General features: G+C 62.0%; 50 protein-coding genes (1 of these 50 running past the window's edge). 26 read left to right on the top strand and 24 right to left on the bottom strand.

Going from position 1 to position 57,671, the window contains the following annotated elements; genetic code table 11:
- Positions 1-832 carry the 3' portion of a tetratricopeptide repeat protein gene (locus tag PQR53_RS05140; RefSeq protein WP_408451497.1) on the top strand. Its footprint begins 743 nt before the window's first position, so 832 of the gene's 1,575 nt are visible here — the last part of the coding sequence; its start codon lies off the left edge, out of view; it ends in the stop codon at positions 830-832.
- A gap of 135 nt (positions 833-967) precedes the next feature.
- On the opposite strand, the gene phnE is transcribed toward PQR53_RS05140, so the two are convergent.
- The 6 genes from phnE to PQR53_RS05170 all read right to left on the bottom strand — a co-directional run bounded on the left by phnE (position 968) and on the right by PQR53_RS05170 (position 8,490).
- Entirely contained in the window at positions 968-1,768 is an 801-nt protein-coding gene (phnE, locus tag PQR53_RS05145; protein ID WP_408451498.1) for a phosphonate ABC transporter, permease protein PhnE, read from the bottom strand.
- Complete coding sequence (phnC, locus tag PQR53_RS05150) at positions 1,765-2,637, bottom strand: phosphonate ABC transporter ATP-binding protein (protein ID WP_408451499.1); 873 nt, start codon at positions 2,635-2,637, stop codon at positions 1,765-1,767. Before phnC ends, phnE begins: the two co-directional genes overlap by 4 nt.
- Positions 2,634-3,545 carry a phosphate/phosphite/phosphonate ABC transporter substrate-binding protein gene (locus PQR53_RS05155; RefSeq protein ID WP_408451500.1) on the bottom strand — a complete coding sequence of 304 codons (912 nt, stop codon included), beginning with the start codon at positions 3,543-3,545 and terminating at the stop codon, positions 2,634-2,636. The genes phnC and PQR53_RS05155 overlap by 4 nt, the downstream gene beginning before the upstream one ends.
- A gap of 35 nt (positions 3,546-3,580) precedes the next feature.
- Positions 3,581-5,875: a YadA family autotransporter adhesin gene (locus tag PQR53_RS05160; protein ID WP_408451501.1), complete on the bottom strand. Its 2,295-nt coding sequence runs from the start codon at positions 5,873-5,875 to the stop codon at positions 3,581-3,583.
- A gap of 34 nt (positions 5,876-5,909) precedes the next feature.
- Complete coding sequence (locus PQR53_RS05165) at positions 5,910-8,126, bottom strand: phosphocholine-specific phospholipase C (RefSeq protein ID WP_408451502.1); 2,217 nt, start codon at positions 8,124-8,126, stop codon at positions 5,910-5,912.
- Positions 8,127-8,193: 67 nt separating this feature from the next.
- The gene (locus PQR53_RS05170) at positions 8,194-8,490 is read right to left on the bottom strand and encodes a hypothetical protein (protein WP_408451503.1); all 297 of its coding nucleotides are present in this window, start codon (positions 8,488-8,490) and stop codon (positions 8,194-8,196) included.
- A 264-nt stretch (positions 8,491-8,754) separates the two neighbouring features.
- On the opposite strand from PQR53_RS05170, the gene PQR53_RS05175 reads away from it, so the two are divergent.
- Positions 8,755-9,669: an HAD-IIA family hydrolase gene (locus PQR53_RS05175; protein ID WP_408451504.1), complete on the top strand. Its 915-nt coding sequence runs from the start codon at positions 8,755-8,757 to the stop codon at positions 9,667-9,669.
- Positions 9,670-9,681: 12 nt separating this feature from the next.
- Here the strand turns inward: PQR53_RS05175 and PQR53_RS05180 are convergent, their stop codons facing one another.
- A complete protein-coding gene (locus PQR53_RS05180) occupies positions 9,682-10,593 on the bottom strand; it encodes a MurR/RpiR family transcriptional regulator (RefSeq protein ID WP_408451505.1) in 912 nt (303 codons plus the stop codon).
- Positions 10,594-11,354: 761 nt separating this feature from the next.
- Here PQR53_RS05180 and PQR53_RS05185 point away from each other — a divergent pair.
- The 3 genes from PQR53_RS05185 to PQR53_RS05195 are packed head-to-tail and all read left to right on the top strand — an operon-like array spanning position 11,355 to position 17,194.
- Complete coding sequence (locus PQR53_RS05185) at positions 11,355-14,546, top strand: efflux RND transporter permease subunit (RefSeq protein WP_408451506.1); 3,192 nt, start codon at positions 11,355-11,357, stop codon at positions 14,544-14,546.
- On the top strand, positions 14,536-15,729 hold the full coding sequence (locus tag PQR53_RS05190) for an efflux RND transporter periplasmic adaptor subunit (RefSeq protein WP_408451507.1): 1,194 nt from the start codon (positions 14,536-14,538) through the stop codon (positions 15,727-15,729). Before PQR53_RS05185 ends, PQR53_RS05190 begins: the two co-directional genes overlap by 11 nt.
- 1 nt (position 15,730) lies before the next feature.
- Entirely contained in the window at positions 15,731-17,194 is a 1,464-nt protein-coding gene (locus PQR53_RS05195) for an efflux transporter outer membrane subunit (RefSeq protein WP_408451693.1), read from the top strand.
- Between the two features lie 28 nt (positions 17,195-17,222).
- On the opposite strand, the gene PQR53_RS05200 is transcribed toward PQR53_RS05195, so the two are convergent.
- On the bottom strand, positions 17,223-18,350 hold the full coding sequence (locus tag PQR53_RS05200) for a porin (protein WP_408451508.1): 1,128 nt from the start codon (positions 18,348-18,350) through the stop codon (positions 17,223-17,225).
- 530 nt (positions 18,351-18,880) lie between these two features.
- Here PQR53_RS05200 and PQR53_RS05205 point away from each other — a divergent pair.
- The 8 genes from PQR53_RS05205 to PQR53_RS05240 all read left to right on the top strand — a co-directional run bounded on the left by PQR53_RS05205 (position 18,881) and on the right by PQR53_RS05240 (position 26,290).
- A complete protein-coding gene (locus PQR53_RS05205; RefSeq protein ID WP_408451509.1) occupies positions 18,881-19,912 on the top strand; it encodes an ABC transporter substrate-binding protein in 1,032 nt (343 codons plus the stop codon).
- A gap of 3 nt (positions 19,913-19,915) precedes the next feature.
- Positions 19,916-20,749 (top strand): ABC transporter ATP-binding protein, encoded by an 834-nt coding sequence (locus tag PQR53_RS05210; protein ID WP_408451510.1) that lies wholly within the window; start codon positions 19,916-19,918, stop codon positions 20,747-20,749.
- Positions 20,749-21,588 (top strand): ABC transporter permease, encoded by an 840-nt coding sequence (locus PQR53_RS05215; RefSeq protein ID WP_408451511.1) that lies wholly within the window; start codon positions 20,749-20,751, stop codon positions 21,586-21,588. The genes PQR53_RS05210 and PQR53_RS05215 overlap by 1 nt, the downstream gene beginning before the upstream one ends.
- A gap of 95 nt (positions 21,589-21,683) precedes the next feature.
- Positions 21,684-23,069: an FAD-dependent oxidoreductase gene (locus PQR53_RS05220; protein ID WP_408451512.1), complete on the top strand. Its 1,386-nt coding sequence runs from the start codon at positions 21,684-21,686 to the stop codon at positions 23,067-23,069.
- A complete protein-coding gene (locus PQR53_RS05225) occupies positions 23,066-24,247 on the top strand; it encodes a CaiB/BaiF CoA transferase family protein (RefSeq protein WP_408451513.1) in 1,182 nt (393 codons plus the stop codon). The genes PQR53_RS05220 and PQR53_RS05225 overlap by 4 nt, the downstream gene beginning before the upstream one ends.
- Entirely contained in the window at positions 24,244-25,017 is a 774-nt protein-coding gene (locus tag PQR53_RS05230) for an enoyl-CoA hydratase-related protein (RefSeq protein ID WP_408451514.1), read from the top strand. Before PQR53_RS05225 ends, PQR53_RS05230 begins: the two co-directional genes overlap by 4 nt.
- Complete coding sequence (gene fdxA, locus PQR53_RS05235; RefSeq protein WP_408451515.1) at positions 25,017-25,352, top strand: ferredoxin; 336 nt, start codon at positions 25,017-25,019, stop codon at positions 25,350-25,352. The genes PQR53_RS05230 and fdxA overlap by 1 nt, the downstream gene beginning before the upstream one ends.
- A gap of 20 nt (positions 25,353-25,372) precedes the next feature.
- Entirely contained in the window at positions 25,373-26,290 is a 918-nt protein-coding gene (locus tag PQR53_RS05240; RefSeq protein WP_408451516.1) for a LysR family transcriptional regulator, read from the top strand.
- A gap of 52 nt (positions 26,291-26,342) precedes the next feature.
- Here PQR53_RS05240 and PQR53_RS05245 read toward each other — a convergent pair whose 3' ends face one another.
- The 3 genes from PQR53_RS05245 to PQR53_RS05255 form a co-directional block, all read right to left on the bottom strand.
- Positions 26,343-27,845: an MFS transporter gene (locus PQR53_RS05245; RefSeq protein WP_408451517.1), complete on the bottom strand. Its 1,503-nt coding sequence runs from the start codon at positions 27,843-27,845 to the stop codon at positions 26,343-26,345.
- A 133-nt stretch (positions 27,846-27,978) separates the two neighbouring features.
- Positions 27,979-28,584, bottom strand: coding sequence for an FMN-dependent NADH-azoreductase (locus PQR53_RS05250; protein ID WP_408451518.1), 606 nt, complete (start codon positions 28,582-28,584; stop codon positions 27,979-27,981).
- 152 nt (positions 28,585-28,736) lie between these two features.
- A complete protein-coding gene (locus tag PQR53_RS05255) occupies positions 28,737-29,495 on the bottom strand; it encodes a TetR/AcrR family transcriptional regulator (protein ID WP_408451519.1) in 759 nt (252 codons plus the stop codon).
- 678 nt (positions 29,496-30,173) lie between these two features.
- Between PQR53_RS05255 and PQR53_RS05260 the strand changes: the two genes are divergently transcribed.
- The 7 genes from PQR53_RS05260 (at position 30,174) to PQR53_RS05290 (ending at position 40,283) form a co-directional block, all read left to right on the top strand.
- Positions 30,174-31,274, top strand: a complete 1,101-nt coding sequence (locus tag PQR53_RS05260; protein WP_408451520.1) for a porin — start codon at positions 30,174-30,176, stop codon at positions 31,272-31,274.
- Positions 31,275-31,350: 76 nt separating this feature from the next.
- Complete coding sequence (locus PQR53_RS05265; protein WP_408451521.1) at positions 31,351-32,715, top strand: MFS transporter; 1,365 nt, start codon at positions 31,351-31,353, stop codon at positions 32,713-32,715.
- 223 nt (positions 32,716-32,938) lie between these two features.
- Entirely contained in the window at positions 32,939-34,678 is a 1,740-nt protein-coding gene (locus tag PQR53_RS05270) for a CocE/NonD family hydrolase (protein WP_408451522.1), read from the top strand.
- Between the two features lie 64 nt (positions 34,679-34,742).
- Positions 34,743-35,531 carry an enoyl-CoA hydratase/isomerase family protein gene (locus PQR53_RS05275; protein WP_408451523.1) on the top strand — a complete coding sequence of 263 codons (789 nt, stop codon included), beginning with the start codon at positions 34,743-34,745 and terminating at the stop codon, positions 35,529-35,531.
- Positions 35,532-35,649: 118 nt separating this feature from the next.
- Positions 35,650-37,386, top strand: a complete 1,737-nt coding sequence (locus PQR53_RS05280) for an AMP-binding protein (protein ID WP_408451524.1) — start codon at positions 35,650-35,652, stop codon at positions 37,384-37,386.
- A gap of 117 nt (positions 37,387-37,503) precedes the next feature.
- Positions 37,504-39,258, top strand: a complete 1,755-nt coding sequence (locus PQR53_RS05285) for an FAD-dependent oxidoreductase (protein ID WP_408451525.1) — start codon at positions 37,504-37,506, stop codon at positions 39,256-39,258.
- A gap of 77 nt (positions 39,259-39,335) precedes the next feature.
- Complete coding sequence (locus PQR53_RS05290; RefSeq protein WP_408451526.1) at positions 39,336-40,283, top strand: hydroxymethylglutaryl-CoA lyase; 948 nt, start codon at positions 39,336-39,338, stop codon at positions 40,281-40,283.
- A gap of 13 nt (positions 40,284-40,296) precedes the next feature.
- Here PQR53_RS05290 and PQR53_RS05295 read toward each other — a convergent pair whose 3' ends face one another.
- The 3 genes from PQR53_RS05295 to PQR53_RS05305 all read right to left on the bottom strand — a co-directional run bounded on the left by PQR53_RS05295 (position 40,297) and on the right by PQR53_RS05305 (position 43,060).
- Complete coding sequence (locus PQR53_RS05295; protein ID WP_408451527.1) at positions 40,297-41,001, bottom strand: TetR/AcrR family transcriptional regulator; 705 nt, start codon at positions 40,999-41,001, stop codon at positions 40,297-40,299.
- A 93-nt stretch (positions 41,002-41,094) separates the two neighbouring features.
- The gene (locus tag PQR53_RS05300; RefSeq protein WP_408451528.1) at positions 41,095-42,045 is read right to left on the bottom strand and encodes an amidohydrolase family protein; all 951 of its coding nucleotides are present in this window, start codon (positions 42,043-42,045) and stop codon (positions 41,095-41,097) included.
- A gap of 118 nt (positions 42,046-42,163) precedes the next feature.
- The gene (locus tag PQR53_RS05305; RefSeq protein ID WP_408451529.1) at positions 42,164-43,060 is read right to left on the bottom strand and encodes an aldo/keto reductase; all 897 of its coding nucleotides are present in this window, start codon (positions 43,058-43,060) and stop codon (positions 42,164-42,166) included.
- A gap of 512 nt (positions 43,061-43,572) precedes the next feature.
- Here PQR53_RS05305 and PQR53_RS05310 point away from each other — a divergent pair.
- Entirely contained in the window at positions 43,573-44,580 is a 1,008-nt protein-coding gene (locus tag PQR53_RS05310; RefSeq protein WP_408451530.1) for a zinc-binding alcohol dehydrogenase family protein, read from the top strand.
- Between the two features lie 119 nt (positions 44,581-44,699).
- The gene (locus PQR53_RS05315; RefSeq protein ID WP_408451531.1) at positions 44,700-45,374 is read left to right on the top strand and encodes a TetR/AcrR family transcriptional regulator; all 675 of its coding nucleotides are present in this window, start codon (positions 44,700-44,702) and stop codon (positions 45,372-45,374) included.
- Between the two features lie 138 nt (positions 45,375-45,512).
- On the opposite strand, the gene PQR53_RS05320 is transcribed toward PQR53_RS05315, so the two are convergent.
- Positions 45,513-46,430 carry a LysR substrate-binding domain-containing protein gene (locus PQR53_RS05320; protein WP_408451532.1) on the bottom strand — a complete coding sequence of 306 codons (918 nt, stop codon included), beginning with the start codon at positions 46,428-46,430 and terminating at the stop codon, positions 45,513-45,515.
- A gap of 180 nt (positions 46,431-46,610) precedes the next feature.
- Here PQR53_RS05320 and PQR53_RS05325 point away from each other — a divergent pair, with 180 nt between their 5' ends.
- The gene (locus PQR53_RS05325) at positions 46,611-47,309 is read left to right on the top strand and encodes a pirin family protein (protein ID WP_408451533.1); all 699 of its coding nucleotides are present in this window, start codon (positions 46,611-46,613) and stop codon (positions 47,307-47,309) included.
- 48 nt (positions 47,310-47,357) lie between these two features.
- Positions 47,358-47,780, top strand: coding sequence for a DoxX family protein (locus tag PQR53_RS05330; RefSeq protein ID WP_408451534.1), 423 nt, complete (start codon positions 47,358-47,360; stop codon positions 47,778-47,780).
- A gap of 99 nt (positions 47,781-47,879) precedes the next feature.
- Here PQR53_RS05330 and PQR53_RS05335 read toward each other — a convergent pair whose 3' ends face one another.
- The gene (locus tag PQR53_RS05335; protein ID WP_408451535.1) at positions 47,880-48,764 is read right to left on the bottom strand and encodes a LysR family transcriptional regulator; all 885 of its coding nucleotides are present in this window, start codon (positions 48,762-48,764) and stop codon (positions 47,880-47,882) included.
- Positions 48,765-48,866: 102 nt separating this feature from the next.
- Between PQR53_RS05335 and PQR53_RS05340 the strand changes: the two genes are divergently transcribed.
- Positions 48,867-49,739 carry a pirin family protein gene (locus PQR53_RS05340; protein WP_408451536.1) on the top strand — a complete coding sequence of 291 codons (873 nt, stop codon included), beginning with the start codon at positions 48,867-48,869 and terminating at the stop codon, positions 49,737-49,739.
- A 66-nt stretch (positions 49,740-49,805) separates the two neighbouring features.
- Here PQR53_RS05340 and PQR53_RS05345 read toward each other — a convergent pair whose 3' ends face one another.
- The 6 genes from PQR53_RS05345 to PQR53_RS05370 form a co-directional block, all read right to left on the bottom strand.
- Entirely contained in the window at positions 49,806-50,810 is a 1,005-nt protein-coding gene (locus PQR53_RS05345; RefSeq protein WP_408451537.1) for a fatty acid desaturase, read from the bottom strand.
- 115 nt (positions 50,811-50,925) lie between these two features.
- Positions 50,926-51,702, bottom strand: a complete 777-nt coding sequence (locus tag PQR53_RS05350) for a CDP-diacylglycerol diphosphatase (protein WP_408451538.1) — start codon at positions 51,700-51,702, stop codon at positions 50,926-50,928.
- 115 nt (positions 51,703-51,817) lie between these two features.
- Entirely contained in the window at positions 51,818-53,272 is a 1,455-nt protein-coding gene (gene iaaH / locus PQR53_RS05355; RefSeq protein ID WP_408451539.1) for an indoleacetamide hydrolase, read from the bottom strand.
- A 211-nt stretch (positions 53,273-53,483) separates the two neighbouring features.
- On the bottom strand, positions 53,484-53,699 hold the full coding sequence (locus tag PQR53_RS05360; RefSeq protein WP_408451540.1) for a DUF6566 family protein: 216 nt from the start codon (positions 53,697-53,699) through the stop codon (positions 53,484-53,486).
- A 362-nt stretch (positions 53,700-54,061) separates the two neighbouring features.
- A complete protein-coding gene (locus tag PQR53_RS05365) occupies positions 54,062-54,721 on the bottom strand; it encodes an NADPH-dependent FMN reductase (RefSeq protein ID WP_408451541.1) in 660 nt (219 codons plus the stop codon).
- A 388-nt stretch (positions 54,722-55,109) separates the two neighbouring features.
- On the bottom strand, positions 55,110-55,337 hold the full coding sequence (locus PQR53_RS05370; RefSeq protein WP_408451542.1) for a hypothetical protein: 228 nt from the start codon (positions 55,335-55,337) through the stop codon (positions 55,110-55,112).
- Between the two features lie 355 nt (positions 55,338-55,692).
- On the opposite strand from PQR53_RS05370, the gene PQR53_RS05375 reads away from it, so the two are divergent.
- A complete protein-coding gene (locus PQR53_RS05375; protein ID WP_408451543.1) occupies positions 55,693-55,875 on the top strand; it encodes a hypothetical protein in 183 nt (60 codons plus the stop codon).
- On the opposite strand, the gene PQR53_RS05380 is transcribed toward PQR53_RS05375, so the two are convergent.
- Together PQR53_RS05380 and PQR53_RS05385 are read right to left on the bottom strand one after the other, a co-directional pair.
- Positions 55,872-56,159, bottom strand: a complete 288-nt coding sequence (locus PQR53_RS05380) for a hypothetical protein (protein ID WP_408451544.1) — start codon at positions 56,157-56,159, stop codon at positions 55,872-55,874. The two genes, PQR53_RS05375 and PQR53_RS05380, sit on opposite strands and share 4 nt — an antisense overlap.
- A gap of 356 nt (positions 56,160-56,515) precedes the next feature.
- Complete coding sequence (locus PQR53_RS05385) at positions 56,516-57,289, bottom strand: AraC family transcriptional regulator (protein WP_408451545.1); 774 nt, start codon at positions 57,287-57,289, stop codon at positions 56,516-56,518.
- Positions 57,290-57,671: the final 382 nt, after the last annotated feature.

The following is a 57,671-nucleotide window of genomic DNA, read 5'->3' on the forward strand; positions in this document are numbered from 1 at the left end:
GCAGGGCGCCGGTGACGAAATCCTGTTCGCCGCGTTCCTGCCCGGGTTGCTGCGGCGCGCGCATGGCGCGGGCATGCGTGTCGTGATCGTTTGCCGGCCGGAACTGGTCCGGCTGTTTCGCGCGAGCTTTCCGGGCGTACAGGTGGAGTCGGCCGCGCTGCTCGACGACACGGCGGAGCGCACGTCGTTAGACGCACTTGCAAGCCATGAAACGGCAAATGCCTGGCATGTCTATCTAGGCGATCTACCTCGATGGATCGAGAAACCGCCGCCGGCGTGTTATCTGCAACCGGACCCGGCCGATCTCGCCGCCGCGCGCGCACTGATCGGCAACGCCGATGAATCGGCCGACCGCCGCGGCGGCGCGCGCCCGCGTCGCGTCGGGCTCGTCTGGTCCGCCAATCCGGCGGTCCCACAGGCGAACCGCACCGCCCGCAACGTGCCTTCCGCGCTCATCAACGGATGGCTCGGCGGTCTCGACAACGTGCAGTTCTATTCATTGATGCCCCGGCCGCACATCGAGCGGGTCGGCGAAGTCGCCGACCTGCCGCTGATCGACCTGTCGGCATTCGTTACGGACTTCAGCCGCACCGCCGCGGCGATTTGCTGTCTGGACCGCGTGATCTCGGTGTGCACGTCGACCGCCAATCTGGCCGGCGCACTCGGCGCCGATCTTCATGTGCTGCTGCAGCGGCACGCCGACTGGCGATGGGTGCGAGGCGGGTGCGCGTGGTACCCGAACGTCACGCCTTATCGGCAGGCGCTGCGTGGTGACTGGAGCCCGTGTCTCGCCGCACTCGTTCGCGATCTCGCGCAGACGCCGGGCAAGTAGCGCGGCGAAAAAAGCGCGGCGAAGAGCGCAGGAAGCAGTGCAGGGAAAAGCGCCACGGTAGGACAGCGAAAAGCGCGACGAAAAGCGCGACGAAAAACGCCGCAACCTCGAATCAATCGCGCCGGACGCCCAGCTTCACTGCACCCGGCTGCGCAGAAAAGCGGAGCCGCGTTCCGCTGCGATGACCAGCACGAACGTGACGATCAGCAGGAACGATACGGTCTGATACTGGAACAGGTTCATCGCGGTCAGCAACTCAAAGCCGATGCCGCCCGCGCCGACAAAGCCAAGCACCAGCGACGAGCGCAGGTTCTCGTCGAAGCGGAACAGGCTGATGCCGAGCAGCGTCGGCAGCACCCCGGGCACCACCGCATGGGTGAACACCTGCAGGCGGCTCGCGCCAGTCAGCGTCAGCGCTTCGACGGGGCCCATTTCCATGTCCTCGATCACCTCGGCGAACAGGCGGCCGAGCATGCCGATCGAATGCACGCCGAGCGCGAGCGCGCCCGGAAACGGTCCCAGTCCGACGGCGGTCACGAACAGCAGCGCCCACACGAGGTCCGGCACGGCGCGCGTAATGCCGATGATGGCGCGCGCCACGTAATACAGCGGCCGTGCGGGTGTCACATTGGCCGCGGCCAGCAGCGCGAGCGGGAAGGCGAACAGGACCGCGAACACGGTGCCGAACACCGCCAGGTCGATCGTCTCGAGGATCGGCTTGAGGCTCGGCACGAACTGGCTGAAGTCGGGCGGCATGGCGCGCGCCATGATGTCGGCCATGCCGTGCACGCCGCTGATCAGGTCCTGCGGACGGGCATGCACGCCCACGTATGCCTGCGCGAACAGTACGACGAACGCGGCCAGCGCGGCGATCCGGGATAGCGGATTGCCGCGCGTGGCCTGGGTGGACGCCACTAGTGAAGAAGCGCGATTCATGAGGTCTCGCCCGAGTACAGGTTGGAAATCTGCTGCGTGCCGACCGACGCTGCGCGTTCGTCGAACTCGATCCGGCCGGCGCGCATGCCGATCAGGCGATCGGCATAGCGCGTCGCCAGTTCCGGCTGGTGCAAGACACAGACGACGGCGAGCCCGTCGGTTGTCGCGAGGCGGCGCAACAGACGCATCACTTCGTCGGCGGCTTCGGGATCGAGACTCGCCACCGGCTCGTCGGCGAGCACCACCTGGGGCCGCTGCGCGAGCGCGCGCGCCACCGCGACGCGCTGCGCCTGGCCGCCCGACAGCGTGCCCGCACGCTGAGCAGCCAGATGCAGCAGGCCGACTTCGTCGAGAAAGCCGCGCGCCGGCTCGATCTCGGACGTCGGCACACAGCCGAACGTCGTCGCCAGCGTGCGATGCCGGCCGAGTGCGCCCGTGCAGACGTTCGCCAGCACGCTGCGCCGCTTCACGAGATTCGCGTGCTGCGAGATCAGCGCGACCGACATGCGCGCAGCCCGCAACTGCTGGCCCGTGAGCGCGGCCAGATCGCGGCCGCCGGCTTCGACCGAACCGCCGCTCGGCCGGTTCAGCCCGACCACGCACTTCATCAGCGTGGACTTGCCGCAGCCGTTGCTGCCGAGAATCACGACCATCTCGCCCGCATCAACCGACAGGCTCACGTCGTGAAGCGCGGTGTGCCCGTTCGGATAGCGCATCGTCAGATGGCGCACGGCCAGCCGCACGCCGGCGCCGGCCACGCGCCGCTCCGCCCGATCCACGCCCGCGAATGCCGGGCCCGCCGGGCCCGCCGGGCCCGCCGCGCCGCCGGGCGCGCCACTGATCGCCGTCGCCGCGTGCGGCACGCTCACAGTTTGCTCAGATCGATATGGAGCGTCGAGACCAGATCGCGGATCTGATCGTAGGCGCTGTCCGTCTGCGGTACCGTCTTCAGCGCCTTGCCTTCATTGGCCGCGAGAAACTTCTGATCGGCCTCCGGCAGTTCGTGGAAGTCGAGCGTTTGCAGCACACCGGCAAGACGCGTCTTGAATTCGGCCGGCAGGTCGCCGCGAATGGCGAACGGATCCTGCGGAATCGGTTCGGACTTCCACAGCGTGACGTACGCTGCCGGATCGTATTCGTCATGCAGCTTCGCGCTGGCGATTTCCTCGCTGTTCAGCTCGCCCGCTTCCACCTTGTGATTGCGCAGCGCCTCGAACGAGGCCGTGTGGCTGCCCGCGTAGATTCCCTTGACGTCGTGATCCGGATCGATGCCGTTCTTGCGCAGTCCGTACGCCGGGAACAGATGCCCTGAGGCCGAAGCCGGGTCCGAGTAGGCGAACGAGCGGCTCTTCGCGTCGGCGAGCGTTTTGATGCCGCTGTTCGGCCACGTGACGATCGAGGCGTAGTAGTTGGCCGGCTTGCCGTCCTCTCCGGCGAACCCGGCGACTGCCTGGGCATGCGCGACCTGATGCGCGAGCACGTAACCGAGCGGGCCGAACTGACCGAACTCGAGCTTGTTATTGCGCATCGCCTCGATCTCGGCGTTGTAGCTGGTCGCCACGTACAGTTCGACCTTGCAGCCGATCTTCTTGCCGATCAGGTCGGCGAGATCCGTATAGACCGGCAGCAGCCGCGCGGTCGACTCATACGGCTCCACGCCGAAGCGCACCGTGCCGTCGTTCGGACAACTGCCGGCCGCGTGCGCCGCGGAGGCCATGACCGTGCAACAGGCCGAAAAGATCAACGATGCGAGCAGACGAAAACGTTCGATTTTCATGTCGGATTGCTCCGGATAATTGACGTGTTGAGGGGCTACCACTGATAGGACATGCCGGCGCCGTAAGCCGCGCCAGCCGGCCCGACGCTGACGCCGAGCTTCATCTTGATGCTGTTCGTCAGGCGCGCGCTCGCACCGATCGCCGTCGCAGCGTAGCCCTGATAATCAGCCGTGCCGACGCCGATCGCGAAGTTCTTGCCGGCGTCGACTTCGGGGATCATCGTGAGGGCCGTGGCTGCCGCCACACCGCCGTACGCCTTGCGGGCCACGCTGTTGATGCCGGACTGAACCGAAGACAACTGGTTCATGTTGACCGCGTCGGTGCCGTTCACACCGGGCGCCACGTTGGTGATCCGCCGCTCGCTGCCTGGCGCGCCGACCGATACGGTGTTCGGATCGTCGGCAACGGAACCCGCACCGAGCGCGACCGAGTTGGCCGCGGCGGCGTTCGAGTTCGCGCCGAGCGCGGTGGCGTTGTTGCCGCCGGCATTCGCATTGTTGCCCTGCGCGGTGGAACTGACGCCGGAAGCCGCGGCATTCGTGCCGATCGCCACGCTGCCTTGGGCCGAGGCCACAGCGCCGGCGCCGTTCGCGGTGCTGCTTGCCGCCGCCGCAACCGCATTCGCGCCCATCGCCGTACTGTTCTCGCCCGCTGCGTTCGCCGAATAGCCCATCGCGGTGGCGCCCGCCGCCGACGCAACCGCCGGCACGGACGAGCCGCTGTCCGGCGTCGCGCTCTTGTCGGTTGCCGCCTGCGACGTGCCGGTGCCGGCCGCTGTCTGTGCCGCTGTCTGTGCCGATGTTTGTGCGGGTGTCTGTGCCGGCGGCGTAGCGGCCGATTGCTGGCCGATCGAACTCATCTGGCCACTGAGTTCGTTTTCGACCGCTTGCAGCTGCGCCACGTTGACCGCGTCGTTGGCCTGGCTGCCCGCCGCTACGCCGGTGATCTGCCGGTTGCCGACGTTGACTTCACCCGCCGACGACTGCGGTGCGCTCAGACCAAATGCCTGGTAGGCCGCCACCGCGCCGCGCATGGCATCGGAACCGGCGCCGAGCGCCACGCTGTTGGTCACCGCCTGGCTGCGCGCGCCGATCGCCACCGAATCGTCGGCCGTGATCGAATTGCCGGCCAGCGAGCCGATCGCGACGTTATCGCTGCCCGTCACGAAGAAGCCCGCGCCATAACCCTGCGCGACGTTGTTGCTGCCCATCACGTCGTGGCCGGCGCCGTAACCGAGCGCGAGGTTGGTCTGGCCGGTCACGTTGCCGCCGGCGTAGGGGCCGAACGCCGCGTTGTTGTCGCCCACCACGGAGCTGCCCGCATTGGACCCTTCGACGAGATTGCCACTGCCGACCACATTCGAACCGGCGCTCATGCCGCTCGCCGAGTTGTAGCTGCCGGTCACATTCGAACCCGCGCTCTGGCCGTTCGCGAGGTTGTTGCTGCCGGTGACGTACTCGCCGGCGTTCGAGCCGAACGCCGTGTTCTGGTCGCCGGAAACATAGCTGCCTGCCCAGAAGCCAAACGCGTTGTTGTAGCTGCCCGTCACATCGGTTTGCGCGCTGCGGCCGAACGCCTGGTCCCAGCCACCGACCAGGTTGATGCCCGCGAAATAACCGATTGCCTGGTTCGCGTTGTGACCCGAGACATTGGTGCCCGCGCCCTGGCCGATCGCCAGATTCCAGTTCGTGCTCACGGTGTTGCCCGCGCCCTCGCCGATCGCGATGTTGTTGCTGGCCGTGACGTGCTGACCGGCGCCGTCGCCGAAAGACTGGTTGTAGCTGCCGGTCACATACTCGCCGGCGCTGGTGCCGAACGCGTCGTTGGTGCTGCCGGTGGTGTAGCTGCCCGCCCAGAAGCCGTACGCGTTGTTGTAGTTGCCCGTCACGTTGGTCTGCGCGCTGCGGCCGAACGCCTGGTTCCAGCCGCCGCTCACGTTGATGCCCGCGAAGAAGCCGATCGCCTGATTGGCATTGCCGCCCGACACGTTGGTGCCCGCACCGTCGCCGAGCGCGAGGTTGTAGTTCGTGCTCACGGTGTTGCCGGCGCCCTGGCCGATCGCGGTGTTGTCGCTACCGGTGACCGACTGGCCGGCGCTTTGGCCGATTGCCGTGTTGTCGCTGCCCTTGACGTTATTGCCGGCCGATTCCCCAATGGCCTGGTTGTAGTTGCCGCTTACGCTGGTGGTCCCGGCGCTGGCGCCGATGCCTTCGTTATGCGTCGTGCTGTTGTACGTCGTCGGCACCTGCGCCTCGACGCGCACGCCGTGGGCGGCGAGCAGCACGCCCATCAGCATGCTGAGTCGCGCGACCTGCTGTCTATTCGTCATGTAGTGGTCTCCTGATCGGTTTGCATTCGCGCGTTCAGCTCGTGATTCCGCTTGCCATAGCCGGATCGCTGATGCCCGGCGCACCCGTCTCGACCCGCCCCGCGAAGCGGCGCACGAGATTCGGCGCAGTCAGGGTGAAGTCGTACCAGTTGCCGCTGTTGGCGAGCGGCCAGTGCTGCTCGGCGGAGTGACCCGCGGGCACGTTCAGCGTCCATGGACCGCCGGTGTAGACGCTCGCGTAAGCACTGGCGCTCAGCGTGACCTGCACGTCCTGGGTGCCGCTGTTATTGACGGTGGCGTACACGGCGCCGTTCGCCACGTCGTAGCAGGCCTGCAGTTCCACCGGCGCGCCGCTGCCGACGTTGCCGCTGAACTGGCGCACGAAGCCATTCGGTCCGTACACCGACAGGTTGTAGTTGCCGTTGGCGTCCGCGCTCCACGCCGTGTCGTTCAACTGCTTGCCCGCTTCGACGGTGTAGCGGCGCGGAATCTTGCCGAGATTGTTCTGGTCGTACACATGGAACACCGCGCCTTGCGTGCCGGTGTTGCTGAACATCAACTCGAGCGCGCCGCTCGTGGACACCCGCGCGCTGGTGTGCAGTTCGTAGGGCAACGCACGGGACGGCCGGTAGCCGGCCTCCTGGAACAGCGGTTCCGGCTGGCCCGGCGCGCGGGCCGCCGGCAGCGCCCGCTGCGCGGCGTCGAAGGTGGCGGTGTTGGCGGTGCTCGGCAGAGCCGCATACGTGGTGTTGCTCGCGTTCGGGCTGGTGAAGTCGAAGCAGCTCGTCAGATCGCCGGCCACCGCGCGATGCCACGGACTCACGCTCGACACCGTGATGCCGAAGCGCTGTTCGAGGAACAACGCCATCGAGGTATGCGTGAACACTTCGGAGTTGACCCAGCCGCCCGCGCTCCACGGCGAGATCACGAACATCGGCACCCGTCCGCCGAGTCCCCAGGGACGCAGCGTGCCGCTGACCGTGTCGGCGGCTTCGAGATACGTGCGCGACGGATCGGAGAAATACTCGCCGGCGAGCGGCAGCGTCGAGCCGCCCATCAGGTTGCCGCTCGCGTCGTACGACGGCACCGCCGGGCGCAGCCCGTGATCAAAGATGCCGTCTTCTTCGTCGTAGGTGACGAAGAACGCGGTCTGGCTCCAGACGGCCGGATTGGCCGTCAGCGCGTCCAGCACCTGGGAGATGAAATTCGCGCCGTCGCTCGGGAAGTAGCTGGGGTGTTCTGAGTTGTTCGGTGTCGGCAGGATCCACGACACCTGCGGCAGCGTGCCGTTCTGCACGTCGTTCGCGAAGGTCGTCAGGAAGTCGGGGCCGCCCGTCATGCCGTTGTCGTAGATCGCCGAGCCCGGCGCCGAGGTGCGGAAGCTCTGGAACGCGAGGCAGCCGTGCAGCAGGCCGCTCCAGTTGTTGTTCGGGTCCTGATAAATTTTCCAGCTGACGTTGGCGCCCTGCAGCAGATCGGGCAGCGTCGGCCAGTTGAAGGTCGAACCGCCGTAGGTGTACTGGTTCGGCGCCGTGGTCGCGGAGATCGTGCCCGACACCGAGCAACGCACATTCGATACTTCGGCATCCGCTTCGGTCGGATTGATGCCGACGGCCGCCAGTTGCGGGTTGTAGTTGGAACCCGAGAAGAACACCACGCGGTTCGGGTCGGTGGGACCGGTCAGCGCGCAATGATAGGCATCGCACAGCGTGAACGCTTCAGCGAGCGCGAAGTGGAACGGAATATCGGCGCGCTCGTAATAGCCCATCGAATACTGGGTCTTCCAGTACGGCCAGTTGCCGAACAAGCCCTGGTTCCAGGCGGCCTGGCCGGTGCCGTAATCATGCGGACAGTCGGCCACGCCCATTGCGTTCATCGTTGCCGTATCGAGGTGAAACGGCGGGATGGTGACGGCGGGGGTCGCGCCCGGCGCGCTCGACACCTGCTGCCATACCGATTGCCCGCTCGCCATCGTGATCGGGAAGCGGTCGCCGAAACCGCGCACGCCCTTGAGGGTGCCGAAGTAGTGGTCGAACGAGCGGTTCTCCTGCATGAGGATGACCACATGCTTGATGTCCTGGATCGTGCCGGTCTGGCCGGCAGGCGGAATCGCGAGAGCCCGGCGGATCGAAGGCGGCAGCATGCCTGCGCCTGCCAGAATGCCGGTGGCGCCCGCCGCGCGCAGGAAGTCGCGCCGGCTGATGCCCTTTGGCGCCGCCGCGTCGTTGACGTCGCGTGTTTTGTTAGTCATGGGGAGTGTCTTTACAAGGCTGGAAGAGGGGCGTGCCGCGAAGCCAGGCGGTCACCGCAACGAGAGATCAGGGCGCGCAGTGCAGTACCGGCGCGGTGGCGGGAGGCGTGCCGGACGAGGGGGACGTGCCGGAAGCCGGCGTGGTGCCGCTCGCGCCGGTGGGGGCCGAGGTCCCCGTGCCCGGCCCGCTGCCGGAAGAGCCCGATGACGCGGAAGATTGTCCATTCGAGTTGCTGCCGCCACCGCCACCACAGGCGGCCAGCGCGACTGCGGCGACGAGGAACACGCTGCCGAGCAGCACGCGCCGCCCGTGAGTCCCGCCTGCAACATCCCGATCACGCACTACAGTGCATTCGAAGTTCATGAGTTAGTACGCCATATGAAATGTCGTCGAGGGAGGTCCACACCCCGGCGAACCAATGCGAAATTGGCCAATCCCGAAGCCTTATCGCTGCGCTCCGGAGCAAGTGCGCTGCGCTAAAGGGCGGAGCGAACGATGCGCATGCTAGGCATCGTCTGTGACAGAGAAATGAACAATGCTCATTTCGAGTTGGAGGTTGATATGAGCTAAATTCAGTATTAAGCTTGCGACTGCTTTTTCCAGCTCGATAGGTCAGGAATGTTCTCGATGCGCAATTTCTCCAGTTCTCTTTACGATCCCGCGCGGGGCAGCGAAGACGCGCCGCAGTCGCCGTCGTCCGGGAGGTCAGCGCCGGCCCCGACTCTGGCTGCGACTCCGGTCGCGAGCGCGCCGGAATCCGCGGCCGGGCAGATCCTGGCGGCGCGCCTCCTGCTCGCGGGCGCGAAGGGCTTCGTGGTCGATCTCGACGGCACACTCGTATCCGGCAACCACGTGATAGCGGGCGCAAGAGAGTTGCTCGACCATGCGCGGGAGCGCTATGTGATCGTCTCGAACAACTCGCGCGACACCGAGGCCACGCTCGCGCGCAAGCTGGCTCGGCTGGGTTTGCGGGTCGAGCCCGAACGCATCGTGCTGGCGGGGCAACAGGCGGTGCTGTTGATGCTGGAGCAGTATCCGCAGGCACGCGTGCGGATTGTCGCGAGCCCGGCGCTCACGCACTTCGCGACCTCGCTGGGCGCCAACGTGGTCGAGCACGACCCCGACGTCATCCTGCTGGGACGGGACGTGCATTTCGGCTACATGCGCTTGAAGTCGATCGCGAACCAGCTGCGCCGCGGCGCGAAACTGATGGTCGCGAATCCGGATCTGAACCATCCGGCGGCGGACGGCGGGGTGACGCCCGAGACGGGCAGCTTGATGAACGCGGTGATCGCCTGCGCCGGCATCGAGCCGACCTGCGTGGTCGGCAAACCGGAGCCGCTGCTGTTTCGCGAAGCGCTGCGCCGGCTCGGTACCGACGCGGCTAGCACGCTCGTGATCGGCGACAACCCGCTGACGGATGGTGCCGGCGCGCGGCAGCTGGCAATGCAATGCCTGCTGGTGGGGCGCCATGTGGACGCCCACCTCGAATCGCTGGCGCTGCTATTCAGACAGGACGAGGCGACCCGGCGCTTCGGCTGAGCGCCGGTAGGATCAGTAGCGCTTGAGCGACAGCACGTCGAAGGTCTGACGCAGCACGTCGACAGAGCGTTCGTAGTCGGCGAGGGCGAGACACGCAATCAGCACGTCGACGATGGCGAGCTGCGCGAGACGGCTCGTCATGGCCTCCGTGCGAAAGCGGGTTTCGCGGGCCATCGTGGTGAGCACGATGTCGGCGTAGGCCTGGATCGGCGAGCGGCCGAAGTTGGTGATGCAGATGGTCCGCGCGCCGGCTTCTTTCGCGAGCCGCGTCGCCATGACCGTTTCGTGCGTGCTGCCGGAGTGCGAAATAGTCAGCGTGGCGACGCCCGGGTCGCAGCGCGACGCGCTGATGACCTGAATATGCGGATCGGTGACCGAACGCGCGTCGAGGCCGATCCGCAACATGCGGTAATGCGCGTCGTCGGCAATGGACGCGGCGCTGCCCACGCCGTAAATCTCGACGCGCCGCGCGCCGCGGATCGCGGCGACGGCCTGCTCGAGCGCATGCACGTCGAGCGTTGACTCCGTGTCGCGCAACGTCTGGACATTCGAGCTGAAGATTTTCGCGACCACCGTGGCCGCACTGTCCTCCTGCTGTAGATCTTCATGGATCAACTGGACCGGCTGGACGATTTCCTGCGCCAGCACGATCTTGAGCTGCTGAAAGCCGGTCGCTCCCAGCCCCTTGCAGAAACCGACCACGGTTCCTTCCGCCGCGCCTACCCGGTCGGCCACATCGCTCACCGACATATGCACGACTTCCTGCGGCCGCTCGCGGATGAAATCCGCGATGCGCCGGCTCGCGGCGCCGTAGCTCGGATAGAGCTGTTCGATCCGGGCGAGGATCGCTGAAACGGTGATCTCGCCGGACGGCGACGACGTATCGGTGACCGTTTTTGCCAGGTCTTTATTCGCTGGCTGCATTGAAGCTCCTGTTCACAAATCGTTCATATACCGGCGCGGCCAGGCTGACCGCTGGACGGGGCGCGCAAGGCGCCCCCGCATGCTAACGAATCGCTGACAAGTCGTACAGCGGCGACCCCCTTTCGCAGGAGCCTGGTCGAGCAACCGGGAGTATGCCCGCCAAAGATGAGGCAGCGGACGCCTGAACGCATTACGGAAGCTAACCGGCCCATGAGTTACGACGCGAGTTACGACCCGCGAATGTCCAGCGCACGAAACCCGCGAACAATCGAATTCGCCTGATTATCGTTATGGTTTAAAGAAAACTATTGTGGGAAACACCACGAATGCCATTTTTCGCGCACGAAAACTCGGATCGTAAATATTGGTAATAAAAAAATGAATGCGTTGCCGGATGGTCATCAATCGCGATCCCGGCCGTGCATCCAGCGCGAATGATCGGCTGGAAAACGCTATACGTATAGGGCAAACGCCTGTCGCCCGTTTTCACGCACAGCCGAAAATTGGCGAGGATAGACTCCCGGTGGGTAAGCTAATGCGCATAAAGCGGCTGCAAAATTAATTCCGGTTGTGTACATTCCCGCATTGTCCTGGCGCGGCACCCGCGCGGGCTTCGTGGTGCGTTGTTTTTCAAATCGCTTTTCCTGCAGAAAAATTGAAAGGAACCGGAAAATCGACTCCGGCCGACGCGCTCGCCTGAGTCGTGCTCTCGTCGCTTTTTCGTCATACATGACAGTTCAACCCCAAGTGCTGGAATTCTCATGCTCGCCCTAGTACGCGTCGCGCTCCGGCGGCCCTACACCTTCGTCGTCCTGGCGATCCTGATTCTGATCATCGGACCGCTGTCCGCGCTCAGAACGCCGACCGATATCTTTCCCGACATCCGCATCCCCGTGATCAGCGTCGTTTGGCAATACACGGGTCTGCCGCCGGATCAAATGGTGGGACGGATCACGTCGCCGTTCGAGCGCTCGCTGACCACCACCGTCAACGACATCCAGCACATGGAAGCCGAATCGGTGAACGGCTTCGGGATCATCAAGATCTTCTTTCAGCCGGGCGTGAACATCAGTAACGCCAACGCGCAGGTCACCGCGGTCGCGCAGACGCAGCTGCGTCAATTGCCGCCGGGTACCACGCCGCCGCTGATCCTGAACTACAACGCGTCGACGGTGCCGATCATCCAGCTCGCGTTATCGGGCAAAGGGCTCTCGGAACAGAACCTCGGCGACCTCGGCTTGAACCAGTTGCGCCCGGCGCTCGTCACCGTGGCCGGCGCGTCGATTCCGTATCCGTTCGGCGGCAAGTCGCGCCAGGTGCAGATCGACGTCAACCCGGCCGCCATGCAGGCGCGCGGTCTGTCCGCGCAGGACGTCGCGAACGCGCTCGCGAGTCAGAACCTGTTGACGCCGATCGGTACGGAAAAGATCGGCGATCACGAATACACGCTGCAGCTGAACAACGCACCGTCCGCGCTCAAGGCGCTCGGCGACTTGCCGATCAAGGCCGTCAACGGCACCACCGTGTATATCCACGACGTCGCCAATGTGCGCGACGGCAGTCCGCCGCAAACCAATATCGTGCACGTGGACGGCAAACGTTCGGTGCTGATGTCCGTGTTGAAGAACGGCTCGGTGTCGACGCTGGGCATCATCTCGGGGATCAAGCAGCACGTGCTCGATGCGAAAGCGTCGTTGCCCGACGCGTTGCAGATCGCGCCGATCGGCGACCAGTCGTTGTTCGTGCGGGCGGCGATCAGCGGCGTGGCGCGCGAAGGCGTGATCGCGGCGGCGCTGACCAGCCTGATGATCCTGCTGTTCCTCGGCAGCTGGCGTTCGACGGTGATTATCGCGACCTCGATTCCGCTGGCGATTCTCGGCTCGATCGCGACCTTGTCGGCGCTCGGCGAGACGCTCAACATCATGACGCTCGGCGGCCTCGCGCTCGCGGTGGGGATTCTGGTCGACGATGCGACGGTCACCATCGAGAACATCAACTGGCATCTGGAGCAGGGCAAGCAGGTCGAGGAGGCGATTCTCGACGGCGCCGCGCAGATCGTCACGCCGGCCTTCGTCGCGCTGCTGTGTATCTGTATCGTGTTCGTGCCGATGTTCTTCCTCGACGGCGTGGCGCGCTTCCTGTTCGTGCCGATGGCCGAGGCCGTGATCTTCGCGATGGTCTCTTCGTTCATCCTGTCGCGCACGCTCGTGCCGACCATGGCGAAGTACCTGCTGCATCCGCACAATCTGAATGAAGAGGAGCATGAAAAGAAACGGCCCGGTCCGCTGGGACGGTTCCAGCAGGGCTTCGAGCGGCGCTTCGAAAAAGTCCGTGCCGGCTATCACGGCATTCTCGAACTGGCGCTGAATCATCGTAAGCCGTTCGTGAGCTGCTTCCTCGGTTTCGTGCTGCTGTCGTTCGCGCTGGTGCCTATGCTGGGCCGCAACTTTTTCCCGGCCGTGGATGCCGGTCAGATCCTGCTGCATGTCCGCGCGCCGGTCGGTGTGCGGGTCGAAAAGACCGCCCAGATCTTCGCGGACGTGGAAAGCTCGATTCGCCAGATCATCCCGCCCGCCGAACTCGGCACGATGGTGGACAACATCGGCTTGCCGGTGAGCGGTATCAATCTCGCGTACAACAACACCGGGACGATCGGCTCGCAGGACGGCGACATCCAGATCGCGTTGAACGAAGATCACCGTCCGACCGCCGACTACGTGCGGGAGATGCGCGAGAAGTTGCCGCGCCTCTATCCGGGCGTGACGTTCTCGTTCCCGCCGGCGGACATCATCAGTCAGATTCTGAATTTCGGCTCGCCCGCGCCGGTCGATCTGCAGGTGCGCGGCAACAACCTGCCCGCGAATTTCGCCTATGCGGGCCGCCTGCTGCGCGAGATCCGCCAGATTCCCGGCGTGGTCGACGCGCGCATCCAGCAGGCGCAAAATTCGCCGACCTTCAACGTCGACGTGGATCGCACACGCGCGCAACTGCTCGGCATCAACGAACGCGACGTGACCAACAGCCTGGTGGTGAACCTCGCCGGCTCGAGTCAGGTCGCGCCGACGTTCTGGCTGAACAACGCGAATGGCGTGTCGTATCCGATCGTGATGCAGACGCCGCAATACAACCTCGATTCGCTCGCCGCGCTACAGAATCTGCCCATTACGTCGACCCTGCAGAGCAGCGGACAAATCCTCGGCGGCCTCGCGACCGTCCAGCGCGCGAATACCAACGCGGTTGTCAGCCAGTACAACATCCAGCCGATGGTCGAGATTTTCGCTACCACCCAGGATCGCGATCTCGGTGCGGTCGCGGCCGACATCCAGCGCGTGGTGCAGAACAATGCCGGCACGCTGCCGAAGGGTTCGTCGATCGCGTTGCTCGGCCAGGTGCAGACCATGAACAGCGCGTTCGCCGGCATGCTGTTCGGCCTGCTGGGCGCGGTCGTGCTGATCTATCTGATCGTGGTGGTCAACTTCCAGTCGTGGGCCGATCCGTTCGTGATCGTCATGGCGTTGCCGGCGGCGCTCGCCGGCATCATCTGGATGCTGTTCGCCACCCACACAACGCTATCCGTTCCCGCGCTGACAGGGGCGATCATGTGCATGGGGGTGGCCACCGCCAACTCCATTCTCGTGGTCAGCTTCTGCCGCGAGCGTCTCGCCGAGCACGGCGATCCGTTCAAGGCCGCTCTCGAAGCCGGCTTCACCCGCTTCCGTCCGGTGCTGATGACGGCTCTGTCGATGATCATCGGCATGGCGCCGATGGCACTGGCAATGGGCGAGGGCGGTGAACAGAACGCACCGCTTGGCCGCGCCGTCATCGGCGGCCTGATTTTCGCTACCACCGCGTCACTGCTCCTCGTGCCGGTGATTTTCTGCATCGTTCACTCGCGCCCTGGCCGTGCGATTGCCCCGACACCCGCTACGGGAGGTCCCGCTCATGTCGTCTGAACCTATTGTCACCAACCAGCCGGTGCCGCGCCGCCGCCTCGTCGTCATCGGCGTGACCGCGATTGCCGTCGCTGTCATCGTCGTCGCGGCAGGCGTGACGCTGCGCGCCGTCGACGCCCGTAATCTCAAGTCGTGGACCAATGCGCAGGTCATCCCCACGGTCACCGTGATCACCCCGGTGAGCGCGGCAAACGGACCGACGCTCGATCTGCCTTCGCATCTCGAAGCGTATTCGCGTGCGCCGATCTTCGCGCGCGTGAGCGGGTATCTGAAGTCGTGGAGCGTCGACATCGGCACGCCGGTGAAAGCTGGGCAACTGCTCGCCGTGATCGAGTCGCCCGAACTCGACCAGCAATTGCTGCAGGCGCGCGCTGACCTGACGAGCGCGCAGGCTAACGCGGCGCTGGCCGGGACCACCGCGAAGCGCTGGCAGGCGCTGCTCGGTACCGATTCGGTCGCGCAGCAGGAAGTCGACGAACGCACCGGCGATTACACCGCGAAGAAAGCGGCCGTGGCGGCGGCGCAGGCCAATGTCGACCGCCTGCTCGCCACCAAGGGCTTCGAGCGCATCGTCGCGCCGTTCGACGGTGTGGTGACCGCGCGCGACACGGACGTCGGCGCGTTGATCAATGCCGGCAGTGGCGGCGTCGGCCAGGAGCTGTTCGTGGTCTCCGATGTGAAGCGCCTGCGCGTGTACGTGCAGGTGCCGCAGAGTTACGCGCCCGATGTGCGCAGCGGCACGACCGCGACGCTGAGCGTGCCGGAATACCCGGGTCAGCACTTCACCGCGCGCGTGGTCGCGGCGGCGGATTCGGTCAACGCGGCCTCGGGCACGACGCTGGTTCAGCTATTGGTCGACAACACCGACGGCAAGCTGTTGCCGGGCGGTTTCGCCAGCCTGCAATTCAAGCTGCCGGTCCAGCAGAACGCGGTACGCGTTCCCGCCAGCGCCCTCATCTTCGACGCGCACGGCCTGCGGGTTGCGACGCTCGGGGCGAACGGCCTCGTCGCGTTCAAGACGGTCACGATCAACCGCGATTTCGGCGACTCGGTCGAGATCGGCTCGGGACTCGCCGCGACGGACCGCGTGATCGATACGCCGCCGGACGGTCTGGTCGCCGGCGATCGCGTGCAGGTCGCGAGCGGCGCCAGCGCCGCCGGGAAAGGAGGCGCGAATGGTTAGGATGGCTACGCTGAAGGTTCCGGCGCTGCTGGCCGGCACCTTCGCGCTTGCGGCGTGTTCGCTCGCGCCGGACTACCACGTGCCGCCGACGCCGGTCGCCGCCCAATACCGCACGATCGGCCCCTGGGTCAGCGCGCAGCCCGCGGATCAGCTGAGCCGTACCGACTGGTGGACGATCTATAACGACCCGCAACTCGACGACCTCGAACAGCGCCTGCTGGCGAACAATACCGACCTTGCCGCGGCCTATGCGCACTACCGGCAGGCCAAGGCGTTCGTCGATCAGGTTTCGTCCGGCCTGTATCCGAGGATCAGCGCGAGCGCGGTTCCGCAGCGCGACCGGCAGTCGGATACGCGCCCGTTGCGTGCCGGCGGCCCTGATTATTACAACTCCGCCACCCTCGGCGGCGAGATCGATTACGACCTCGATTTGTGGGGACGCGTGCGCGATTCCGTGGTGGCGGGCAAGGACGAAGCACAGGCCACCAAGGCCGATCTCGCCTCCGTGCAACTGAGCTTGCAGATTCAGCTCGCCGACAGTTTTGTCCGCCTGCGCGGGCTCGACCAGCAGACCAAACTGCTGACCGATACCGTGGCGGCCTACGCGCGCGCCCTGGAGCTTACGCAGACGCTGCATGGCGGGGGGATTGTGTCGGGGCTCGACGTATCGCGGGCGAAAACGCAGTTGGCGTCGGCGAAATCGCAGTTGTCGCAGAACGTTGCCCAGCGCGCGTTGATCGAGCACGCGATCGCCGAGCTGATCGGTGCGTCCGCATCGGAGTTCAGTCTGCCGTCGAACACGGCGTCGATCCCGTTGCCGGTCATTCCAATGGCCCTGCCGTCGACGCTCTTGCAGCGGCGTCCCGACATCGCGGCGGCCGAGCGTCGCGTGGCCGAGGCGAACGCGAAGATCGGCGTGGCGCGCGCCGCGTATTTCCCGTCGATCACGCTCAGCTTGCAGGGCGGCGTGCAGAGTTCCGTCTATGCCGGGCTGGTCAGCGCGCCGAACATTTTCTGGGCAATCGGGCCGCAACTTGCGCAGTATGTTTTCGACGGCGGCTTGCGCCGCGCGCAACTCAATTCCGCGAAAGCGGCGACCGATGAAGCGGGCGCCCGTTATCGCGGCGTCGTGTTGTCGGCGTTCCGGCAGATCGAGGACAATCTTTCGCTGTTGCAGGACCTCGGCACGGCGCTCGGCGAGCAGCGTGAGGCCGACGATGCAGCCCAGCATTCCGTCGATCTGGCATTGAGCCGCTACCGGCAGGGCGCGGTCGGCTATCTCGACGTCGTCCAGGCGCAGACAGCGGCGCTCGATGCACAAAGCGGCGTGCTGGATATCCAGACCCGCTTGCTGAGCGCGAACGTGCAACTGATCAAGGCGCTCGGCGGCGGCTGGTCGAGCGCGGAACTCGCCACCGCCGCGCAAGCGCCGGCGCTGCCCGCCGCCGGCGGTCCCAAGGGCTGATGCCTGACGTTCGAGGCGGGTAAAACGCCTACCACTTATGCCGCATGCCGATCACCGCTGAGACTTGCGACTTGGTGGTGGACGGCGAAAGCGAATAGATCTGCGCGTACTGTGCGTCGCCCGCCGCTCTCTGAAAGATCCCCACGAGGAAGAGATCGGTGTTCTTGCTCAGGAAGTAGTCCGCGCCGGCATTCACCTGATGCCATTTCGGACTGTTGTCTTGCGGATGGTATTGCCCCGTGGTGAAGATATACGCGGCGCCGAGCATGAGTTGCGGCGTCACGTAGTCCGTCAGCGACACCTCCAGATTCTGCAGCGTCAGCCGCGACGTGTCGACATAGTCGAATCGCGCGTTGGTATAAAGCAGCGACACGCTCGCGGTTCCAAGCGCGTAGGCGCCGCCGGCGCCAAACATCCTCTGCTTGCTGACACCCGCGTTGGTCGCCGGATTCGTGACGAACGGCGACGTGAAGCCGTAGTCGTTCACCACCGCGCCGTTTGTATTATTGGCGTCGTTCGGCGTGTTGACCTGAAGGAACGCCAGACCGGCTGTCACCGGCCCGTTGCGATATTGCACGCCGGCGCTATAGGCATTGTTGTCCGAGAAGCCACCCGCCTTGTTCGAAAAACCGTAGAGCCCTTCAAACTGAAGACCTTTGTAGTCGATACTTTTGTACTGGACCGCGTTGTTGATCCGGAACGTGTCGAACACGTTGTCACTGTCGCCAATGTGCGCGGCGTACGCCGCGAACTGACACGCCGACGAGAACACACACAGTGTGACTGCCTCGTCGTATTGACGGCCTAGCGTCACCGTCCCGAGCGTATCCGACGACAAGCCGACAAAGGCCTGCCGGCCGAACTCCCGCCCGCCTTGCGACAACGATCCGGTCGCGAGGCTATAGCCGCTTTCCAGCGTAAATATGGCCTTCACGCCGCCGCCGAGATCCTCTACACCCTTCATCCCCCAACGAGGCGTCTGCATGGGGCCGCTCGCGAATTGCCACGTCGCATGGCCTTGCTTGTCGGCGCCTTTCTGGCTATTCGCATAGACGATCCCCGTAGAGATCAGGCCGTAGAGGGTCACGCTGCTTTGGGCGGATGCGCTCTGGCAGCACAGAGCCATGGCGGCGAGAGCAAAGATGCGTCGATTCATGATTTCCTTTGAAGGCTTGTTTTGGGAAAGTGAAGGCGAATGCCTGAAGCTCGTTTGAGGCCGGGTTGTGATTAGGATGACGAACAAAAGACCTGGCGCGACGAAAGATTGATTCCTCCGATGACGGTCCCGACTTGCCGCGGTTAATGAGCCGCCCAGCACCGTGGTCCCGCAGCGGAATTGCCTTTTATTACATGTGCCTTTCGGTGGTTGCGATGCAGCTGATTGTGAATCTGGTGCGATTGCTGGCGATTCTTGCGGAACAAAATTCGCGATAGCTAGCACTGAATTTAACTACCAGTGATCGAATTTTTAGCGCACCGAGGCCGAACTGGTGCGCGAATCGCGCACGCTTATTGACACTTTCTCAAAAAGCCCGCACCACGTGGGTGCTCTAATTTTGGCATCGCTCATCTTCAAAATTGATGCTTGCGGGGACACTTTTGGCTCTTAATAATCGATTTCACCGGCAGCACTGAGCGTTAGAAGACCGGCCCCCTTGTACCCAGGAAGCACCAACGGAGGAGATGATGTCAGTAATCGAAAATGCCGGACGTCGGCGTTTGCTGCGGATGACACTCGCGGCGGGCGGCATGGCTGCAACGGGCGCACTGCTTTCGGTGCGCGCCTTTGCGGGCGACAGGACAACCGTCAACATGCAACTGGGCTGGATTCCGGGCGGTAACCAGGTCGGCGAGGTGACGGCGAAACGGCTCGGTTATTACGAGCAGGAAGGCATTGATTTCCACATTCAGCCGGGCGGCCCGAACATCGATGGCGTGGCGATTGTGGCCTCGGGCCGATCCGAGGCCGGTGAGATTTCGTCGAGCCCGTCGATCATGCTGGCGGTCTCGGAAGGCTTGCCGATCAAATGTATCGCGGTCGGATTGCAGCAGCATCCTTACAGTTTCTTTTCACTCAAGAAAAATCCGGTGCGTTCGGCGCACGACATGATCGGCAAGCGTATCGGGATCCAGTCGACCGGCATGGTGCTGCTCAAGGCGCTGCTCGCGAAGAACAAGATTCCGGAAAGCCAGGTCAACATCGTGCCGATCGGCGCCGACATGATGCCGCTGATGAGCGGTCAGGTCGACGCGGTGACCGGCTGGCAAACCAACACCACCGCACTCAAGCCGCTCGGGGCGGAGCGCGTCGACCTGCGTCTGTGGGACACCGGCGTGCGCCTCTACGCGCTGCCGTACTACGCGAACACCGCGACGCTCAAGGACCATCCCGACACCGTTGCGCGTTTCCTGCGCGCCACTGCGCGTGGCTGGGTCTATGCGAATGCGCATCGCGACCAGGCGGTCGATCTGCTGATCAAGGAATATCCGAATCTGAATCGTGCCGATGAGCGTGTGGCGATCGATTCGCTGATGAGCTACGCGTTCGATCAGGCCACGCAGGCCCAAGGCTGGGGCACGATGGATGCGAAGGTCTGGGAAGAGCAGCTCTCGATGTACGGTCAACTGGGCCAGTTCCGCGGAGCTCAGCCCAAAGTCGACGACGTGATGACGATGGACGTCCTCAACGCTACCCGTTCCTCTCGCCTCAAGGTGTAATCCATGCATGCTGCCACTATCAGTCCGCCGCGCGCGGAGGGGATCGGCTCGTCCGTCGCCGGTCTGCAAGACACGCCTCTGTCGATTAGCTGCCGCAATATCAACGTGCGCTTCTTCACCGATCGGCGCAGCGTCACTGCGATCGAGGGTTTGAGCCTTGACGTCGCGGCCGGTGAATTTCTCACGCTGCTGGGTCCGTCGGGCTGCGGGAAGTCGACCTTCCTGCGCGTCGTCGCGGATCTGATCAAGCCGAGCCGCGGCGAGATCAGCGTGCTCGGTGCCGCGCCCCGCGTCGCGCGTGAGCATCGGGACATTGGCTTCGTGTTTCAGGACGCGGCGTTGCTGCCGTGGCGCACGGCCCTCCAGAACGTGCAGCTGCCGCTTGAGGTCGCGGGCGGCAAGGCACGCGCGGGCCGGGCTACGCCGCGTGAACTGCTCGAACTCGTCGGCCTCAAGGGCCGCGAGGACGCTTACCCGCACGAGATGTCAGGCGGGATGCGCCAACGTGTCGCGATTGCGCGCGCGCTCGTCAGCGATCCCAAGGTCCTGCTGATGGACGAGCCGTTTGGCGCGCTCGATGAAATCACCCGCGACCGTCTGAACGAAGAATTGCGCCGTGTCTGGAAAGAGATGGGCCTTACGACGCTGTTCGTCACTCACAGCATCTACGAGGCGGCGTTTCTCGGTCAGCGGGTATTGATGCTCGTCGCCAACCCTGGACGTGTGAAGGAGATCGTGCCGGTCGGGCTGCCGGAAGACCGGACGCTCGATATCCGCGAGACTCGCGAATTCGTCGAACTCGCAGCCTACCTGCGACGCGTACTGGAGACCTGCTAATGACCACGTCCGAAATGCAAATGAATCTGTCGTCGCAAGCGGCTGATCCTGAAGCGCAGGCCTGGCTTGCACGTCGCCGCCAGCGCCTGTGGCGGGCGCGCCTCTTGCCGGTGCTCGGCGTCGCGGGTCTGCTGTTCACGTGGTGGGCGATCGTGGTGGGCTTTCATGTGAAGCCGTTTATCGCGCCGTCGCCGTTCCTGGTTCTGGAGACGCTTTACAGCAAGAGCGATGTGCTGCTGCAGAACCTGGTGCCGACTGCGATCGAGGCGGCGGGCGGTTTCCTGCTCGGCAATCTCGCGGCGATCCTGATCGCCACCGTCTTCGTGCACAACAAGACGCTGCAGGACATTTTCTATCCGGTCGCGGTGATGATCAACTCGATTCCGGTGGTCGCCAAGGCGCCGATCCTCGTCCTCATCATGGGTAACGGCCTCGAGCCGAAAATCACGATCGCGGCGATCGTCTGTTTCTTCCCGACACTCGTGAACATGGTGCGCGGCCTGCAGGCGGTGAACCCGCAGGCGATGGAGTTGATGCAGATCCTGTCGGCCAGCAAGCGCGAAATTTTCTTCAAGCTGCGCCTCTACGCTTCGCTGCCGTATCTCTTCTCCGCGCTGCGCATTGCCGCGTCGATGTCGGTGATTGGCGCGGTAGTCGGTGAATGGATCGGCGCCACGCAAGGGATCGGCGCAATGATCATCCAGGCGACCTATAGCTTCGATTCGGCCTTGCTGTATACGGCAATCATCATGAGCGCCGTGCTGTCCGGCCTGTTTTTCCTGGTGATCGCGATCATCGAGCGGCTGGTGGTCAGATGGCAGCCCGAAAGCGCGCATTGAAGGGCGAATAAAGGGCAAATAAAGGGCGATTGAAGGACGCATTGAAGCACGCATTGAACCGAACACGAAACACTCGAATTCTCAGAAGGAGACACATGAACATGATCAGCGATTGGACTCAGGAAAGTGCGCGCGATGTGCGCGTCGCGGCCAAGGCAAACGTCGTGGTGGTCGGCGGCGGTCCCGCAGGCCTGTCGGCCGCGATCGGCGCGGCGCGCAACGGCGCCGAGGTGATTCTGCTGGAGCGTTACAACCACCTGGGCGGTCTTGCATCCGGCGGCATGGTGCTGGTACTCGACGACATGTGGGACAACCATCTGCAGGAAATTTCGGTGCGCGGCGTGTGCATGACCTTCATCGAACGGATGGCGGCGCGCAAGCTGGCGATGTTCCCGCGCTCCGACGAATGGGGCGAGGATCCCGCGGCGTATCGCAAGTGGGGGCGCTGGGGCACTTTCGACTTTCACAGCCAGAAGACGCCTCACCCGGTGTGTTTCGCCGCCGCGTTCGATCCGGATGCAATGAAGCGCGTCGCGCTGGAGATGGTGGAATCGCTCGGCATCAAGTTGCGTCTGCATTCGTGGTTCTCCCGCACGCTGGTCGAAGACGGTCAGGTGAAGGGCGTGATCTGCGAGACGAAGAGCGGCCGTGAAGCGATCCTCGCCGACGTGGTGATCGACGCGACCGGAGACCTGGATGTCGCGGCGTCGGCGGGTGTGCCGCATGTGGGTGGCACCTATATCACGACGACGGTGTTTCGGCTTGGCGGCGTCGATACGGAGGCGGCCGAGCGTTTCGAAGCCGAAGAACCCGAGGCGTTCGCGACACTGGATCGTCAGATCAAGCGCATTCTCGGCGGCTCGTGGGGCTACTGGTGGCTGAAGACACCGTTGCCCGGCGTGGTGTGGTGCAACTGCCCGCACATGGCCGGTCTCGACGGTCTCAAGCCCGAGGACCTGACGCGCGCGGAAGTGCAGGGCCGGCAGCACATTCACGCGGTGGTCGATTTCGTGCGCGACAAGCTGCCTGGTTTCGAGCAATGTTACGTGATCGATGTCGCGCCGCAAACGGGCGTACGCCAGACACGCCTGCTCGAAGGCGAGTATGTGATGACCAAGGATGACCTCGCGCAGCGCACCCGTTTTGACGACAGCATCGCGCGTGGCCGTGACTACTACATGCCGTATCGCGTGCTGCTGCCCAAACAGATCGACAACCTGCTGGTCGCCGGCCGCCACTACTCGGCGACCTCGCAGGCGCAGAAGATGTCGCGTGAAATCCCGCCTTGCATGGCCATGGGCGAAGCCGCCGGTGTGGCCGCCGCGCTCGCGCTCGGTGCGGGCGTGCGGGTGCGCGACGTCGACGTGCACACATTGCAGAAGACCCTGCGCGCGCAAGGCGCCGATCCGGGCGACCAGAGTGGCCGCAATGCCGACGTTCCGCCGCTTGCCGTGCACATCAACAAGCGGGAGGCCGCATGAGCGCCGCCGACAACGTTGCAAAGACGCCTGATCTGCCGCTTGCAGGCGTGCGTGTCGTCGATCTCACGCAGGTCATGATGGGCCCCGTCTGCACCCAGATGCTCGCCGATTACGGCGCTGACGTAATCAAGGTCGAGAGAAAGGGCGCGGGCGATCTGAGCCGCTCGACGTTCGAGCCGGTAGCCGGCGCGGACAATCCGATCTTCTGCAGTCTGAATCGCAACAAGCGCAGCGTCGCGCTCGATCTGCGCGACGCGCAGCAAATGGCGGCATTGAAGGCGCTGATCGCGGACGCGGATGTGGTCGTCAGCAATTTCCGCGCGGGCGTGATGGACCGCATGGGCGTGGGCTATGAAGACTGCCGCCGCCTGAATCCGCGGATCATCTACGCGCTGGGCTCGGGCTTCGGCGAAACCGGACCCTATGCGCACAAGGGCGGCCAGGACGTGCTCGCTCAGGCGATGAGTGGCGTGATGGCGCGCCGCGCGGACGAATCCCTGCCGATCTCCGTGTACCCGACGGCGCTCGCCGACTATTCGGCCGGCATGCACATGGTGCAGGGCATCCTGCTCGCGTTGCTGCATCGTGAACGCACGGGCGAGGGGCAGAAGGTCAACGTGTCGCTGTATAACTCGATGCTCGCGATGCAGATGCAGGAAGCCGCCATGATCATGATGGCCGACTCGGAAGTGAACTGGGCCGCGATGCCCCTGTCGGGTGTGTTCGATGCCCAGGACGGTGCACTGGTCCTCGTGGGTGCGTTCAAGGCGAATCCGCTGCGCGACATCTGTACCGCGCTGCAGATCGAAGACCTTTCGCTCGACGCGCGCTTTTGCAATCTCAACCAGCAATTCGTTCACAAGGCCGAATTGCAGCGCATCTTCCGCGAGCGCTTTGCGAGCAACACACGCGATTTCTGGCTTGGCCGGCTCGAGGAGCAGGACCTGTTGTGCGCACCGGTACGTGATCTGCGTGAAGCGCTGGTCGATCCGCAGACGCTGCATAACCGGCTGATTCTGGAAGGCGAGGGCGAAGGCCAGCCGGTGCGTTTCATCGGCAGCCCGATCGAGCTGTCGCTCGCGCCGGTCAGCTTGCGGCGCGGGCCGCCGCGCCTCGGCCAGCATACCGAAGAGGTCCTGCAGCAATTACACGGCAAGCTCGCCACGGAGGCGGTATGAGCGTACGTCTTGTGATCGACCAGCACGTCGCCACGGTGACGCTCGCGCGGCCGGAAGCGCTCAACGCCGTGGACCTGGCCACCGAAGCCGAACTGCAACGCGTGTGGACCGAACTCGAGCATAACCGCGACGTGCGCGTCGTGGTCTTGACCGGCGAGGGCGAGCGCGCGTTCTGCGTCGGCGCGGACCTGAAAAATCCGTCGGTGAGCGGGGTCGAATACTGGGCGGCGCCGCGTCCGGGCGGCTTCGGCGGTATTGCGCTGCGGGAAACGCTGAACGTCCCGGTAATCGCGCGGGTCAACGGCTATGCGCTGGGCGGCGGTTTCGAAATGGTGCTGGGGTGCGATCTGGTAATCGCCTGTGACGAAGCGAGTTTCGGCTTGCCGGAAGCGCTCGTCGGGCGCATGCCGCTCGACGGCGGCATGACCTTGCTGCAACGCCAGATTCCGTACCGCCAGGCGATGGCCATGCTGATGACCGGCCGCCGGATTTCGGCACGCGAGGGGCTCGAGATGGGCCTCGTCAACGAAGTTGTGCCGCGGGCCGAACTGGATGCCGCCGTCCAGCGCTGGGTTCAGGCGCTGCTCGCGTGCGCTCCGCTGTCGCTGCAGGCGATCAAGCAGGTGGTCAAACGCACGTCCACACTCTCGCCGGCCGATGCTCAGGCGTTGCGACTGCCCGCTCTCGTGGCCGCGCTGCAATCCGAGGACGCGAATGAGGGCGTGCGCGCCTTCCAGGAGAAACGCAAGCCGGTCTGGAGCGGACGCTGATGGCCTACGTCATCACTTCGCCCTGCATCGACGTCAAGGACGGTGCGTGCGTGCAATGTTGTCCGGTTGACTGTATCTACGAGGGCGGCCGCACGCTCTACATTCACCCCGAGGAATGCATCAACTGTGGGGTGTGTGTGTCAGTGTGCCCGACCGAAGCGATTTTTCACGATGAAGAACTCCCGCCAGCGGAGGCGGTATTCGCCGCTGTGAACCGGGATTTCTTCGGGCCGGACGCCAGTGCGCTCGGTTCCCCGGGTGGCGCATGCGACGTAGGCAAGGTAGCCTGCGATCATCCCGTGGTCGCCGCCTGGACGGTGCGGCCGATGAACTGAGACCGATGAACTGAGGCAGCATGATGCACGCGAACGTCCTGAAATATTTTGTCGAAGTAGCTCGCTGTAGTTCGATTCGCAAGGCCGCGCAGAACCTGTATGTGGCGTCGAGCGCGGTCAACCGGCAGATTCTGAAGCTCGAAGCCGAGATGGGCACGGAACTGTTCGACCGGTTGCCGAATGGCATCCGGCTGAACGCAGCCGGCGAGCGCATGCTGCAACACATTCGCGCGACGCTGAACGACTTCCACCTGATGCGCAGTGAACTTGACGACCTCAAAGGCGAACGCAAGGGACACGTGTCGGTGACGGCGATGGATTCGCTGTTCGTCGATTTTCTGCCGGCCACCGTCGAGGAGTTTTCAGACGCTTATCCGGCTGTCACCTATTCGATCGCCGCAGTGCCGCCGCACGACGTGCCGACCCGGCTCGTCAGTGGTGAGTATGACGTCGGCATTTCGTATATTACGAAGCTGCCTGCCGGCCTCGACGTGGTGACCGAGGTCTCGTTGCCGCCGGGTGTCGTCATGGCGTCGTCGCATCCGTTGGCGAAGATGGAGCGCATCAGCTTCGACGAATGCCGCAATCACGCGTTTCTGCGGTTGGAGGGACGGTCGCCGATCCAGGGCGTCGTCACGACCGACTTCCCCGAGTACTGGGAGTCGCTGCGGCCGAGCGTCACCTGCAATTCGACGACGCTGCTCAAGCGTCTGATTGCGTCGGGGCGGGGGATTTCATTTTTCTCCAAACTGGCTTTCCTCGACGAACTGGCGCGTGGCGAAGTGGTGTGGCGTCCGCTCGACGACGTGAACGTCAACGCGCTCACCGTCGGCGTGATTGCACCAAACCAGCGGGCGCTGCCTCATGTCACGCTAGAGTTCGTCGAGCGTATTGTGCGACGCCTCAAACATGTCGAACTGGCGCTGCGCGACGTTTGAGGTATGACGTTTGCGCGGCCGATGATTGGCCGCGCGGACGGTTCGTGTTCGCTCAGTAGTGCTCTGTCGCAGCCCTGTTGCCGGTTGTGGGTGCGGGACCTGTTGTCGTTACGCCGTGACTGTCAGCAACGGGTCGTGCGCCTGCGCCGCCAGGCTGCCCGGGACGCAACAACAAACCGCCCAGCACACCCGCCGCCGCCGCCAAGATCGCACCGAACACAAACGCCACGTGATAGCCGCTATTGAGCGCCGCCACCGCGGTCTCAGTGGCCTGCACCGTGCTGCTGCGCGCGGCGGCGAGACTTGCGAGCACGGCGAGACCCAGTGCGCCGCCCATCATGAACGATGTGTTGACGATACCGGAGGCGAGGCCCGAATCGCTCGGATCGACGTCGCTCATGGCGGCCAGCAGCACGGCATTGAATGCGATGCCCGCGCCGAAGCCGAACAGGATCATGCCGGGCAGCACGTCGAGCACGAAGCTGCCATTGACTGGCGCGCGCGCAAACAGCGCAAGGCCACACGCCGCGACCAGCAGCCCGACGACAAGCGGCACGCGCAGACCGAAACGCATCACCACGCGCGCCGACAGGCCCAGCGAACAGAACGCCATGATCAGACTGGCCGGCAAAAACGCGAGCCCGACCTGCAAGGGCCGGTAGCCGAGCACACGCTGAAGATACAACGCGGAGATAAAGAACCACGCGAACATTGCCGCCGCCCATAGCACGCCGACCACATTGGTGGTCGCGACATTGCGCAAGCGGAACAGACCGAGCGGCATCAACGGATGCTGTACGCGTGCTTCGATGACGAGAAACACGGCCAGCAGCGCCAGTGCGGCGAACAGAAGGCCTAGCGTCTGCGCCGAAGTCCAGCCGGCTTCGTTGCCGTTCACGACCGCGTACACCGCGAGCATCAGCGAAGCAGTCACCGTCACAGCGCCGGCCACGTCGAGCCGTTCGCCATGAGCATGACCGCGTGCCGACGACAACAGCGCGACGCACAGCCCATAGACGGCAATACCGATAGGCAGGTTGACGAGAAAGATCCAGTGCCAGCTCAGCAGATTGGTCAGCAGGCCGCCGAGCAACACGCCGATACTGCCGCCGCCCGCGCAGACGAAACCATAGACGCCCATCGCTTTCGCGCGTTCGCCGGTCTCGGTGAACAGATTCATGATCAGCGACAGCGCAACCGCCGAGACGACTGCGCCGCCCAAACCCTGCACGGCACGCGCGCACACCAGCAGCACTTGCGAATTCGCCATGCCGCACGCGAGCGACGCCAGCGTGAACAGCGTGATGCCGCCGAGGAACAGCTTGCGATGGCCGTACAGGTCACCTAACCGTCCGCCCAACAGCAGACAGCCACCGAAGGTCAGCATGTACGCATTGACCACCCACACCAGCGAGGTTTCGGTAAAGCCGAGGTCCGCGGCGATCGACGGCAATGCAACGTTCACGATCGTCGTATCGAGCACGATCATGAGCACGCCGAGGCACAGAACGATCAGCGCCAGCCAGCGTTTGTTGTCGTGGATGGAATGGGTCATGCAGGGACTCCTTCGCCGTGGTCAAGCGGGCGCAAGTATTTTCGGTTGTGCACTGAACGAGATGGCAAATCCATGGGTTTCCCAGCGTGCCGATACCACCGGAATGGCATCGGCATGGGCCAGCGGTGCTGCCTCACGCAGCAAGCGCGGCAGTCTCTTTCTTCGCCGAAGCGATGGCGCCACTGCGTGCTTCCTCACCCATCGCCACACCTTCCGCGCGAATGAAGCTTATATCCGTGATGCCCAGAAAACCGAAGGCCGCCTTCAGATAGGTTTCCTGATGATCGAAGAAAGCAGCGGGCGAGCCTTCGCTATAAACGCCGCCGCGCGACGAGGCGATGATCAGCTTCTTGCCGCCGCACAGTCCGACCGGGCCATGCTCCCCGTAGCTGAACGTCTTGCCGGCGACAGAAATGCGGTCGATCCATGCCTTCAGTTGAGAGGGCACGCCAAGGTTGTACATCGGTGCGCCGATGACCACGATGTCGGCTGCCAGAAATTCATCGAGCGCGGTCTGGCCCACGGCAATGTCGGACTTCAATGCCTCGTCGACTGGACCGCCTTGCGCGGCCGCGAGGTGGGCTGCCGTCAGATGGCCGATCGGTGTGGCGGCAAGGTCGAGACGAATGATCGCAAGGTCGGAATGACGGGTCTGGAAGGTCGCGACGACCTCCGCTGACAGATCGCGACTGACGGAGCCTTGTCCGAGGATGCTGGAATCTATGTGTAGCAGTTTCATGCGAATGATCTCCGAAATGGCAGACGATGTGTCTGCCGGAAACCCGCACGATAGGCTTCGAGTTACTATCTTGATAGCCTATATTTTCAGATGAGACCTATCGTCTTTTTAGATGAACCCTGCAGTTTTGGTGGCTGCGTGCGTTATGAGCCTCAACTGCTCTTCACGCGTGCGGATGCGCGGGGCCGGTTACCGGACTTGCCCGAGCTTGATTCGGCTTTGTCCGAACATGGCGTCAACGGTTGTTTTCTGAAGACGAGTGCCTCGACCATCTGCCAGTACGCCTCGACGACGGCAGGATCGGACGCAGAAACATTGCTGGTGGCGAGCATTTCCGGGCCGAATCCAGACAGCGTGGATGTCAGGCTGATCATGAGGTAGTGCAAGAGGATAGGTTCGACCTGGGGTAAGTCTTGTTCATTCTGTGCCGCGCGAATCTGCGGCAGTAACCAGTTGATCAACGGCTTGAGAACCGTGTCGGCGAGCCACTGCAATCGAGGGCTGTACACCAGGAACTCCTGGAGCATGAAACGGTGAAACTGGGGGAAATCAACCGTGAACCGGAACAAGGCCCGATACACGAGTTTCACCCGGTCCACTGCCTCAGCAGGGGGCGTATCGGTCAGATAAGCGTCCCACTCATGGCGGATGCGTTCGAATACATACTCCGCTACCGCCTGCCAGAGTTCGTCCTTCGATCGGTAATGGTAGGTGATCAGCGGATGTTGCAATCCGATGCGATCCGCGATGCTGCGAATACTCGCAGCCTCAAAGCCCTTCGATGCGAATTCGGCAAGTGCGGCGTTCAGGATCGCGGAGCGGGTTTCCTGCGACCGCTGCTGCTCTGCGCGTCTAAGTTCGGTTGGTCTGCTTTTGTTACCAACGTTCCTGGAACCTGTGCTGTCCGCCATTTGATTTCTCGATTGGGAATTTCGTTATTGCGTTGCTTCCGCGCTCTACTGCGTTCCGCCTTCTGCCTTCTGACAGACCAACATCATATCGGCGTAGCAGGATCCGCGACTGCTAGCGAAGGCGGGCTTCACAAAGGTATCACACTCGCCCCCGCATCTTGAGCGTCGCTGAGTCCGTTGAGCACGGTCGATTTGGCCGGCACAGTACCACACTGCATCGCCTATGCCATGTGCTCAGTCGATCCGCCGCCGCAGGCCGTTCAGATTTTCTTTAAATTTTCACATCGTAAAGTATAATGAGGTGAGCGCGCCTCGAAATGAAATCGCTGGTTGGAATGGCCGCCGAAGATAATCTCGCGCGCCACACGTGCGAGGTCAGTTGTGCCTTCGTCATTGCATTACATCGCCGTCTATCTCCGTTGCCCGTTCGCATCCTCGTAAAGTCATTGCCGAGCGACGTCAGTTTCGATTTCCGATCTGATGGGCTGGCAGATTCAATCCCCATCCAGACCTCGCAGGGCGTCATGCGCCCGTTCTCCCCATTCGTCAGGCGAAACATACCTGGGGATATTCCTGGCAAAATTAAACTATACGACCGGAAAATTTAGACCTATTCTTCGTTCAGCAGCTCTGATGTGTCAGTGGGCCGTTCATTCAAAATGACAGAGGAGACTGGAGATGAAGAGATTGTCCCTGGCCGCGGCGCTTTTTTGTGTCATGCCTGCCGCGGCGTATGCGCAAAGTTCCGTAACACTGTACGGACTACTGGATGAAGGCCTGACCTACACAAGCAATCAGAACGGACATTCTGCGTGGCTGGTTCAGAGCGGAGGTGGATCACTGTCCAGGTGGGGGCTGCGCGGCGCCGAAGACCTGGGTGGAGGTTACAAAGCGGTCTTTGTGCTGGAAAACGGCTTTGATCCATCTAGCGGAAACCTGTCGAACAATGGGCGTCTGTTCGGCCGGCAGGTGTACGTTGGCGTATCAAGTCCGTATGGGACGTTCACCCTTGGGCGTCAATACGAGGAAGTCGCCGAAATGCTCTCCACGGTCGCCGCCGGTTTGAACTGGGCGGTCTACTTCGCTCACGCCGGCGACGTTGACAACGTTGGAGGGAGTATCCGCATCAGCAACTCGGTCAAATACGCCAGTCCAAAAATAGCAGGGTTCACCTTTGGTGCGCTCTACAGTTTTGGTGGGCAGCCCGGACAATTCGCCACGAATAGCGTGACGTCGGTGGGACTGAGCTACACGGGAATAAACCTACCGCTGTATATCGCAGCCGCCTATACGATCATCAAGAATCCGTATGCTGCCGCATTCGATAACATCGCGCCGCGCAACATCATTTACGCCCCGTACGTGCAGAGCGCGGAGAGCGAAACTATCGCCGGGGTAGGGGCTTCGTACAAGATCGGCAGTGCCTCAGTTGCCTTCGAGTACACGACGACGCGCTTCAAAAAAGGTTTCCTTGGCACTGACGTGCGCCTGGACAACTACGAGGCAAACGTCGGTTACTTCATTACGCCCTTTCTCTTCGCAGGTGTGGCATACATCTACACGCACGGCAAAGTGGATGCGACTTCCGCGACCCCAATCTATCGGGCAATCGATCTCTACACCAACTATTTCCTGTCGAAGCGGACGGACGTTTACTTTGCAGCCGAACTGTTTAAAGCAGCGGGATCGGCAACGCAGGCGCAGATCACGTTGATCCCTTCCGCGTCGAATGGACAAACGCAGGGTTTGCTGCGAGTCGGAATACGTCACCGGTTTTAACGAACATGTGATGTCGAGAGAAGAGTGAAACCAGATTGACACCGGTACCCGGTGGTCGATCATCAAGGACGATGCAATGAACAGCACAAGCGACGCCCAGCGGGATGTACGCCAGATTTTTAACGAAATGCCCGTGGGGCGAAGGCAGTGGACGGTGTTCCTCATCTGCTTCGCGGCAACAGCGATCGAGGGTTTCGACACGATTGTGATCAGCTTTATCGCGCCTTCGATTAGCCAGCACTGGCATCTTTCGAGCGTTGCACTCTCGCCTCTGGTGGCCTTTGGGCTCACCGGACTACTGATTGGCTCAATCGTTGGGGGAACACTGGCCGACCGGGTCGGTCGCCGAGCGGTGAGCATCGTCGCAATCGCCTGGTTTGGCATCGCGGGCCTGATGTCGAGCGAAGCACAATCGATCGTTCAGCTGGTTGCCTTGCGTTTTATAACTGGCCTCGGCATCGGAGCGGCGATGCCCGCTACGTCAGCGATCGTCGCGGAATATAGCCCCGACCGTTCACGCTCGGCAATGCTCGCGTCGACTTACTGTGGATTTCTTTTCGGTGCGGCCGCTGCGGGTTTTGTGACTTCCTCGGCTATCGGAACATTGGGTTGGCGAGGCATGCTCGTACTGAGTGGTCTATTGCCACTCGGAGTGGTTGCTTTATTCGCATGGCAAGTACCGGAGTCGCCGCTCTACATCGTGGCCAGCCGGAAGTCCAGCGAGGAGGCGAAACGGATTCTCCGAAAAGTTTTTCCGACTTTAGACTTCTCCCGAATGCATTTATTCATCGCCGAAACGCGCGAATCGATCAGCGGAAGCGGGGCACTATTGAGCGGTGAATACCGGCTTGGCACCGTGTTGACGTGGTTTGCCGAGTTTGCGGGTTATCTGGTGTTCTTTCTTATCGGGAGCTGGTTACCGACGCACCTGAAGCAGACAGGGCTATCGATGCACGAAGCTTCGCAGGTGTCGTCACTGTTCCAGTTCGGTGCGCTTGGCGGCGCGGTTTTTTTTGCGGTCCTTGTACGCCGCTATAACGTCGCGTCGGTCATTTCCGGAGCTTTCGGCGCGGGCTCGCTGCTTGTCATCGCGCTGGGCATGTCCGAAACCACTCAGTGGCACGCGAGCGTGGTCTTCTTGTCCGGCATCGCTGTTGGAGGCCCGCTGATCTGTGTCAACACCATTCCGGGCATCTTCTATCCTACCGCGCTCCGTGCGTCCGGCGGTGGCTGGAACGTTGCGATCGGACGGCTTGGATCAATCGTCGGTACGTCGTTGATTGGTTTGATAGTCATATCAGGCTTTCCTTATCTGATCACCTGTGCGTTGTTGTCGATACCGCTCTTGATGGCTTGCGTATGCATGGCCGTCATGGCACGGGTTCTTTCCGCACGACGACGAATGTTGAACGAACGCGCGATGAGCATCGGAACGGTATAGGCGGGTGGTCCATCGTCGCCGAATAGCACCAGATAGCGGACGTGCTTTGCGTCGTTCGTCTTGCAGACTTTACGATCGTGAAGTATAGTGAATTACGAAACCTGCTTGATCGTACGAGTTTCCTGAAGAGCGAACGCGAAGCGGATGTCGGCAGGTAAGGAATATTTTCAGATCGGGCACGGCTGTCTGTTCAGTCAGACGTGCCAACGAAACAGGAGGAGACATGATTGAGGAACGCGACATCGTCGTCACGATGCGGGATGGCACTCGCCTTGCGGTAGACGTCTATCGACCCGATGCGGATGGTAAGTATCCCGTACTGTACGCATCGGCTCTGCACAACAAGGATCTTCAAGGTCCGGATATTGCCGATGTCTTGCCCCCGCAACCCGCGCACGCTCCGCTCTGGTTTGGACCCATAGAGGCCGGAGACACTCGCCGCTTCATCGCCAATGGTTATGTACACGTCATTGCGCAACCACGCGGCTCCGCCAAGTCGGAAGGCCACTATGGCGAGGAGAATACCGACCATTACGACATGATCGAATGGATCACCCAGCAGCCGTGGTCCGATGGCAATGTCGGGATGGTGGGCATCTCAGGCTTTGCCGGTGAACAATGGCGTGCGGCGGCACAAGGACACCCTGCGCTCAAGGCGATCTTTCCGTACGACGCCTGTAGTGCATACGGCGGCATGTTTGGGTTTCGGGACTTCAATCCTGGTGGCGTCATTCACACGTTCCCTTACTTGCTTGACGTTTTCAGCACCGTGCATGAACCACGCGATGTGCCGGGCACGTTACCCGATGCGCAGGAGGAACTCTGGCGTGCAGCCATGCGCAATCCCGACTACAAGATGTACATCAACCTGTACAACATCCTGACACAGAAGGGTCAGCGCACCGGGGTGATGTATCACATCATGACGAACCCGTGGGAGGCTGACGGGACCGTCGAGCGAGCCGAAGAAAACTTCAAGTCGATCAAGGTGCCGTTCTATACAGGCTCCGGCGCCTACGCGTACACCTACAAATTGCACTGGCTCGGTGCCCAGCATTACTTCGCGAATGTAAAGCAGCCGCGCAAGCTGATCTTTACCGGTCCGGCACATCTGGAGCGACCGTTCCACCAGTACCACGATGAGGTCATTCGTTGGTATGACTACTGGCTCAAGGGTGTCGACACCGGCATCATGGATGAACCCCCGGTCCGTTACTGGGTCATGGGCGCCAACGAATGGCGAACGGGCAGCGACTGGCCTTTGCCCGAAACGCAATGGGCGAAGTACTACCTCGCAGGTTGGGAGCAGCTTTCCACAGATGCCCCTCGGCCTTCAGCCGAGGTCGGCAATGCCCATCGGGAGCCGGATGTCTTCACGCAAATGCCGCTGAAAAAGACCTCCAAAGTTGAACGCCTGCGCTACATGACTGATCCGCTTGCACAGGACGTGCTGGTAGCGGGGCCGATTTCGCTGACGCTCTATGCGGAGATTGATCAGGCAGACACGAACTGGATCGTCGTGCTCAAAGACGTGGGTCCGGACGTGTCGGTCGTTACCGCGCGCGTCGGTGAACGAGCGGTTCCGGAAACATTGCCGGAGCGTGAACTTACCCGTGGCTGGCTGAAAGCGTCGTACCGTGCAACTGATCCTGACCGGTCCAGGCCTGCGGAACCATTCCACAAGCTGACGAAGGATTCGATCGCGCCGGTTACACCTGGCGAGATCATCAAGTATGAAATCCAGGTGATCGCTACGGCAAACCAGTTCAAGGCCGGCCATCGAATCTGTATCGAGATCTGTAGTCTCGACGCGCCTACGGGAACGGGCGCGATGACCGACGTCGAATACATTCCGTATCACGTAACCAGCAGCAATACGGTCACCCACAAGATTTACCGGGACGCGGATCACCCCTCACATCTGCTGCTTCCAATCATTCCATTGAATGGACAGCGCTCCTGAATTGAAGCGCATTCCTGAGAGTCATAGCCGTGCGGTGAGTTTGACTGAAAAATGAGGTTAAGCGATGAAAAGCATACGTTTTGAGCGGGATGGAAAGGTTGGGAATATCGTTCTGGCGAATCCGCCCTACAACCGGCTCGATGTGCGGTTTGCACAGTGTCTCCGCGAGGCGGTTCATGAAGCGAGCGAAAGCGATATTCGGGTGCTGGTCATCCGCGCGGAGGGGCCTCACTTCAGTCTCGGTGGAGAAGTTCGCGAATGGCCGGACAAAGATTTGAACTGGTTTCGCACATTCGTTGCGGAAATCAACAGTTCGTATCGCGCGATCGAAGCGCTCCGCGTCCCGACGGTGGCAGTGGTACAGGGCCTGGCTTTCGGCGGGGGCTTCGAACTCGCGTTGAACTGTGACTTCATTGTGGCGGCGACCGACGCAGTGTTTCGATGTGTCGAAGTGACAACGGCAATGCTTCCTATTGCGGGCGCGCTGCAGCGGCTGGCCGAGCGAGTGGGGCGTAGTCGCGCGTCGCGCTTCGCCATGCTGGGCGAACCGATTCTGGGCAGCCAGGCCGTGGAGCTCGGGATTGCCACACACGTGGCTGAACCGGGTGAACTCGAACGTGTCGCCAGCGCACTGGTGAGGCAACTCTCGGACGGTCCCACGCTTTCGTACGCGGCGACGCGCACCCTGCTTAAGACCTGGTCAAGTGGTGGCATAGCGGGTGCCGACATTGCCATGCTGGATGTCTGCATGGATTTGTACGACACGGAAGACGCCACGCGGGGGTTTGCCAATACGGCCGAAGCGTTCGACCGCGACCAGCAGCCCGACGAGATGGTTTTTCACGGGAAATAACCCGACGCATCCCCAGTGCGGGCAGCCCCGATCTCACTAGCAGCATTGCAATGGCTACTTAACCCCGGTTCGACTGACTTTTTTGCAGACTCGCGCAGCAACGATGGAGGAAGGCTTCATGCACACTTTACCCGGTTCCCTTACGCTCGATATACCCGCCGATGGCGTTGCCTACGTACGGGGTGCGACGGACGTTCCGTTGAGTGAGTCGACAGTTGGCCAGTTTCTAAGGGAAACAGCACGCCGGTTTCCTGATCGGCAAGCTGTGGTATTCCGGGAGCAACGCATTCGGTGGACCTGGCGGGAATTCGATGACCATGTCGATCAACTCGCCGCAGGTTTCCTGTCGCTCGGAATAGAAAAAGGGGATCGCGTTGGCATCTGGTCTCCCAACCGGTTCGAATGGCTGCTCACGCAGTTCGCGACAGCGCGCATCGGCGCTGTACTGGTCAACATCAACCCAGCCTATCGGGTAGCGGAACTTGAGTATGCGCTACGGAAAGTACGATGCAAAGCGCTCGTCACCTCTGAGAGTTTCAAAGCGTCAAACTACATTTCAATGTTGCTCGACGTAGCGCCTGAACTGGCATCACAGCAGCCGGACGAGCTAATGGCCGCGCGCCTGCCAGACCTTCGTACGGTGATTTCCGTGGGTGATTGGCGCGCATCGGGCGTCATGTCATTTCACGCGATCATGCAGCGTGGAGAAGGGCTTCTTCGAAACAACGGGCGCGAGCTAATCGATACCATCGCGCAAACACTTTCTCCCCGTGACCCGATCAATATCCAGTTCACGAGCGGCACCACCGGCAGCCCGAAGGGTGCAACGCTGACACATCGGAACATTGTCAACAACGCGCGTTTTGTTGCGATAGCGATGAAGCTCTCCGAAGCCGACTCGCTGTGTATTCCGGTCCCGCTGTACCACTGTTTCGGCATGGTGCTCGGCGTCCTTGCGTGCGTGTCGGTGGGCGCGCAGATGGTCTTCCCGGGCGAAGGATTCGATGCCGGCGCGACCCTCGCGGCCGTCTCGGAAGAGCGTTGCACCGCGCTTCACGGGGTGCCGACCATGTTTATCGCTGAACTGGGGCATCCGGACTTTTCATCGTTTGATCTGAGTAGCCTGCGGACCGGCATCATGGCAGGGTCGCCCTGTCCGGTCGAGACAATGAACCAGGTCGTGACAAAAATGCATATGCGAGAGGTCACCATTGCGTATGGAATGACAGAGACTAGTCCCGTATCGTTTCAGAGCGCAACCACGGATCCGCTGGATAAGCGCACGACAACGGTTGGACGGATTCAACCTCATCTCGAGGTAAAGATCGTTGATTTCGATGGGCGTACTGTGTCGATCGGCGAGACGGGAGAACTCTGCACAAGAGGCTACTCGGTGATGCTGGGCTACTGGGAAGACGAGACGAAAACACGCGAAAGCATCGTTGACGGATGGATGCATACCGGCGATCTCGCCACAATCGACGCCGATGGATACTGCAACATCGTCGGAAGATTGAAAGACATGGTGATTCGCGGGGGCGAAAACATCTATCCCCGCGAAATCGAGGAATACCTCTTCAGGCACCCAAAAATACAGAATGTGCAGGTGTTTGGCGTGCCGGATGATAAGAACGGCGAGGAGTTGTGCGCCTGGATCGTGCTTCGGAAAGGTGAAGGGTCGACTGAGGAGGACATCAGGGATTTCTGCCGAGGACAGATCGCTCACTATAAGGTGCCGAAATATATTCGTTTCGTTAATGAACTGCCGATGACTGTTACGGGAAAGGTACAGAAGTTTGCCATGCGTGAGGAGATGATCCGCTATCTCAATCTGACCGAGCACAAGACCGCCTGACAGGTTCGCGAAACCTGGGAAGGATCGTAAAAACAGAGACTCGTAGATCGCCGTTAATCAGGTATCCAGATTATATGGACGTGGCGGAATACGAAGGTTTTAAATTGGAGGTGTCGAATGTATGAAATAACCACGGATGTACTCATCGTCGGGACGGGGCCAGCTGGATCGGCCTGCGCCGCGCTGCTGTCGACGTACGGCATCAACAACATGGTCGTCAATCAATATCGTTGGCTGGCCAACACGCCGAGAGCGCACATCACAAACCTGCGCACCATGGAGGTCCTTCGCGACCTCGGCCAGCAAGTGGAGCAGGAGGCTTACCTGTACGCAACCGATCAGGATCTGATGGGCGGGACGGTTTTCTGCGAAAGTCTGACCGGTGAGGAGATTGGCCGGGTACCCAGTTGGGGACTGCATCCGCTGTCAAGAGCGGAACGCCAATTGTCGAGTCCGACGAAGATGAACGATTTGCCGCAGACGTTCATGGAGCCGCTGCTCTTCAAGACGGCGTGCGCACGAGGGACCGAGGCGCGGATGAGTACCGAATATCTGAGTCACACGCAGACTGAAGACGGTGTGATGACGCGCTGCCGTGACCGCTTGTCGGGGGAGGAGTTTACGGTCAGATCAAAGTACCTTATCGGCGCCGACGGAGGGAACTCCAAGGTCGCAAAAGATGCGGGTCTGCCTTTCGAAGGGCAGATGGGCGTGCGAGGGTCGATGAACATCTGGTTCCGCGCGGACCTGTCTGAATTCGTTGCGCACCGGCCTGCCGTGTTGTACCCGATCATGCAACCGGGCGCGGAAGTGGGTGGTATCGGGATGGGCCTGATCCGGATGGTTCGGCCTTGGCACGAGTGGTTGATTGTTTGGGGTTATGACATCAATGAGCCTGCGCCGGTTGTAGACGAGGCAAAGGCCACCACGATCGCACGCCAGCTGGTGGGCAAGCCGGATCTCGAGATCGAATTGTTGGGCGCGAATACATGGACAGTGAACAACATGTACGCAACGAGCATGCAGGAGGGACGAGTGTTCTGCATGGGCGATGCGACCCACCGGCACCCACCGTCCGGAGGCTTGGGGTCCAATACATCGATTCAGGACGCGTTTAATCTCGCGTGGAAGCTCGCGGAAGTCATCAAGGGGCGCGCGGGCGAAGCGCTTCTGGAGACCTATTCGGCCGAGCGTGCGCCGATCGCGAAACAGGTCGTCACCCGCGCGAACCAGTCGATTGCCGAATTCGCGCCGCTCTATAGTGCGCTTGGCATCGACAAATCGAACGATGCGGAAGTCTTGCAAGCGAATATGCATGCTCGAAGCGGAACCGGTGAAGCGGCGGAAAAACAGCGGGACGAAATTCGGGAAGCGTTGGCGTTCAAGCGCTATGAACTGGACGCCCAGGGCGTGGAGATGAATCAACGCTATCAATCCAGCGCCGCGTTGACCGATGGGCAGGCGGAGCCGGCCTTCACGCGTGATCGCGAGCTGTACTACCAGGCGACGACATGGCCGGGCGCGCGTCTGCCGCACGCCTGGATTTTCGACTCCCGGGGACGGCAACACTCCACGCTGGACCTCGCGGGACATGGGCGATTCGTGCTGTTCACCGGCCTTGGAGGCGAAGCATGGGTTGAGGCTGCCTCAAGCGTCGGTGAGGAACTGGGATTGAAGGTCGACGTACACGTTATTGGTCCGCGGCAGTCTTATGCGGACCACACTGGCGACTGGGCTCGTGTGCGCGAAATCGGCGACAGCGGTTGCGTATTGGCCCGTCCGGACCATCATGTGGCGTGGCGTAGCCTCACATTGCCGAACGATCCGGCAGCCGAGCTTCGCCGGGCATTGCGACAGGTGCTGTCGCGGTAAATGCCAGGCTGTTACCGCGGCGACACGAGCGTGCCCAGATCGCGCGTGTCGACTCTTGCCAAAAAATGGAGTTCAGGATGAATCAGCCGGAGCGTTGGAAGGACGGCATGGATAGCGGTCTTCCAAAGCGCGTACACATTGTTGAGGTTGGGCCTAGAGACGGTCTGCAGGCGGAAAGCAGGTTCATACCAACCGGCATCAAGATTGAACTGGTCAATCGGCTCGTGGGCGCCGGCGTACGACGAATCGAAGCTGCCTCCTTCGTGTCGCCGAAATGGATTCCGCAGATGGCCGACGGTGCGGCAGTCATGGCGGGGATTGATCGCGAGGCGGGCGTTTCGTATGCCGCACTGACACCCAACATGAGAGGACTCGAAGCCGCAATAGAGAGCAAGGCCGACGAGGTCGTCATCTTCGGTGCCGCGAGCGAAGCCTTTTCCGTCCGCAACATCAATTGTTCCGTCACGGAATCTCTCGAGCGCTTTTCCCCGGTGGCGCGCATGGCGAAAGCAGCGGGATTGCGATTGCGCGCCAGCATTTCATGCTCGTTCGGATGTCCGTACCAGGGGCAGGTGAGCGTTGATGCCGTCGTCGATATGGTCAGGCGCTTTCGCGATCTGGGGTGTGACGAAATCGACATTGCCGATACGATTGGAGTGGGCACGGTGCATCATGTTCAGCGAGTCGTTCAGGCGGCTTCAAGGGAGTTTCCGTTGGAGCGCCTCGCTGGCCACTTTCATGACACTTACGGGCAGGCGTTGGCCAATATCGTCGGCGCCCTTCAGGTCGGAATGTCGGTGTTTCACGCGTCCGTTGGTGGACTGGGCGGCTGTCCGTATGCGAAAGGCGCCACCGGCAATGTTGCTACAGAAGATCTACTCTACCTGCTAGACGGCCTCGGGATTGAAACGGGAATTGATCTCGACGCCGTCGTTTCGATTGGTGATTGGGTGAGTCAGCAAATGGGCCGGGAGAACGGCGCGCGTGCGGGCAAAGCACTGACAGCGCGCAAGGTACGCAACTGAGTTGTTACCTGCATCATTGTTTCCCGGAGCCCTTTTCACACGATGCGAATGCTCCAAACACGAGCTGCTCTACAGTGCACCAATAGTCGCTAGCCAGCGCCGGATCGGACGGTGATAGATCGCTGGTCGCCGAAATTTCTGGACCGAAACCCGACAGCGTCGACGTCAGACTAATCAACATGTAGTGGAAAACAATTGGCTCGACGTTGGGTATCGCGCGTTCCTCCTGGACAGCGCGGATTTGCGGTAGCAGCCAATCGATCAGCGGTTTTAGGATGATATCCGCGAGCCATTGCAGCCGCGAACTGTAACCTAGCGATTCCTGAAGGATGAAGCGGTGAAACTCGGGAAAGTCCACAGTGAAGCGAAACAGCGCTCTATATGCCAGCTTGAGCCGATCGACTGCACTAGCCGGGCCGAAATTGGATAGGCTTGCATCGCGTTCTTGCCGAACCCGTTCGAATACATATTCGGCAACCGCCTGCCACAGAATTTCTTTGGAACGAAAGTGATAGGTAATGAGCGGATGCTGCTTGCCGATTCGATCGGCAATGCTGCGGATACTCGCGGCCTCGAAACCCTTTGATGAAAACTCGGTAAGCGCTGCATTCAAGATGGCCGAACGCGTTTCCTGCGCGCGCTGCTGCTCAGTACGCTTGCGTTTCGCCGGGCGAGCGGCCCGGACATTTCTTGCATCAGTCAGTGTTAGTGACGCCATGGGCGAATACACTGCGACACGTTGAAATGAATATTGAGTGCGAGTACCGCCTGGGTGATGGTGTCTTCGTTGATATTGCGCATTGTCTTTCCTTCAGCCCGCCGCGGATTGCCAGTACCTTTGGCGAGCGAGCAACCTGGCGGCATTTTCCCCGTACACCTTATCCATCTCAATGCCGGGAATCTGGATATCGTCGAGCACTTTACCGAACTGTCGGATTGCGCTTGTCGGAGCAAACGGAAAGTCCGTGCCGAAGAGAATGTGATCGGGGTCGGCCACTTGCGCCAGCGCGCTGAGGGGCGGATAGCCGGCGGCAAGTGCCGTGTCGAAGTAGAAGGATCGAACCACCGCTAACGTGTCACCCACACGCTCGGCCACCGCAGGCATCATGGCAATCGAGAGAGCGAGACGGGGTACGAGAAACGGCAGCGTTCCCCCGGCATGCGAAAGAATGAAGCGAATGTTCCGGAAGCGACTCAATACACCTGACATGATCAGGCTTGTGGCGGTGCGGGTTGTCTCGAACGGATATTCGAGCACAGACGCCGGAGCGACCGGCGGCACGTCGTGAGGAGGCTGGTTAGGGTGAACGAAGACCACGCTCTCGCGCCTGTCCAACTCTTCCCACAACGGCGTGAAATGCTCGTCGCCCAGATACAGTCCGTTGTAGTTCGTGAAGGCAATGAAACCGTCAACCTTCAACTCGTCGAGACAGTAGCTGACTTCCTTCAACGCTGCGTCGACGTCCGGCAGCGGCAAGCTTGCAAAGGAGCCGAACCGTCCGGTATGCCGGGCTCTGAGCTCCGCTGCGTGGTCGTTGCATTTTCTCAGCAACGTAACGGCGTCCGGCAGTGTGGGGCCCGATGAGATCGACAGGATCCCTTCGTCGATTCCGTTTTCATCCATCATCGCGAGGGCTGCCTCGACGGACCAGCTTGGGGCCACGCCGCCTGGCATCGCCGCCCTCAGCAAATCCAGCCCTACTGCGTCCACGTAAAGCTTCGGCAGAAAATGTTGGTGCGTATCAATCTTTCGCTTCGACATGGCGGTCGTCTCCTGAACTGGTCTCTCACATCGGCAGGTGCTACGCCCCTCCGGTTAGACTCATCTTATACGTTAATTTTTACGATTGCAAAGTTTAGTGAGGCATCTGGATCGCAGGTTACGTCAGACGTTCTCCTTTGTTGCGAAGGACGCGATCGCCAGAGATCTGCTGGTCAAGCGCCTGGGCGTTATCCCACTGTGGGGCAAGACCGGGCGGATTGACAATTCGGCTGCCTGCGCTCGCCAATGCATGTATTGCTGCCATGTCCGCATCATCCAGCTCAAAGTCGAATACCGCTATGTTTTGTACTAGTCGGTCGATCCGCGTGGTTCTCGAAAGCGCCACGATGCCGTGCTGTTGAACCAGCCATCGCAAGACGATCTGGGCGATGGTTCTGTCATAACGAGCCGCGATCTCCTTGAGCGTCTGGTCCGAGAACACGCGGCCAACAGCCATGCCGCAATAGCCTGTCACAGCAAGCCCGGCCTCGCGCGTGCTTTCGATGAGCAAGGATTGGTTCAGATACGGGTGGTATTCGAACTGATTCGTTACCAATGGAGCAGCCGAGAGCCGGATAGCTTCCGTCATCTGTGTACGGTTGAAGTTGCTGACGCCTATGTGCCGGACCTTGCCGGCGCGCACCACCGCATTAAGCTCCGCGATCTGTTCGGCGAGAGGCACCTCCGATCCCCCAGGCCAATGCAGCAGGAGCAAGTCGATGTAGTCCGTCCTGAGCTTACGCAGGCTCTCGTTGACGGACGCATCGAAGTATCGTGCAGCGTAGTTGCTGACCCAGACCTTGGTCGTCAGAAACACTTCGCTTCTTGGGATGCCGGAGGCGGCGACGCAGTCGCCGATCTCGGCCTCGTTGCGGTAGATTTGCCCAGTGTCGATATGACGGAAGCCAGCACGAAGGGCTGCGGGGATCATTCGATAGATGTCGTCGCCATTCATCCCGTAGGTGCCAAACCCTATCGCTGGAATGGCCGCGTGACCGGCGTGGACGTTTTGCATGAACTATTCCTTATGGACTAACCGATGTATACCCACGACGGTGACAGGCCGCGGAACGATGTGTGCTCAATGGTGGTGAATGGCGAGAGAAACTGACCGCTCGGTGTGCGATCTCGCGGAAAGCAGGGTAAGCGGTGGCATATCGGAAAAGAAGCCTATGTATTTCGATGCAGTCTATCGTCAGGGGCGATACATGCCAGGCAGCGTTTCGCTAGATCAATTGCACGCATTTATTGCAGTCGCCGATGAAAGGCCGCTTCCTGGCAGCGGGGATTATTGAGGTCAGGGTCATCGGTCGCTCTATGCCGGGCCCTTAACGTCCTACCAGCGCAATGGTGCGTTGCAATTCAGGAGGTATGCGAACTATCGCTGTGGATATAGCATCGCCAATGGCCTGGACCGTGAGTTGGCCTGCACGCAGAAGCAAGGCCGATGCAATACCCGGGCGGAGTGGACCCGCGCTTCGCATGACATAGCCGCGACAGTCCGGCATAGCCGGCATTGGAGAACGTATGAAGGCGATTGGTTATACAGCGAAAGGTGGCGTCGAGGTTTTGACCGATCTTGAACTTCCGGTGCCGGAACCTGGCTCGCGCGATTTGCGCGTCGCCGTGAAGGCGGTGTCGGTGAATCCTGTCGATGTGAAGCGCCGTCGCTGGGAAGATCCTCCAGAGGGCTCACTTGCCAGAGTGTTGGGCTACGACGCGGCAGGCGTTGTCGAAGCGGTGGGACGTGACGTCACCCGTTTCAAACCGGGCGACGAAGTCTTCTATGCGGGCGCGATGGATCGTCCCGGGACCAACTCGGAGTTTCATCTCGTCGACGAGCGGATCGTTGGGCCCAAGCCCACCTCGTTGTCGTTCGCCGAGGCGGCAGCCTTGCCACTCACTTCGATAACTGCATGGGAAATGCTCTTCGACCGCATGAAGGTGCCGCGCGGCGTGCACACACCCTGTGGCACGCTGCTTGTTCTGAACGGAGCAGGTGGCGTCGGGTCCATGCTGATCCAGCTGGCGAACAGCCTCACGGGCCTCACTGTCATCGCCTCTGCATCCCGGCCCGAAAGTGTCGAGTGGGTACGCAAGCTCGGCGCGAAGCACGTTGCCGATCACAGCAAGCCTATCGACGAAGCGCTGCACGCGATCGGCTTCAGTGGCGTGGACTATATCGGAGCGATCACGTCGACGCCTGGCAGCGCCCCCAGTCTCGCCCGCGCGATGAACCCCCAGGGCCATATCACGTTGATCGACAACTTCGACGACAGCATTGCGCCGTTCAAGCCGAAGAGCATCACTGTTTCGTGGGAGATGATGTTTACCCGGTCGCTGTTCCAGACAGCGGACATGGACGCTCAGCACCGCCTGCTGAAAGAAGTATCGGCAATGGTCGATGCCGGTGCGCTGCGCACGACGCTCACGCACGTGGGCGGCCCGTTGACGGCAGCGAATCTTCGCCTGGCCCACGAGCGGATCGAAACGGGCAGGGCGATCGGAAAAACCGTGCTGGAGGGATTCCAATGATGATTGGCGCAACAGTGTGGCGGGCGATACGGCGTTACCAACGTGGCATACATCGCACGAGAATCACCACAACGGTCGTCAGCGCCGGTTTGACTGCTGAAACAAAGGATGACTGAACGATGTGGAAAGCAATGGTGGAGGATTTTGCTCAGCAAAATGAACCGCAATCGTTGCGGGTTGCGCGGTCCGCGACCCGTCGAAAGCACGGGAGACAACCACGGGCCGCAACGGGCGATCTCCGGAACATCGTTCTTGATGCCGCGGTAGCGCTGTTCCATCGCGAGCCAATCGAGTCGTTGAATGTCGAGCGGCTCGCGAATCAAACGGGATTCAGTAAGAGGCGCATCTATCGGATTTTCGGATCGCGCAAGGCGCTTTTACAGGCTCACGCTGACCGGCTTTGTGATCGTGAGCGTGCGCGGTGGCGGGAAGCAGGACATCGATCTGGCGAGGAGCCCGTTCAACACCTGCTCGAACTCTTTATCGATGTCGCCGTCGAACTGGCTTCCGATGCTTATCAGCGCAGCCAATCCAGAATGCCCGCGGTACAGGTCACTGACGAAGAGCATCCTCTCAGACTATCGCGCACCGATCTTGGTCGCGAGTTTCGAGCACTATTGATAAGACTGGCAATTGCGGCAAAAGCAGTGGACGCTGAGGCCCTGGCGGATACGCTGATGATGCTTTGGGAAGGCGCATCGTCCAGTTTCAAATCGGGCAGCGATGCCCGGCGGGTCGCTCAGCGTTTGCCGACCCTGGTCGACCACATAATCAGGAGCTACGTCCCGGGCTGATCAGCGGGACATCTCCTGCGAGCACGTCGTGAATAGCTGTCGACCTTTACTCTCCCAACAGTGCAGCAACTAACGACTGGTGGGGGACGGCCGTCGCGTAGCTTCAGTTCGAGATTTCCGAAGCCGTACCCGGCCGCGCTAGCGCTGCCGGTTCAGACTTTCAAATCCTGCAACGAGTGCATCGAGCAAATGACGCACGGCCGGAACCATGCCCCGGCGCGTCGGGAAGAGCGCGTGTACAAGGCCCGGCGTGGTGGATAGATCCGGCAGCAGGTGCAGCAGGCGGCCTGCCTGAATATCGCTCTCAATCAGTTCTCTCGGCAGCATGGCCACGCCCACACCCGACATTGCCGCAACCCGAAGGCTGGCCAGGTCGTCGGTCGCGAGGCGCGGCTGGTGCACCCATGAGGTCCCGCGCCCCTCCACGTCGATCAGGTTCCAGACAAATCGCCCGCCGCTGCTGGTCATGGAGAGGGTGGGCCATCCCTTCACGGATTCGAGAGAGTCGGGCGGCGGATGGCGCGCGGCCAATGCGGGACTGGCAACCAGAATGTGGATCGACAGGCCGAGCTGGCGGACGGCGAGATCGGTGTTCTCCAATGGCGGAAGCCTGACCCGGATGGCAAAGTCCAGGCCTTCCTCGACGACATCCACGCGGCGATTGGTTGCATCCAGCAGGACCTGGACGTCAGGGTTGTCCTGGACATATTGCGCAATGATCGTGGAGATGCCGGACTCCAGTAAGGCCACGGGGCAACTGATGCGGACAGTGCCCTGCGGTCTGGATCTCGTCCGGTCCACGATATCTTTGGCGGCCTTTGCTTCCGCCACTAGCGCAAGGCAATGCTGGTGGAACTGCCGCCCGGTTTCGGTCAAAGACAGGCTCCGGCTGGTGCGATTGAGCAGGCGCACGCCAAGTTCCTCTTCCAGAGCACGCACGCGCCGGCTGAGTTTCGACGTCTGTAGGCCGAGGCCGCGCGCGGCCGCTGTGAAGCTTCCCTGCTCGACCACCTCGGCGAACAGCCGAAGATCATTGAGGTCAGTGATTGCGTTCATGAGCAGACGTACCTCCTTCTGATCGTTCTATGTGAAGCAATGATTCGTTCCGGTAAGGGATCTATGCGGGAGTCCGTTGCAAATATAGCATTCATCTCATCGGCTGTACCAGCGCCAACATTCGGCGGCAGGCACAGCTGACAAGCGTCGCATTCGCGGTGCCGGGAAACGGAGGCGAACATGCTCAGACACAGGCATTGGGAATCATTGGACAGGGGAGACCTCGGCTGGCTACGCGCGAAATTCCATTTCGCGGTCAGTGCCGACGGTAATCCCACGCACGCCGCCCTCGGTCCCCTGATCGTCTGGAACGACGACGAGATTGCCGTTGGCAGCGGCTTCCCCATGCACGGGCACCGTGACATGGAGATCATCACCTATGTTCGCCAGGGCCTGCTCGGTCATCGGGACACTTTGGAATCCGAAGGAACGATCCACGCAGGCGACGTCCAGGTCATGAGCGCCGGCACGGGCATACGCCACGCCGAGTTCAACAAGGGCGAGGTGCCGCTCAAGGTTTATCAGATCTGGCTTCTACCTCGCGAAAGCGGTGGCGAACCCGCGTGGAATACCAAGCCGTTTCCCAAAAGCGACCGGTCCGGAAATTTCATAGTCCTCGCCAGTGGATTCGCTGGCGATGAAGGTGCGCTTCCTATACGTGCCAACGCGCGGGTGCTTGGCGCAATGCTGAGGGCAGGTGAAAGCGTCCAACACGAGTTGGGTCCGGCGCGTCGTAGCTATCTCGTCGTGGCCTCGGGGCGCGTCGAAGTAAATGGCGAGCCCGTTGGGCCGCTGGATGGCGTAGCGATCACGCAAGTCGCCGCGGCCCAGATTTCCGCCCTTGAAGATTCCGAGCTGGTGATGGTGGACGCCGGCTAATTTCCTTTTTCGTACTCCACCTCCGCAAATTTATTTCAGGAGCTTGTTATGGAACGTTTCAAATTTCTTCCGCTGTTAGGCCGCATTCTGATCGGTGCGCCGTTTGTCATGAGCGGGCTGGGCAAACTCGCAGCATACGGTGCGACGGTTGGCTATATTGCCGCCATGGGTCTGCCGGTGCCGCCACTCGCGTTCATTGTTGCCGTGCTGACCGAGCTGGGTGGTGGCCTGCTGCTGCTGTCGGGCTACAGGGCTCGAGTCGTGTCGCTGGCGATGGCGGTGTTCTGCGTGGTCACCGCGCTGTTCTTTCACCATCACTTCGCCGACCAGAACCAGATGGTTCACTTCCTCAAGAACGTGATGATGGCCGGCGGCCTCCTGCAGATCGCCTACTTCGGTGCCGGCGCGTTCAGCCTGGACGCGCGCTCCGGTCGGGCGGGCACGCTCGTGCCATCTCTGAGCGTGAGTTGAGAAGGCGGATCCGCTGAGACGGCCGGCTGAGCAGCCGGGTCGTCTCACCTGGATCGACTCTCGCCCCAACGCGGACGGGCAGCCTCCTTGACGTTGAGCCTACTTCCCCAGCTGTGCGATGAAGGCGCGGGCAGCCGGCCCAGGTGGCGCGTCCTTTCGATAAACAACCTTCATCGGCATCATGACATCGCGCGGCAGGCCTTCGAGGCGGATCTTTACCAAGGCGCCACTTTCCAGATCCGCCTTGACCATGTGCAGCGGCATATGCCCCCAGCCCAGGCCCGCCTTCAGAAAGGCATGCTTGGCGCCTAGATCCGCGAGCCTCCACGTCTGAGGTGCCAGCACGCCGAATTCGCTTCCCTGGGACAATGCGGTTCGGTCGCTGAGGACAAGTTGCACATGCTTCCTGATTGCGGCCGCCGGAATGACGCCTCGATAATTTGCAAGCGGATAAGCGGGGCTGACGACGCTCACCAGTTCGAGCTCGCGCAAGGGTTCGACCTGGAGTTCGTCCGTAACGATCGGCAGCGTGCCAATCACGCCTATGTTGCAGATCCGATCGAGCACCAGCTTCATCACACCACCCAGCGCCTCGACATAGAGCCGCAGCGGCGTGTGCGGATAATCCTTTTGTGATTGGGCCGCCGCGCTCGTCAAGCTATCCATTGGGTACATCACATCCATCGCGACGGAGAGCTCGGGCTCCAGACCCTCTCGCATCGCGCGCGCGCGCGCCTTGAAGCCATCAATCGTGTCGGCCACGGAGCGGGCGTCAAGCAGCAGGCTCTTGCCTGCGTCGGTGAGTTGCGGGTAGCGGGCGGTGCGATCGAACAGCTTCACCTCGAGTTGTGCCTCGAGATTTGCCAAGGTCTGGCTGACCACTGATTGCGCGCGCCGGAGCTTGCGTCCGGCTGCCGAGAAGCTGCCTTCATCGACCGCCGCGATGAAGGTCCGAAGCTGGTCCAGCGTTACACCGTCAAGCATATCCATCGCTCCAAACGATACCTGGAATCTAAAAATATAGGCTTTTAAGATGGACTGCAAGCTCTTATCTTACGTGTATCGCGCTTTTTTTGAGGTAGAGCCATGAACATCGACACACCCGTACTCACCCCGACTCCGGAAACAATGCCGGCGCCGCGCCGGATCGCTTTTCTCACCCGGGGCAGTGCGCACGGCGGCATTACTCGTCTGGCCAGTCCGTCCGATATTGGGGAGAAGATCAAGCCTTTTGTGTTCCTCGATCATGCCGTGGTCGTGCCGACCGGTAAGCCGATGTTCGGGTTCCATCCGCACTCGGGCATCGCAACACTCACAACCGTGCTGAGTGGTGGAATTTCCTATGCGGACACGACCGGCAAGCATGGCGAACTTCCCGCCGGCGGCCTCGAATGGATGAAGGCCGGCAACGGGGTCTGGCACGATGGAAACGTGCTACCAGGCGAAACCGTACGCCTCTTCCAGCTCTGGGTAGCCCTGCCGCCCTCGCAGGAAAATTCGCCGCCGGAAAGCCAGTACATCTCGCCGGACCAGGTCCAGCGGGATGGGCCGGTTCGCGTGATCCTCGGCCGCTACGGATCGGCGGCGAGCGATATCCGCGCGCCTGAAGGCATCAACTATTTCCATGTTGAACTGAGCGCTGGGCAGACGTGGCGATACGTGCCGCCTGCCGGACACAACGTCGCGTGGCTGGCAATCGACAAGGGCCGCCTGAACGCGTCCGGGCCGATCGAGGCCGGGCAACTCGCCGTGTTCGAGGAATCCGACGGGGCGCCCATTGAGGTGCAAGCCGAGGGCGCGACGTCGTTTGTGATCGGCTCCGCTATCAAGCATCCCTATCCACTGGTGCTTGGCTACTACTCGGTGCATACGAACAAAGACGCGCTCGCGCAGGGCGAGGCCGAGATCCGTCGCGTCGGTCGCGATCTGGCCGCGCAACGTCGTACCGCCGCCGCTTGAAATGATTGACGCGCGATGTCATCGCGCGGCCTCGCGTATGCGAACACAATCAGCGCGCGGGTGGATTCACCGATCGGGCTGCGGGAGGACTGGCCCGCTAGCCGCACGCGGATCCCTCTGGATGAAACCAGAGGGATCGCCGTGCACTGGCAGCGCGACCGGGGCGAACGCATAAAGTCTCAACCATTCGCTGTAACCCTTCACCAGAAAACCTCCCGAGCGTTCTATGTATTGCTGGCGGGACGTTTCATAGACTGCCCGAAGCGCAAACCACGGCACATGCGGCAAGTCGTGATGAACCAGATGGTAGTTGTTGTTCAGGAACAGCAAGCGCCAGAACCAGGCCGCCTCGTTGATGACGGTGCGATGCTCGTGAGCCTGTGCCGCCCGATGTTCCTGAAACGAGCGGATCGAACCCAGCGACAACGAGCCATAACCCGCACCAACGATAAACGCCCACGCAGGAATTCCACAGACGCGTTGAAGCCACACCGTCAGCGTGGCTAGCGCGGCGAGATGCGCGAGCCATCTCGGCACGTCGTGCCAATCGCCGCGTTTGATCTTGTCGAGCGCGTCGGCGCCCGTTGCGGCAATGGCAAAAGCCGGCCCCACCAGCAGGCGGCCGACGAACGTATTGCGGAGGGTCAGCAGCGCGCGAATCGCGAAACCCGCACGTTGCCACACATGCTGGCTGACGAAATAGCTTTCCGGATCTCGCTCTGGACATGTCAGATGCGGATCGTCGTGATGCTGCAGATGTGAATCGCGGTACACGCCATAGGGAAACCACACCGCGAGCGGCATGAACCCGAGCAGGGCGTTGAAGAGCGGTGAGCGGGTCGGGTGACCGTGCAGCAATTCATGTTGCAGGGACATGTACCACGTGCCCAGCAACGCCAGCAGCGCGGTAGTGAGCGGCAGGCCGAGCGTGCGCGCATGCATCGCCACGCCGAACCATCCGCTATAGATCGCGACGATCAGCAGCCACGTCGGCCATTGCGTGCGCCATGTCCAGCTTGCAGCCTGTCGGGCGAGTGCTTTGCGTTGCGGGTCGTCGAGGTAAATCGCCATCGGCTGGATCGGTCGGAATGCAGGTTTAGACCGATCCTACGGACCAATTCACGCGACTAGAACCATTTTGTTCGGCAATGCATCTGCAAAAACCTGCATAGAACGGGGGGACATATCAACCGCCGTCCGCTACCCGGCACGCGTGATCGAGCAAACCTTCCGCCGTGCCGCTGCCGTTGTCCGTATCGAGTCCGCTATTCACAATGAGCCAGCCATCCTTCTGCGCCGATGGCCCCGCGCCCGTCACGAGGATGGTTTGCATCGCCATTGCCGCGGAACCGCTATTGTCACGCGCGACGATCCGAAACGGATTGTTCGCCTGAGTGATCGACGTGACGCGCATGATCCGGTAGCGCTGGTCGTCGAGCGTATCCCAACGCCACTCGCCGGGCGCGTCCTTCGCGTGACGCGCGAGCGCGTCGCTCACGTTGCCGTGCATGCAATCGATATGGATATGCAACTGATTTTGCGAGCGGCGGTATTGCGAATTGATTTCGAGGCCGAGTTGATTGTCGGGCAACGACCGCTTGACGGACTTCTCGACATAAAGCCGCGACGCCCATGCATCGTCCCAGTAGTCCTGCGCATTCGGCGCCAATATGAATGGGCTTTCTATGCCGGTGACGCGGTCGGTCGGAATCAGCAGATGCTGTGAGCGGCCGACAATATCCTTCAGGATCACGTAGCGTTTGTCGAGATCGACGCTCGTGCATTGGCCCGGTGTACCGGTGGTCTGTTGCGACGGCACGCAGCGCAGATCGACGATTTTCCAGAGCGCGTTTGGATCGACGGCGGCAAGGCGCGCGCAGGCAGTGGCGGTGAGGGCGAGCGCCAGGGCTGCGGCAGTGAGCGGAATGGATAGACGTTGGCGGATAAGTTTTCGCAGGGTCATCGGCAGGCGGATGGGGGCTTTTTTATTGGAGATTGCAACGGCATTTTCAATGAAAAATGCAGTGGCAAATTCAGCGGCAGATTCGTTGGCTGATTCAAAGGCATCTTTAAAGCCGTCAAAGCACAGGCGCTGGCGGCATACCGAGCAATTGTTCGACTGCGACGCCGATTGCCAGCAGCCGCCGGTCGTCGCCGAGCGGCCCATCCAGTTCCAGGCCGACCGGCAAGCCGCTGGCGCTCATCCCCGCCGCCAGCGACAAACCCGGAATGCCTGACGTACTGGCCGGGTCCGTATTCCGCAGGAACGCGTCCATCGTATCGAGCGACGCGGCACCATCGATCGACACCGTCGACGAGCCGTTCACGTCGTCGATCGGCACCGCGACGAGACGTGTGGTCGGGAACAGCAGCGCGTCGAGCCGCTCATCGGCGAAAGTCGCCGCGACGTACTGCTGCAAGCGCGGCCGCCATTGCTTCAGCGCTGCGTCATAATGGGCGCCGAGCACGTCGGCCAGCACGCCGTCGTAGATCGCGCGCACGTCCGGGCTGGCGATGCGGGCCGCCAGTTCGGCGACGGTCCTGACGGGCGCATCGTTGGCGACGAGCCAGGCGAGCACGTCATCGCGCGCCTCATGGATCGCGAGCGGACCGCTCACCTGGACGTTCAAGGTTTCCAGCTCGCTCATCGCGACGGGCACGAAGGTGACGCCCACTGTTTCAAGGCGGCGCAACGCGGCACGCGCGACGTCTTCCACCTGCCTTTCGAGTCCTTCCCAGAGCGGCGCGGGCAAGCCGATACGCAAGCCGCTCAGGGTGATTGCGGGCAGCGGTCCCGCGCCGGTGATCACGCCGTCGAGCAAGGCAATATCGGCGACCGTGCGCGCCATCGGGCCCACCGTGTCGCGTGTATGGCTGATCGGCACGACCGCATTCGGGTCGTGATAGCGCCGCTCGGCGCCGCCGTTGCCGACCGACGGACGAAACCCGACGGTGCCCGTCAACGCGGCGGGGATGCGAGTGGAGCCGCCGGTGTCGGTGCCGAGACCCGCGGGCACGATGCGCGCGGCGATCGCCACGGCGGTGCCCCCCGACGAGCCGCCGGGGATCAGCGAGGGGTCGTACGGATTGCGCACCGGCCCGGCGTGCACGGCCAGGTTCGTGCTGGTGATGCCGAACGCCAGCTCGTGCATGTTGGCTTTGCCGAGCACGATCGCGCCGGCATCGAGCAGCCGTTGTACCGAGGGCGCGTTTGTCTTCGGCACGAAGCCCTCGAGCGCGGGCGTGCCGGCCGAGGTCTGCAAGCCGGCCGTATTGATGTTGTCCTTTACGACTATGGGCAAACCGGCGAGCGGCAGGCGTGCTTTCGCTTCGGGTGGCAGCGCATCGAGGCGCTGCGCGGCCGCGAGCGCGCCGTCGAGATCGAGCGTGGTGAGCGCATTGAGGCTCGAGAGTGCAGCGGCGCGCGCCAGCAGCGTGGCCATATAGTCGGCGGCCTTGAGACGCCCCGACTGGATCGCGGCGACCGCCTCCGTGGCGGTTAGCGCCAACTGTTCATCGACGGTCCATGTCATCGCCGGCGTCTCCTTGAACTGAAGTGTCGCCTATTCTGGCACAGCCGCTTAACAATCGACGCCGGGTGAGGAAAGATGGCCTGCGTTTGCAGAGGGGCCCGTCGCCGCTTCGCGGCGCAACTGGGCGGGTGGGTTTGGTTCGGCACGGTGGACCAGTGTGAGCGCCACCAAGGTGCTTCGGGCGCTCCCGGGCGGCGGCCCTGTCGTCTCGTTACTGCCGGTTGTCGATCCACATGCGTCCCCAGCGGAACGCATAGGCAAGGGCGTGCTCTTCGTCGAAGAAGTAATCGAGCGCGTCGAACGAGTAGGCCTGGCCCGGGCTTGCAGGGCTTTTCTCGATGGTCAGGTTGGCGGCGAACAGGCCGTTGGGCAACTGTTGCGCAGCCGGTGCGACTTCGTAACCCTTGTAGCGGATATTTGAATTCATGGTCGTGGCGGTTAGTGTGCCCGCGTGTGTTGCCAGGAAGCCGGCACGCGGAACGCAACCCTGTGCGTCAGGCAACCGGTGGTGAGCGGGCAGTTCAAGCGTAAGCCGCGCCGCGCAGCGGGTGAACCAATCTTTCGTCGTAAGCAAATCAGCGAGCTTCGGGAACGGTCTTCAGGAGGCCGGATCGGAGCATAGTCGCTGGATGTAACAACACTATCCGGCCTTGTTGCCGGATGGTCTGTTATGTGGCGCACGGTTTGGAGCGGGGCGGCGCGGCCGCGTCGAGGAAAACGGCCGGTAAGAAAGGTCGTGGAGCGTTCGTGGACCGCAAGCCGCGGTCCACGATGTCATGCGGTTCGCACTTAAACGGCGTGCAGCAGGCGGGCAGGCTGCGCTTCCCTGACTGCGGGGGCGAGCGGCGCGGCGCTCGGCGTGCGATGCGCGTTGAACGCGAGGGCGAATTGGGCGGCCTGCTGGCCGACCGTGGCGAGCTGATCGACTACCTTGGCGTCGGAACAGGTGTCGACGGTGTCGAAACGCGTTTCCAGCGTATTGATCCCGGCGCCGAACGGCGTAGGCCAGCCGCGCAGCGCGTGGACGATCGAGCGCAGGGACGTCAGCACCGAGCCGGCAGCCTGCCAGCCATAAGCGGTGACGATACAACCGACCGCCCGGCCATCCAGATACGGCCGCTCGTCGGCGCGCAGTTCCTCGAGCGTGTCGAGCGCGTTCTTGACGAGGCCCGAGACGCCGCCGTGATAGCCGGGCGTCGCGATGATCAGCGCATCCGCGTGGCGCACGGCTTCGATCAGTTCGAGTTGTTCGTCGGTACGTTGCGGGTTTTCCGGCGCGTAGTGAGGCAGGCTATGCAGGAAGGTGCCGCCGAACAGGCGGGTATCCGCGCCCGCGGCTTGCGCGCCGCGCAACGCAAAGCCGAGCGCGCGCTCGGTCGACGACGCCGCGCGTGTCGTGCCGCCGATGCCGATGACGAGCGGGCGGCGGTGATGATCGAAACTGGTCAACGAAAGGCTCCTTCGGTAGCGGCTCACGGGACGCTGGCGCGGGGCTGCGCGCAGACGCACCGGGACGAACCGGACTTTGAAGTGTCATCTTAATGACCGCCGCAACCCCGGCGAAGCGACTTTTTGTTCTAACGATATAACCGCGCGGGGTGATTGGCGGCCGAACGCGCTATCTGACGAAGGTTTCGAAGCCGATACGCGGCACGGTGCAATGCAGTTGAAGCCGCGCCGGATAAGCATATGGCGAACCATTGTTTGGGGGCGCGATGACGCACCGCTATGATTGAGCCGTCTCCTCCATGACATCTCCTTGACATGGGACTCGGCCTCGCTACGCCAGTGGCGAGGCCTTTTTTTCGTCTGGACTTTGTCGGCTCTTTCGGTCGCGTCAGCGCTCGGCGGTCGTTTGCACGGACGCGTGACCGAGCAACGCCTGCGCAACCGGCAGCGGTACTGCGTGATCGACTACCAGCGCGCGCGCATAGCCATGCCGTAACCAGTGAGTGGAGGCTGCACGCAGCATCGTGAGCGTCGTCAGGTCGCCCGACGCCACCGGCGCTTCAGCGGCCAGCAGTACGGCCTTGACCTCGTCGTACAGTCCGTTGTGACCCGCCATGACGCGCTTCTCAGTATGAATGAGAGACACCCGTTCAAAGGGCGACGTTCGTTCCGGCAGGGTCCGTGCAAGACGGTAGGCGCGCAGCGCCGGCATGCAGACGGACGGCAGCGGAATCGAGCGGCGCTTGCTGCCTTTGCCCCAGCACGTGCAGCGTGCACCGATCCCGCGGGTCGACCTCGAGCCTGGGCGGCCCGTCCGCGTCAGACCACACCCGTTCCCCAGACGCACGCCTGCGTAGGGGTACAGTGACCAGATGGCGCCGCGACGCGCCACACCAGTGTCGACACGGTGTCCGGCGCGGTGCCGCTGACCACCGGGTCGCACAGCGCCAGCACGCTGGCTCCGGGCCGCCTTGAGCCGTTCGCTCCAGTTCGGCGACTACAGCCCACCAGGCTCCTATAGCGAGCCGCCAATCGATGACGGAATACCGGATCGCGAAAGCAATCCCTCGCATTACATGACGATCGATTCGACCACTGGCCGGGCACAATTCGGCCAGGCACGGCTGGTCGACTCCTATGCGGTGGTAATTTAGGCGCTGATATTGATAACCGAGCCGACCGCTGTCGTACCGGAACCGGTAGTGGATTGCGATGACGATGGCGACCAATCTGCCAATGCGCTTACTGCGCCATGCGCGTGATGGTGTTGCACGGTTTTGCCAAGACTGCTCTGTGACGTTGCCGCCTTCAGATGTGCTGCAAAACCCGGCTGGCTCGATTCACTCGTGGAGCTTTGGCCTGTCAGCTTCGACAGCCCGGAACCGATGGCGCTGCTCACGCCGCTGAGTACTGTGGCTGCTACACCGATTGGAATCATATGGACATCCTTCAGAATGGGGCAACCGAAATGCCCGCGCTTTCGAACTATACCGAGTTTCCCCACTGCACGGGCATGTCGGCCTCCCTATGCTATCGAAATAACGGCTATCGTTGACGCGGGGGGCATCCGGCGATCAGCCTGGACGGCTCTTCGGGTGGCCTGAGCGAACGCAATCACCTGTTGCAGACTGATCCACGTTAGGCGGTTCGACGCACTGCGCGGAGAGGTGCTTGAAAAATCGTCGACCGCGAGTCGCCGATCGCCAACTCGCAAGATGCCCAACTGATGCAAGAACTCGGCGAACTGGAATCGGTCGGCTACGGTCCTCTGCGCAATTCGCATTCAATGGTCAGCTATTGCGCGTTCAGGTAGGCGGTTGGCGCGATGCCGAGCGTCCGCCGGAACATCGCGGAGTAGGCGCTGGGACTGTCATAGCCATGCTCCAGCGCGACCTGCAACACCGACACGCCCGCCGCGAGACGTGGCAGGCTTAGCAACAGGCGCATGCGGCGCAGCCACTGCCCGAAGCTCATTCCGAGTTCGCGATGGAACAGGCGGGCGAGCGTTCGCTCGCTGACGTTGATCCCGACGGCAAGATCTGCGAGTGTCACCGGTGCGGAAGGGCTTGCGACCAGCTGCTCGCACAGAAGCATGAGCCGCGGGTCTCGGGGCATAGGCACATGCAACTGCAGCCGTGGCGCTGTCGCGAGCTCGTCGAGAATCAGCTCCATGACGCGGTGATCCCTACCGCCAAACTCGTAGTCCAGCGGTACGCGCGTCGCGGCGACGATTGCTTCGCGCAGAAACGGCGATACTTCAACGACCTCACAGCCGGCCGGCAGGCTCGGGCGGGCGTCAGGGGCCACATAGACCGTGCGCATGCCGACGTCGCCGAAGAAACGCACCGCATGGTCGGACCCGGCCGGCATCCACACGGCGCGGCCCGCCGGCACGATCCAACTCCCGTGTTCGCTCATGACCGTCATCACGCCGGTCAGCGCATGAATCAGCTGCGCACGTAGGTGGCGGTGCGGAGCGATGTAATAGCCATGCGGATAATCGCTTGCCAAGGCCGCAATCGCGCGGGGCGAGCGGTGGCAATCCTCGATGGTTCGAAAACTGTCCATAGTGCGACGAATGTAGCTATTCCGAAGTCAGATTACTGAGTAAAAAATGATGAGAGGGTTGTCCGTATTGCGACGAACATTGGCATTTTTGAACGAGATGGCCGAGGTTGGAGTTGCTAAAGTAAGGGTAATCCACTACACACCCCGAGTATAAGCCGTGCCGAGTTCGCGTCGACATTTGTTCGCTACCATCTGGTCCCAGTTTAAGCCTTTCTGTGGCGGCGTCGGGCCCATGGCAGCGCTCGGCCTCACCGACGCGGCCGGCCAAGGCGTGGCGGCCACGGCTTCGTTCGCGTTTGCTGCCCCCTCAATATGACGCCCGTCGAAGTTTTGGCACCCGCGCCGACCCCGCGGGCGCCTGTGGCGCCTGCTCCGCTCGCAC

Origin of the sequence: Paraburkholderia fungorum (genome assembly GCF_046027605.1) — a bacterium.
Classification (GTDB): domain Bacteria; phylum Pseudomonadota; class Gammaproteobacteria; order Burkholderiales; family Burkholderiaceae; genus Paraburkholderia; species Paraburkholderia fungorum_F.

Bases quoted from the DNA above. Each gene is read 5' to 3' on its own strand.
- phnE (WP_408451498.1), bottom strand. From the start codon at position 1,768: ATGAATCGCGCTTCTTCACTAGTGGCGTCCACCCAGGCCACGCGCGGC.
- PQR53_RS05155 (WP_408451500.1), bottom strand. From the start codon at position 3,545: ATGAAAATCGAACGTTTTCGTCTGCTCGCATCGTTGATCTTTTCGGCC.
- PQR53_RS05160 (WP_408451501.1), bottom strand. From the start codon at position 5,875: ATGACGAATAGACAGCAGGTCGCGCGACTCAGCATGCTGATGGGCGTG.
- PQR53_RS05165 (WP_408451502.1), bottom strand. From the start codon at position 8,126: ATGACTAACAAAACACGCGACGTCAACGACGCGGCGGCGCCAAAGGGC.
- PQR53_RS05170 (WP_408451503.1), bottom strand. From the start codon at position 8,490: ATGAACTTCGAATGCACTGTAGTGCGTGATCGGGATGTTGCAGGCGGG.
- PQR53_RS05175 (WP_408451504.1), top strand. From the start codon at position 8,755: ATGCGCAATTTCTCCAGTTCTCTTTACGATCCCGCGCGGGGCAGCGAA.
- PQR53_RS05180 (WP_408451505.1), bottom strand. From the start codon at position 10,593: ATGCAGCCAGCGAATAAAGACCTGGCAAAAACGGTCACCGATACGTCG.
- PQR53_RS05185 (WP_408451506.1), top strand. From the start codon at position 11,355: ATGCTCGCCCTAGTACGCGTCGCGCTCCGGCGGCCCTACACCTTCGTC.
- PQR53_RS05190 (WP_408451507.1), top strand. From the start codon at position 14,536: ATGTCGTCTGAACCTATTGTCACCAACCAGCCGGTGCCGCGCCGCCGC.
- PQR53_RS05195 (WP_408451693.1), top strand. From the start codon at position 15,731: ATGGCTACGCTGAAGGTTCCGGCGCTGCTGGCCGGCACCTTCGCGCTT.
- PQR53_RS05200 (WP_408451508.1), bottom strand. From the start codon at position 18,350: ATGAATCGACGCATCTTTGCTCTCGCCGCCATGGCTCTGTGCTGCCAG.
- PQR53_RS05205 (WP_408451509.1), top strand. From the start codon at position 18,881: ATGTCAGTAATCGAAAATGCCGGACGTCGGCGTTTGCTGCGGATGACA.
- PQR53_RS05210 (WP_408451510.1), top strand. From the start codon at position 19,916: ATGCATGCTGCCACTATCAGTCCGCCGCGCGCGGAGGGGATCGGCTCG.
- PQR53_RS05215 (WP_408451511.1), top strand. From the start codon at position 20,749: ATGACCACGTCCGAAATGCAAATGAATCTGTCGTCGCAAGCGGCTGAT.
- PQR53_RS05220 (WP_408451512.1), top strand. From the start codon at position 21,684: ATGAACATGATCAGCGATTGGACTCAGGAAAGTGCGCGCGATGTGCGC.
- PQR53_RS05225 (WP_408451513.1), top strand. From the start codon at position 23,066: ATGAGCGCCGCCGACAACGTTGCAAAGACGCCTGATCTGCCGCTTGCA.
- PQR53_RS05230 (WP_408451514.1), top strand. From the start codon at position 24,244: ATGAGCGTACGTCTTGTGATCGACCAGCACGTCGCCACGGTGACGCTC.
- fdxA (WP_408451515.1), top strand. From the start codon at position 25,017: ATGGCCTACGTCATCACTTCGCCCTGCATCGACGTCAAGGACGGTGCG.
- PQR53_RS05240 (WP_408451516.1), top strand. From the start codon at position 25,373: ATGATGCACGCGAACGTCCTGAAATATTTTGTCGAAGTAGCTCGCTGT.
- PQR53_RS05245 (WP_408451517.1), bottom strand. From the start codon at position 27,845: ATGACCCATTCCATCCACGACAACAAACGCTGGCTGGCGCTGATCGTT.
- PQR53_RS05250 (WP_408451518.1), bottom strand. From the start codon at position 28,584: ATGAAACTGCTACACATAGATTCCAGCATCCTCGGACAAGGCTCCGTC.
- PQR53_RS05255 (WP_408451519.1), bottom strand. From the start codon at position 29,495: ATGGCGGACAGCACAGGTTCCAGGAACGTTGGTAACAAAAGCAGACCA.
- PQR53_RS05260 (WP_408451520.1), top strand. From the start codon at position 30,174: ATGAAGAGATTGTCCCTGGCCGCGGCGCTTTTTTGTGTCATGCCTGCC.
- PQR53_RS05265 (WP_408451521.1), top strand. From the start codon at position 31,351: ATGAACAGCACAAGCGACGCCCAGCGGGATGTACGCCAGATTTTTAAC.
- PQR53_RS05270 (WP_408451522.1), top strand. From the start codon at position 32,939: ATGATTGAGGAACGCGACATCGTCGTCACGATGCGGGATGGCACTCGC.
- PQR53_RS05275 (WP_408451523.1), top strand. From the start codon at position 34,743: ATGAAAAGCATACGTTTTGAGCGGGATGGAAAGGTTGGGAATATCGTT.
- PQR53_RS05280 (WP_408451524.1), top strand. From the start codon at position 35,650: ATGCACACTTTACCCGGTTCCCTTACGCTCGATATACCCGCCGATGGC.
- PQR53_RS05285 (WP_408451525.1), top strand. From the start codon at position 37,504: ATGTATGAAATAACCACGGATGTACTCATCGTCGGGACGGGGCCAGCT.
- PQR53_RS05290 (WP_408451526.1), top strand. From the start codon at position 39,336: ATGAATCAGCCGGAGCGTTGGAAGGACGGCATGGATAGCGGTCTTCCA.
- PQR53_RS05295 (WP_408451527.1), bottom strand. From the start codon at position 41,001: ATGGCGTCACTAACACTGACTGATGCAAGAAATGTCCGGGCCGCTCGC.
- PQR53_RS05300 (WP_408451528.1), bottom strand. From the start codon at position 42,045: ATGTCGAAGCGAAAGATTGATACGCACCAACATTTTCTGCCGAAGCTT.
- PQR53_RS05305 (WP_408451529.1), bottom strand. From the start codon at position 43,060: ATGCAAAACGTCCACGCCGGTCACGCGGCCATTCCAGCGATAGGGTTT.
- PQR53_RS05310 (WP_408451530.1), top strand. From the start codon at position 43,573: ATGAAGGCGATTGGTTATACAGCGAAAGGTGGCGTCGAGGTTTTGACC.
- PQR53_RS05315 (WP_408451531.1), top strand. From the start codon at position 44,700: ATGTGGAAAGCAATGGTGGAGGATTTTGCTCAGCAAAATGAACCGCAA.
- PQR53_RS05320 (WP_408451532.1), bottom strand. From the start codon at position 46,430: ATGAACGCAATCACTGACCTCAATGATCTTCGGCTGTTCGCCGAGGTG.
- PQR53_RS05325 (WP_408451533.1), top strand. From the start codon at position 46,611: ATGCTCAGACACAGGCATTGGGAATCATTGGACAGGGGAGACCTCGGC.
- PQR53_RS05330 (WP_408451534.1), top strand. From the start codon at position 47,358: ATGGAACGTTTCAAATTTCTTCCGCTGTTAGGCCGCATTCTGATCGGT.
- PQR53_RS05335 (WP_408451535.1), bottom strand. From the start codon at position 48,764: ATGCTTGACGGTGTAACGCTGGACCAGCTTCGGACCTTCATCGCGGCG.
- PQR53_RS05340 (WP_408451536.1), top strand. From the start codon at position 48,867: ATGAACATCGACACACCCGTACTCACCCCGACTCCGGAAACAATGCCG.
- PQR53_RS05345 (WP_408451537.1), bottom strand. From the start codon at position 50,810: ATGGCGATTTACCTCGACGACCCGCAACGCAAAGCACTCGCCCGACAG.
- PQR53_RS05350 (WP_408451538.1), bottom strand. From the start codon at position 51,702: ATGACCCTGCGAAAACTTATCCGCCAACGTCTATCCATTCCGCTCACT.
- iaaH (WP_408451539.1), bottom strand. From the start codon at position 53,272: ATGACATGGACCGTCGATGAACAGTTGGCGCTAACCGCCACGGAGGCG.
- PQR53_RS05360 (WP_408451540.1), bottom strand. From the start codon at position 53,699: ATGAATTCAAATATCCGCTACAAGGGTTACGAAGTCGCACCGGCTGCG.
- PQR53_RS05370 (WP_408451542.1), bottom strand. From the start codon at position 55,337: ATGGCGGGTCACAACGGACTGTACGACGAGGTCAAGGCCGTACTGCTG.
- PQR53_RS05380 (WP_408451544.1), bottom strand. From the start codon at position 56,159: ATGATTCCAATCGGTGTAGCAGCCACAGTACTCAGCGGCGTGAGCAGC.
- PQR53_RS05385 (WP_408451545.1), bottom strand. From the start codon at position 57,289: ATGGACAGTTTTCGAACCATCGAGGATTGCCACCGCTCGCCCCGCGCG.